The organism is Methanosarcina spelaei (assembly GCF_002287235.1).
Lineage (GTDB): Archaea > Halobacteriota > Methanosarcinia > Methanosarcinales > Methanosarcinaceae > Methanosarcina > Methanosarcina spelaei.
Genome location: NZ_LMVP01000101.1, coordinates 1 through 45,142, shown reverse-complemented (window position 1 = coordinate 45,142; position 45,142 = coordinate 1). Strand labels below are relative to the sequence as shown.

The following is a 45,142-nucleotide window of genomic DNA, read 5'->3' as shown; positions in this document are numbered from 1 at the left end:
CTCCCCGGTAACCGTTGTTAAATAATTGCTTTATATTTTTAACTGCATTTTTATTTCAGTCGAATACCCCGCTAGCTTGCTGCGGGGATGGAAAACTTCCCCGGTAACCGTTGTTAAATAATTGCTTTATATTTTTAACTGCATTTTTACTGTAAATGGAACTCAGGTATGCAAACCACTGTGTCTTTAAAATTAGATATCACATGGTTTTTTGTATGAAATATCGGAAAAAAATTCTTTTAGATACTGAAATCGTTAGCTTTTTGAAAACCATATGCTTTGAGATTGGTGAAAGATACTGTTTTGAGTTTGATGCAATTGGTACTGATGGTGATCACATCCATCTTTTTGTTGGTGCTGAGCCAAAATATTCTCCTTCAAGAGTAATGCAAATTATAAAAAGCATTACAGCAAGACAAATCTTCAAAAAGTATCCTGAAATTAAAAAACAGCTTTGGGGTGGAGAATTGTGGAGTGATGGAGGATATATTGGAACCGTAGGAGATGGAACAACTTCCGATGTAATCAAAAGCTATATTAAAAATCAGGGAAACCAAGAAGAAAAAGAAGCATACCAGCAAATGAAAATAATCGATTTTTAGTAACCATTACAACCAGAGCGCTGGCGCGGACATACCCCGTTGCTTGCAGCGGGGTGCGCCAGCGCAACTTTGATTTCTTTAATTAAATTCTTATATCCAGTTTCTCTTAACTTATTTTTACTCCTAATTTTGAACTGTACTTCGAAATTAATACTTGCTTCTGAGATTATTTGAGACTAATTTACTATCTATCTTGTAAATTAAGCTGAAATTCCCAGACAAAAAATGCATGAATTAAACTAAAATTGAATGTTTAATTGTAGTGTATAGCTGAAATAATGTCTTAAAAGTAAATTAAAACTAAGAAAGTTTTTGATTGTTCACAACTTTTTTAAAAAATAAAAGATAATGAGAATATTTATATTAATCTATGTTCATTTTCTTCAAGCTAAAGTGATTTTATCTGAAAAATTTTGGATCAGGTAGATTAATTCTTTGAATAAAAGCATACTCTACATTCGTGTATTCAAATGAGCGCTCATTGTAAACATTTGCTTAGTTACAATATAAATTTTATTTAAGACTTTTTTAGTAAATGGAGGAATTGGAATAAAAACGTTAACCTCTCTGGTAGTTACTTTTTTAATTTTACTGTTTATATCCGGTCTCGGAGCTGCAGCTGAGATTATAGTGCAGCCAGGAGATTCTATTCAAAAAGCTGTAAATAATTCGTCTTCAGGCGATATAATTACTGTAAAACCCGGAACCTATGCCGAAAATATCAACGTAAATAAAAATAATCTTACAATCCGGTCAGAATCCGGAAACCCTGATGATACAACTATTATGGTCAAACGTTCAGGAGTCGATGTGTTCCTCCTGCAGGGAAGCAACATAAAAGTAACTGGGTTTAAGATTATGGGAGCAAGATCCGGTTATGCAGGAATCCGTCTGTCTTCATGCAGCAACTGCATAATTGAGAACAACAAACTTATGAACAACTGTTATGGAATCTATTTCCTGCGTTCTACAGGGAATAAATTTTCAAAGAATATGGCTATAAGCAACACAGATTTTGGAATTGTGCTTGGAACTGCAATGGACAATATCCTTTCAGGAAATACGGCTTTTGGTAACGGTCGCGGTACTCATATTGGCAACTCTGACGGCAACACATTCTCAGACAATACTATTGAAGATAATAGTGTTTATGGGCTTTATGTCTGTCCCAGAAGCGACAATAATCAGATTTACAATAATTACTTCAATGACACTAATATGACTATTACAAACGGAATCGGAAATGTCTATAACACCAAAAAAACCGCAGGTACTAACATTGTAGGCGGACCATATATAGGAGGCAACTTCTGGGGAAAACCTGATGGTACAGGATTTTCCAATACCGCAACAGATGTAAACAGGGACGGAATCTCGGACTCAGCTTATAAAAGCATAACAGGCAGTATCTATTCTGACGACCTTTCTCTAGTTGTCTATAAACCCGGATCGATAGAGCCTGTTGCTGCATTTTCTGCATCTCCAACCTCAGGAACCGCACCTTTGAGTGTCAGATTTAATGACACAAGCACAGGAACACCAACTAAATGGAAATGGACTTTTGGAGATGGGACCTCCTCAACCTTGCAGAATCCAACGCATAAGTATTCTAAAGCCGGAAATTATGCAGTTGTACTTATAGTAACTAATTCAGCAGGTAGTAATACATTAACAAAATCAGATTATATAAAAGTGGTAACAAAACCGGTTGCAAACTTCTCTGCGAAACCTACCTCAGGAAAAGCACCTTTAACTGTTACTTTTACTGACACAAGCACAGGAGCACCGACCAAATGGAAATGGAGTTTTGGAGACGGAACAAGTTCAACCCAACAGAACCCGACTCATAAGTATTCAGCCGCAGGAAGTTATACGGTTGTACTTACGGTAAGCGGTGCTACAGGCAGCAATACAGTAACAAAAACTGAATATATAAAAGTCATAGTAAAACCAGTTGCTGCATTTTCTGCATCTCCTACCTCAGGAAAAGTTCCATTAAACGTTAAATTTACTGATACAAGCACAGGAGCACCAGTTAAATGGAAATGGACTTTTGGAGACGGAACAAGTTCAACCTTGCAGAACCCAACACATAAGTATTCAGCTGCAGGAAAATACACGGTAACACTGACAGTAACCAATTCTGCAGGCAGCAACACGGCAACAAAATCAAGTTATATCACAGTGACAGGAACTTAACAGGCTTCTGTTACATATTTCTTGGGTTTCCCACTCTCAGGAAAAGCTCTACTGAATGTGTAGTTTACTGACAAAAGCAGCAATAGTCCAACTTCATGGAAATGGAGCTTTGGAGACGGAACCTATTCAACATCTAAGAGTCCTGAGTTTACTGACAAAAGCAGCAATAGTCCAACTTCATGGAAATGGAGCTTTGGAGACGGAACCTATTCAACATCTAAGAGTCCTGCACATAAATACAGTAAAGCAGGAAAATATACTGTCAGCTTAACAGTAAAGAATGCTAAAGGCAGTTAATACTAAAACGATTTTTGAATATATTATCGTAAGTAAACAATATAATAAACTCATGAATCAATTGAGGAAACATAGTAAACTCACGAACTAGTTAAAATGTTGCTATATTTCTCAAAACTCCTTTATTTTTTAATATACCCGAAGCAGTCGAGTTAAAAAGAGATAAGGATACTGAGTTTATTATAGAGGCTATCCCAAAACTTCACTTAACCTCATTATTGCTTCTAAGATTACAACTCCATTAAGATATTTTTTATCTTACATCTTGTAAATGCTTTCTTACATGGCTCTATCCAGCTAAAAATTTCTATATTTCATTTTTCTTCTTTAATGAACTTAAAAGGACCCTATTAAAGTTACATTTGATTTACAATTAGTTGAATGGACCAAAAATCAGGTTTTTCTTGCAAATTAAGCCGGACTTTTAATTTTATGGTATAAAACTACGTCATGCAACATCAAACAAAAATTGTAACCAAAAAAGAAGTTTTTGGACATGGATTGGAAACTTTTTAATATAAAAAATCTAAATATAGAATGAATTTATAATTATGGAACAAAATAACTAAGCTCCTACTATGCAAGATCTAACCTACAATCGATATAACAAGAATCCCTATAATGTTTCTTTTGTATAGAGAATGTGGAAACGATATAAGTACCGACGGTTGACTAACTAAGACAGAATGCTATTAAAATTGAACTAAAGAGATTTGTCATTTAAGAAATTTTATACTAAATCTGCAAATTACCTATAGCTACATCCCGATTTTCATGAGTTTATGAACTCCAGTTCAATCTGTTAATTAAAAATATGGTTATGTAGAAATCTTCTGAAGTTAAGAATCTCCAGTTGTTTAAACTGAACTAGCTGACATACTTTTACATATTTATTTCAGAACCTATTGAAACTTATTTAGATAGGTCTTCTACAAAATCAAAAATGAAGAAACTACTAGTGTCGCGTCAACCGTAAAATGTCATATAAAACCGATGGGAATTCTTCGGAATCGTTGAATTCTTGATGATTGACTCGGCACTAGATTTTGGAACTGAGTTTTAGAGCAATAAAACCTGTATTCGACAGGTCGACACTAATATTTGGGTATTTTTCAGGATAGGTATCCTACTCAAACTGTAAGGGAAAAAGTAGATCTCATATATTTATTGAAAGTTTAAAAATTTACTCGAGTATAAAAATGCATTAAGACTAAAAATACATTAAGAAATCAGTTTAACTTTCAAAATATGTGAAAAATTATTCTAAGTTTTTGGTTAGAATATTTTCCCTTAAATGAAGAGGATGTCAGGATAGTGCTTTTCAAACGCCCCTATTAATTCGTCCTGTATTTAACATGTGTTAACATATTGCCCAATCATCACAATAAAAAGGAGTGACAGGCCACTTTTGCAGTCTTTTGGATGAGATTGAATGCAAATTTCCACAAAAATGCTATCCATGAGAAAACTTGCAAAACAATTTACCTGCTGGATGTAGGATAAAACACAAGGAGTAAGACAATGAAAATGAACAAAAAACTGTGTTCAGTAGCTTTAGCTTCAACAACTATTGTTTTATTTTTAATTTTAACATTATCTATTACATCGGCAGCTACTGCACAAATTACTTCTAACACGGCTGGATACGCCTACGTTACAAATAGCGGCAGCACCACTGTCTCTGTAATTGACCTTGCAATAAACAAGGTTACAGCTACGGTAAGTGTAGGAAAATATCCTTACGGAGTTGCAATCAATCCTGCCGGAACAAAAGTGTATGTGTCAAAAGAAGTAAGCGGCGTTATCTCGGTAATTGACACCAAAACAAACAAGGTTACAGCCACAATACATGTAGGGAAGCATCCATGGGGAGTTGCAATTAACCCGGCCGGAACAAAGGTATATGTGGCAAACGAAGGTAGCAGAAGTGTCTCGGTAATTGACACTGCAAGCGACAAGGTTACAGCTACAGTAAAAGTAGGAAATTATTCTTGTGGAGTTGCAGTAAATCCGGCTGGAACAAAAGTATATGTGGCGAACACTCTCGATAACACTGTCTCTGTTATTGACACAGCAACAAACAAGGTTACAGCCACGATAACTGTAGGAAATCTCCCTACCGGAGTTGCAATTAATCCAGCAGGAACAAAGGTATATGTGACAAACGAACACGACGTCTCTGTAATTGATACCGCAAAAAATAAGGTTGCTGCCACGGTGACTGTAGGAAAATATCCATGGGGAGTTGCAGTAAATCCAGCAGGAACAAAAGCATATGTGACAAACTATGGAGATGGTACTTTTTCTGTGATTGATACAGTCACAAACAAGGTTACAGCAACAGTGAATGTAGGAAGTTATCCTTTAGGAATTGCTTTCAGCCCAGACGGAACTAACGTATATGTGGCGAAAGAAGCAAGCGGCGCTGTTTCCGTAATTAATACAGCCACAAATAAGGTTACAAATATAGTAAAAGTAGGAAAAGAGCCTGTTGCGTTCGGGCAGTTTATAGGTTCTGTCCCAGTACTTCCTGTTGCAAGTTTCACCAGTAGTGTTACATCAGGAAAAGCACCAATAAATATCGTCTTCACTGATACAAGCACAGGAACACCTACCAAATGGAAATGGAATTTTGGAGACGGGACAACTTCAACCCAGCAGAATCCCATTCATAAGTATTCAAAAGCAGGAACATATACTGTAACCTTAACAGTAACGAATGCTGCAGGCAGTAGTACGGTAACAAATACAAACTATATAAAAATAATAGAAAAACCGACTGCTGCAATCTCTGCAAAATCTCCCTCATGAAAAACACCAATAAATGTCGTTTTTATTGACAAGAGTACAGGAACACAAACTAAGTGAAAATAGAGTTTTGTGAACAGAACCTTCTTAACCCCCTGAATCTCACGCGTAAACTGTTAAATGTTCAGTTTTTTTCATTACTCTTATTTTCTCATATCTCTCTATTTTATATCTTAGCTTTCTCTCTTCTTCATCTGTTTCGCCTCAGGAAATAGGCTGCTCCTATAGCTAGCCCCAAAACTCCAGGTCCAGGTCCAGGTGATTCTTTTTCTTCTGAATCCTCTTCATTGGTAGCATTTTCGTCAGTAGTGTTTTCATAGGTGGCATTTTCGACTGACGTTTCTGTAGCTTCTTCGGTTTTATTTACAGTAATTCCTGAACTGGTTGCTTTCTCCCTGTCGGCCAGGCCCTGCTCATAAGCACTGGCGTTCAGATTGCTTTCAATGGCTTTAACAGCATTTGGGACTTTTGGGGATAGTGGGTAATTATCGGTTCCTCCGCCTGTGATGTTATATGAGGTATCGCAAATTCCATTGCTATTTTCGTCCACACCGGTTTCGCTGTAACCTTTACCTTCAAGGTCGGCCCAGAAATTCCCTCCGATGTAAGGACCCCGGATGATATTCTCTCTTATTTTGAGGGGGCTTTGCCAGATATTTTCAGCATTTACGACTTTTTCTTCGACATTTTCGTCGTTTTTGAAGTAATTGTTGTATATATAGTTCTTGCTGCTTAACTCAAGAGCGATTCCCGGACCATAATTATAGGCAATTATATTGTCGACAATGTCATTTGAGTTTGAGCTTTCGAGCCTTATTCCTTTCTCGTCAAGGGTAACGAGATTATTGCTTATGGTATTGCTGCCAGAACCTTTGAGAAGAATGCCATCTTTGGCTCCCTGAACTCTGTTGTTGTTAATATAGCAGCTTTTGACTCCTGTAAGCAAGATCCCTGCTTTTTCCGAACCCTCAATGGCAAACCCGCTAAAAGATGCTCTATCTACGCTGATTTCAATAGTGTTTTTCGTAGGATCAGCTTCCCTTATCACTGTGTCTTCTGGCTTTCTTGACTCCGACCAGATCTGGACTTGCTTATTTATTTTGAGATTTTCAACATAGGTTCCAGGGCTTACATAAATAGTGTCTCCGACTTCTGCTTCATCAATTGCGGCTTGTATCGAAATATAGTCTCCTTCATTTGTCGAACTTACTCTTAAAGTCGAGGCCGAGGAGGTAGAGCAGGTACAGAGAACTGCCAGAGTAATCGCAAGCGCCGTCAGCTTAAAAGTTCTGAAATTCTGTCTGTTTATTTTTCTCATACTGGTTCTTCCTTTACATTTTGAAGCTTCCGTTTTCTTTAGTCAGGGTTCAACTCTTTAGAAAAAGGAAAGCCTTCCTTTTTTAGGTTTTTTACTGGTTTTTAGTAAAAATTTTCTCAATACTCGCCAGGAAAGTAATTTTATCCTGAAATTAATATATCTTTGGAAATCAAAAATTATAAACAGCTATCCTTAAATAATAGTTCAATATCCTCTACGATAAAGGAAATTAATCTTCAGTCAAAGCCTTATCTTCAGTTAAAGCCTTATCTTCAGTCAAAGCCTTATCTTCAGTTAAAGCCTTAAATACTGTAGAACCCGATATTACACTGAAATTTTATTGTTTTATTATCGTCTCGAACGGAGGCCTAAAAATGGATGAGAAGATTGCGCTCCTCCTTGAAGAGTTAACCAGGGCGCTTGGAGACCTTGAAAAAACTGGCATAAGGGCAGAGTTTGAGAAACTCATTGCTTTTCGTGTCCCGCCTGATGTCGCAAAAGAGAGCATCCTCCGCAAGTTCGGAGGAAAAAGAAAAACTTTGAAAGTAAAGGATCTGTCTGCTAATATTAAGAACTTTGAGCTTACTGGCAGGATTCTGGACCTTGGGGAAAAACCAATCCGCCAGCAGGCAGGGACTCAGGAAAAACCTTCCAGGCTTTATACCGGAGTTCTTGCAGACGAAACCGGTTCTGTCCTGTTTTCTTCCTGGAGAGAGCTGCCAGGTTCTATTGGGGATGTGATCAACATCAAAAACGCCTATGTCCGGATCTGGCAAAACCGGATCAGGCTTTCTATAGGGGAACAGTCTCCTGTGTCGAAAATTTTGGACTCTTCGCTTCCTCCCATGTCCGAACTTTCAGCAAGCCAGAAAAAAAAGTTAACTGACATAGGGACTGCGGATTTTTCCGTAGATACTGTAGCCTGCGTGCTTCAGCTTTCCTACAGGGAAGTCCTTACAAAGGGGCACCAGTCCAGAGTGATCTCAGGCGTGTTTGCGGACGAGACCGGCAGGCTGCCTTTTACGGCCTGGATTGAGCTGGTTGGCATTGATATTGGGAGCATTATTCGAATTGAGGGAGCTCAGGTGCGAATGTTCAGGGGAATGCCGTCGGTAAGTATCCTGAGTGGCACAAAAATTTCTTCAGTAGGGTCGGAAGAAGCCGGAAAACTTGCATTCACCTTCGAATCCGCAGCAAAAGATCCTGTCCCAATCAAAATCGAAGAGATAAATTCGAGAGACAGCGTGTTTGACGTGTCCGTAGCAGGCAATCTGGTTTCAATAAGGCCCGGTTCAGGCATTATCTCCCGTTGCCCTGAGTGCAGCCGTGTAATTCAGAAAGGAAACTGCAGGGTGCACGGGAAGGTAGAAGGCATATGGGACATGCGGATCAAAGCCGTACTGGATGACGGAACAGGTTCCGTGTCAGTTATGTTTCCAAGGGAGCTTGCGGAAATTATCTATGGAAAAACTCTTGAAGAAGCCGAACAGCTAATGTTCTCGGATGTCTCTAAAGATGCAGTCTATGAAGATTTAAGGCGTTTTCTTACAGGCCGCTATCTTGCAGTACGCGGAAACTCTTCAAGAAGTGAATTTGGGATTTCTTTTGTAGCTGAAAACGCCTGGGTACCTGAAGAGGACCTTGCGGTGAGGGTAGTTGACCTCCTTCGCAGGCTCGGGCAGGATGAAGAGGACGGGCAGGATAAAAATTCACAGGTTTCCGGGGGGGGAATTGAACTTGCTTAAACGAGAGGTTGCAAAAAGAGTTTTTGCAAGAGAATTCGAAGCCTGCAGAGAACTTGAAAAACTCGAGCGTTCGGACTCGGAAGCGGCAGATTCAAAAACTCCAAACCTGCTTATTAGCCCTGTGGGACTCATTCTCAATCGTGTTTTTGTAGTTGGAGTAGTCACAGAACTTGATAATATCGGAACCCAGAGTGAGATGTGGAAGGCGAGAATAGTTGATCCCACAGGGGCTTTTACGGTATACGCAGGGCAATACCAGTCTGAGGCTTCGATCTTCTTTTCAACGGTACAGGTTCCTGCTTTCATTGCCCTTACAGGAAAAGCCAGAACCTACGAACCCGAACCCGGATCGGTTTTTATTTCTATTCGGGCTGAAGAGGTAAATATAGTGGATGAGGAAATCCGCAACAGATGGGTTGTGGATACCGCAGAACAGACCGTTGAAAGGCTTGAAGCTTTCTCGGATGCTCTGACCAGTGGATATCATGGGGAGAAACTTCGGGAATACCTTCTGGAGAAAGGCATTTCTTCCGAGCTTACGGAAGGGATTGTAATTGCGCTTGAACGGGAACGCTCTCCTGATGAGTTTGCAAAACTACTTAAGTATTCCATCAGGGAAGGCCTCAAAACTCTGGATTTGGACTCAGAAGATAGTGCTGATGCTAAAGCTGACCAGAAAGAATTCGTGCTCGAATTGCTCAGGGAAATGGGTGGGACCAAAGGAATCGATTACGCAGCTTTTATGGATGCTGCAGCCTCCCGGGGAATTTCTGAGCAGGTTGTAGAAGAGGTTATTCGCTTCCTGCTTGCAGGCGGGCAGTGTTACGAACCTAAGATAGGAATAATAAGACTGGTAGGGTAATTTAAGATAGGAATAATATGACTGGTAGGGTAATTTAAGATAGGAATAATATGACTGGTAGGGTAATTTAAGATAGGAATAATATGACTGGTAGGGTAATTTAAGATAGGAATAATAAGATTTGTAAGGTAACCAAAGATCAAAAATAATAAGACTTGTAGGAAATAGTGCAGGGAAGAAAACTTGTAGTATAGATGAAATTAGAAGGGATTAGCTCTTTATGTGTGTGATAACGCTTAAGTGCAATTAGGTTAATTGGTATTCTCTGTTAAAATTTAATATCTCATGTTTATTGTATTACTTGGAGAAATTGACATGAAAGTATTGGTCAGCGACTCACTCTCCAATGAAGGTTTGGAGATTCTAAAAGAACACTTTACGGTTGATGTTTCCACCGGGCTTTCCGAAGAGGAGCTGGTGAAAAAAATTAAGGATTACGATGCTCTTGTAATACGCAGCGGCACCCAGGTCACCCAGAAGATTATCGAAGCTGCCGACAACCTGAAAATCATCGGGAGAGCCGGGGTCGGAATTGACAATGTTGATGTGGATGCAGCTACAAAGAAAGGCATTATTGTGGCTAACTCTCCCGAAGGCAATATGATTTCGGCAGCAGAGCACACAATTGCCATGATGATGTCAATGTCCAGGAACATCCCCCAGGCAAATGCTTCCCTGAAAGCCAGGGAGTGGAAACGCAATAAGTTCACTGGGGTTGAGGTCAAAGGCAAGACCCTGGGAATTATAGGTCTCGGAAGAATCGGTTCCGAAGTCGCAAAAAGGGCTTCAGGGCTTGAGATGAACCTTATGGGGTATGATCCTTTTATTTCCGAAAAGCGGGCTGTCGAGCTTGGAGTCAAGCTCGCTACAGTTAACGAAATCGCAAAAGCAGCTGATTATATCACAGTGCACACGCCTCTTATTAAAGAAACCAAAAATATTCTTGATGAGGAGCAGTTTGCCCTGATGAAACCCGGCGTCAGAATTATTAACTGCGCCCGCGGCGGCATTATCAGCGAAGAAGCCCTGGCAAAAGCTCTTGAAAGCGGAAAAGTGGGCGGCGCAGCAATAGACGTTTTCGTCGAGGAGCCTCCTTTTAACAGTCCTCTCCTTAATTATGACAACGTTATAACAACTCCTCATCTTGGTGCCTCCACACAGGAAGCTCAGGTCAATGTGGCAGTAGACATTGCAAAGGAAGTAACATCCGTCCTAACAGGTGGGCCTGCAAAGAACGCAATCAATATACCCTCAGTAAAGCCGGAAGCTATGGCAGTTCTTGCCCCTTACATCAGGCTTTCGGAGATTATGGGCAAGATTGCAGGGCAGCTCGTAGACGGAAACTATGAAAAAGTCGAAATCGGATACAACGGAGAGATTTCAGGAAAGGACACACGGCCTCTTACAGTCTCGGCTCTTAAAGGGCTGCTTGAGATGGCGCTCGGTTCCGGAGTCAACTATGTCAATGCTCCTATCCTTGCAAAATCCAGAATGATTGCAGTCGTGGAAAGCAAATCCGAATCTTCTGAGGAATACTCTTCAACTATCAGTATCAAACTTAGCAGCAACGGCCAGACAAAGCTGGTTGCAGGCACTGTTGTCGGAGACGAACCAAAGATCGTCGTAGTCGATGACGATAGAGTAGATATCTTCCCTGCAGGCCATATGATTTTTGCCAAACATATCAACAGGCCCAATGTTATCGGACCATGCTGTCTGGTGCTCGGTAAAAACAATATCAATATCTCAGGTATGCAGGTTGGCAGGTCCGAAATTGGGGGCGTGACCATGATGGTTCTGAACGTAGATTCTGAAGTCTCTAACCCAATCCTTGAGGAAGTCCGGAAAGTCGATGGAATCCTTGATGCCAAACTTGTGACACTCTAAACTTCCATTATCAGGAAGACTTTACTCCGGCAGAAGTTCAGGATAGAAAATCCTGGGCCGGAGACTTTAAATTTTTGAGTATTTATTTCGAATTTCTTGATTCTGTATACTTCTTTACGTTAAACTTTTCATTACATTCACAATAATATTATATTTTCAACATTATTCCCTCAATGATAGTATACCTTCAACAATATTATACACTTAAAACATTATACTCTCAATATTATTACACTCTCCTTGCCAGATCAATTTTTATGGGTGCAGTTAATGGAAGAACTTAAACGTGTAGTCTCCGTTCCTTTTAAAAAAACTCTTGCAGCTTCTCTTTCGGAGAAGGATTTTGAGTATTCCCTGGCTTTTGACCTGAAGTGGTTTCCCCCGAAAATTGCCTCAAAAGTAAAGGAAAAAGCCCTTGAAGCAGGTCTTCTCGTGTTTAAAGATGGGGTTCTTGTGCCTGGTTTTGATGTGGAAAGTATTCGGCTTCCGCATGCTTTCAAGCCGTCGGAGAATTTTCTTGAAAATCCGGGCAGTTCTGGAGAAAAAGTGCCGATAAAAGAAGAAATTTCCTTCGAGCAGGTTCTGGAATTTGTCTCTGCAGATATTGAGGTAAACCGGCAAAAGTTGGTTTCAGAGATTAATTTCATGCAGGACCGGCTTTCCTACCTTGTGGACATTAGAGTTGTGGCACTTATTGTAGCAAAAAAATTCGGATGCGATATTTCGGTAATTTATGACAGAGTTTCGAGGTCAGTACTTAGTATATCTTACTAATGGATTTCCACAACTACTTATAAAAAGAACAGATATCTGCAACTACTTATAAAGAAGAATAGATATCTGCAACTGCTTATAAAGAAGAGAAGTCGCAGTTCTTTCAAGAAGTTCTATTTTATTCAAACATATCGAAGAAGGGTTACCTGAGAGAACAACTTCTTATAACTTTTTAATAAAATTAAATTATACTTTTTTATAAATTTTTGTGGATCGTTTCCATAAGCGGAGGAGCCGATAATTTCGGTGTAACTACTTCTATGTATGCACCCGTTTTAGCATTATCCAGCTCTTTCATGACCTTATCAAGTTCCTCACAGGTAGTAACCTTTTTTGTAATCCACTCATTGCGACCTAATACTTCTGGCAATTTATAATATTGCCACTCTGCAAGGTCATTGTAGCAGTAATCTAATTTTTTAGATAGCATTTTTTCGATCAGGTAGCCTTGATTATTCAGCACGAAGATAATAGGCTTTAGACCATAGCGGTAAAATTGGCTTATTTCCTGAGCAGTCATCTGATGTGATCCTTCGCCAGTTATAAGAATTACTCGCCGGTCAGGTGCAGCCAGTGCAGTGCCAAAGGAAGCGGGAGTAGCCCAGCCAATTGCTCCCCAGAGTATCTGGTTTTGGAACTTAACTCCTTTCGGCAAAAATAAAGGCAGTAACCCGTAAAAGGATGAGGTTGAGTCAGCCACGATTATGTCATCGGGCTTAAAAAACTCGGCGTATTTAGAGTATAAATAGTCAGCTGTTATTGGGTCCTCAGCATTTACCCGTGGAATTGCGGGACGTCTGGCCAAAGGTCCTCTGATATCGGTACGCTTGTTAAGCCTTCTGGTAAGTTCCTCCAGTACATCAAGCATTTTCACATTGATGTAATCAGTACGCCCTATATGAACACTGGAAGGCATGATATTGATAATTCGGGATTTATCCAGCTTTGCTGTGAACATTCCCATGTTAACATCAGAAGGGATAGTACCTATGGCAAGTATACAGTCGCAGGACTCCACAAACTCCCGGATTTCAGGATTGATAAGTTGTCCCATATATAATCCCAGGTAGGAGGGATTAGTCTCGTCAAGCACGGATTTATCCAGCGCCATAGTAACATAAGGCAATCCCGATACATTAATAACAGCCATAGCCAGATCCTTGATGCCAAAACGGTCAACAAGAAAACCCGGCATAATACAGGCTTGCTTTGAATTAGATAGTTTACCTTCAATAATCGAGACTACTTCTTCAAGAGTTGCAGGATCGCTTTTTACAGGTTTTCTTGCAGGCGCATTAAATGATGAGATTTTTGCGTTCACATAGTCGTGAGGTATTGCAATATAAACAGGACGGCGGTTCTCCAGGCCTGTTTCGATAACGCGCTCTACTTCTTGAACGCAGTTTTCCGGAGTAAGCATTGTACTCGCACATACTACTGGCGCAGCCATCTCCATAAATACGCTGGATTCTCCGTCGCCAAGCGAGTGATGTACTATATCGTGTCTCTTCTGTGCCTGCATTTTAGGCATTCCGACAATGTGGAATATGAGATCGTACTCCGCGTAAGAGCCTGCTATACCGCATAGCGTGGAAAGTTCACCTACGCCAAAAGTAGTAGATAGTGCTGACATACCTTTAATACGAGCATACCCATCAGCGGCATAAGCAGCATTCAGTTCATTGCAGCAGCCTATCCAGTGGAGCTCTTTATCGTCACATATGGCGTTGTTGATAGGAAATGCAAAGTCTCCTGGCACGCCGAAAACATCCCTTATTCCCAGTTGCTTTAATCTGTCCAGAAGGTATTGAATAACTGTTGGCATAATAGCATCACCCGCTCCCATTCGCTTATTTCATATTTCGTACCGTGCGCAGTAATTATTAATGCCACCTATAAAGAAGTTTAAGTTCGTTTGCAGCCTGTTCATAGATCGGATACTAATTCTATGCGAGATTTCCCTCTTCCTCAACACTGATCATTCCCCATGTAGTATAATTCATCTAATATTATAAAAATAGGATTTCTTTCTCTTTCTAATAATCCTATCTATATCGATTAACTCCGAAAACAAGTTTTATAATTGATAAGTAAAACGAAGATTGAGGTTATTAGTAAACAGAGATAGAAAAATATTAGAGACAAAATAAGATTATTGTTTGGAATCCTTGCAAATGGAACTAATGATACACATAATCTTTATGTACTAGAAATGTTATTCACATCATACCAATTCCAACTAATCGCTTGTTCTTTAAATTTGCTGCTTTTGGATTCAGATTCCAAAGGGGCAGTTATAGTGATGTTCGAACGCGATAGGGAATTTTTTTTCCGCGTAAGTGAGATTTATACGAATCTTGCGGAGGAACATACATTGGGTAAAAAATCACTAGTAAAACTGACAAGAAAAACAAATCCAAGAATCGTTTCCCTGATTCTTACCCTGAAAGATAGGGCAAGTACAAACACTGCCCCCATCTGGAAGGATATTGCGAAACGCCTTGAGATGCCGTCCAGAAACTATGCGGCTGTGAATTTGAGTAAGATTAACAGGCACACGGTAGAGGACGATGTTCTGCTTATTCCGGGAAAAGTTCTGGGCGCAGGTCTCCTTGACCACTCTGTAACTGTTGCGGCTCTAACCTTCAGTGACTCTGCAGTTGAAAAGATCACTGAAGCCGGTGGCAAGTGCCTGAGTCTCGAAGAGATAATGGAAGCAAATCCAAAAGGGTCCGGTATCCGGATTTTCCGCTGAGGTGTCGAAGATGACGGTTATCGATGCAAATGGGTTAATTCTAGGACGTCTTGCAAGTACAGTTGCAAAACAGTTGCTTTCAGGAGACGAAGAGATATATATTGTAAACGCTGAAAAAGCAGTAATTTCTGGCTCAAGGGCGACCACCCTCAAAGAATACCGGGAAACCCGGGAAAGAGGTGCTACCGAATTCGGACCTTACTTCCCGAAACGTCCGGAACGCATCCTTAAGAGGACTATCCGTGGCATGTTGCCCTATAAGAGAGCAAGAGGCAGGGACGCAATGTCCAGGCTCAAAGTCTATGTAGGCGTTCCCTCTGAACTCAAGGGCGCTGAAACAATCACAATTGCAGATGCCGATATGAGGCTTCTAAGCTCCAGTAAATATATTGAGCTTGGTGAAGTGAGCCAGAAAATGGGTTCAAAATTCTAAAGGGTGAGTCCTCATGGTCAAAGTAGTTAATTCATCTGGAAAGCACAAGACTGCAACTGCACGTGCAACAGTCACAAAAGGAACCGGAAAGGTCAGGATCAACAAAGTTCCGCTCGAGCTATATAAACCAGAGCTTATAATGATGAAGATCTCAGAACCTCTGCTGATCGCAGGAGATGAAGTGGTCTCCGGGCTTGATATTAATGTAGATGTCCGGGGTGGCGGAATTATCGGACAGGCTAATGCGGTAAGGACCGCAGTTGCCAGAGGTATTGTGGAATGGACAAATGACACAATTATCAGAGATAACTTCGCAAGCTATGACCGCAATTTACTTGTAAGCGATTCCAGGCAGAAAGAATCAAAGAACTTCGGTGGTCCCGGAGCAAGGGCTAAATACCAGAAATCTTACAGGTAAGACTATGATCCCAGTCCGATGTTTCTCATGTGGAAAAGTAATCTCAAACTATTGGGATGAGTACAAAAGACGTGTCAATGATGGCGAAAACGCTGCTGCAGTGCTGGATGATCTTGGGATCACCCGTTACTGCTGTCGCAGAATGTTGTTAAGTCATGTTGAACTCGTTGATGTGCTTTCGCCATACCAGTAAGGGACCGTAGGGTAGCTTGGTCCATCCTTCGGCGTTCGGGACGCCGGAACCTGAGTTCGAATCTCAGCGGTCCCATTTCCCTATTTCCAGGGTGCTGGTTTTAAGGCACGTAATGTAAAATATTAAAATTATCATGATTCTCAATTATCGGAATTCATCGGAGCGTTTTTAAATTTCAGGGTGATCAGTTGGTCAAGGAAAAATATACCCGGTTCGAGCGTGCACGGATCATAGGTGCAAGAGCATTGCAAATTGCAATGGGAGCCCCTGTCCTTGTTGAAGATGACGGGCGGCTGGACCCTCTTAATCTTGCTATTGAAGAGTTGAAGGCCGGAGTTATTCCTATAACGGTCAAACGTAAAACCAGTTAAAAACGCAGTGGGATACATCAGATATTGAATGTGTTTTATTGTTGATTCTATATTATGAGGTGACTTTATGGAGGAAATTGAGCAGACAGGGCAGGAAGAAAACAACGAACAGCCTTTGCCTGAAGAAGATGTCATGGCTGAAGCACAACCTGCACCTGAAAAGGAAGCCGCAGCAAAAGCCGGATCTGTACCTGTAGAAACAGAGGACGAAGAACCCTCTGCTAAAGAAGGTTCTACATCTCTTGTTTCTATTGACGAATACCTGGCAGCAGGTGTTCACATAGGTACCCAGCAAAAGACTCAGGATATGATGCGTTTCGTATACAGGGTCAGAACTGACGGATTATATGTACTTGACATCCAGTCAACGGACGAAAGAATAAGAGTTGCAGCAAAATTGCTGTCTCACTATGATCCTTCAAGAATCCTTGTGGTTTCTTCAAGGCAGTACGGTCAGCACCCTGCAAGGATGTTCTCCAGATCATTGGGCACAAGAGCAATGCTTGGAAGGTTTATCCCAGGCTTACTTACAAACCCACAGATCCATGGTTTCTTTGAGCCTGATGTTGTGATCGTAACCGACCCTGCAGGCGATGCGCAGGTACTGAAGGAAGCGTCAAGCATCGGAGTGCCTGTTATAGCGCTCTGCGATACTAACAATCTGATTTCAAATGTGGATCTTGTAATTCCCACAAACAACAAAGGTAGAAAAGCTCTTTCCCTTGTCTATTGGCTGCTTGCAAGGGAAGTCTCCCGGCTTAACGGTACTCCTTTCAATTACGAGTTAACTGACTTCGAAACACCTCTCTGATTCCGAAAGGCGACCCTGCAGACTGCAAGGATTTATAAAAATAGCCCGTATCTTATATGGGTGATCATAAATGAGACAGCCAGCAGTTGCAGGGCAGTTCTACCCCCTGCGTCCTGAAAATCTGGAGAAAGAACTTAAGCAATGTTTTGAAGGTCTGGAGATCCGGGAAAGGGATATCCTGGGAGCAGTTTGCCCGCATGCAGGATATGTCTATTCAGGGAGAGTTGCTGCACACGTTTATGCAGCTCTTTCCAAAGCCGACACATATGTCCTTTTTGGTCCCAATCATACGGGATATGGTTCTCCGGTATCAGTATCCATAGATACTTGGAAAACTCCTCTGGGATCTCTCGAGGTTGATCGAGAACTTGCAGAAGGACTATCCGGAAGTATTATTGATATGGATGAGCTTGGACACCGATACGAGCATTCGATCGAAGTTCAGCTTCCTTTCCTTCAATACCGCTTCGATCAGGATTTCAGGATTCTTCCTATTTGCCTGGGTATGCAGGATGAAGAGACCGCAACTGAAGTGGGATCCCTTATTGCTAACCTTGTTTCAAAAAGTGGGAAGAAAGTAACCTTTATTGCATCCAGCGATTTTACTCATTATCAGCCTGCAAACCTTGCAAGGGAAACGGATGAAGAAATTATAGAAGCTATCCTTAATCTGGATGTTTCAGGGATCTATGAAAGGTTGTATAGAAGAAATGCATCCGTATGCGGATACGGCCCTATTTCTGCGATGCTAACAGCCTCAAAGAAGCTTGGTGCAACTCGGGCTGAACTGCTTAAATACTCAAATAGCGGAGAGGTTTCCGGAGATATGGATGCAGTTGTAGGATATGCCGCAATTGTTGTGGAGTAAGAGAAATCCCGCAATTGCCAGTATCATGAAAATTCAGTTATTGATAGTCTTATAAGCTCAAAATCGTTGTATTCCGATGAAAAACTACAAGATTTTGCTCAGTTTAAGATTATGCTAAGTTTAATTGCTTCCAGGACACCAGGCAGTAGAAAAAAACTCTGCGGAAAACGAAGTATACTCGTTTTTAATTAAAAGGTACAGGGAGAGTTACGAATCCCCAAGTAAATTTTTTATGGTTTTTACCGTTATCTACTTATTATAGGTTTGTAAAACAGATTAAACATCAAAACAAAGTATTTTTAGCATTTGGAAACAAAGTGATGATGTGTTTATAAAAATTTACTATTCACTCAAATAAGTTAACATTCCATCTTCAAGAGTAAATTCATTTCTTACCTGCTTCAATCAAATTTGTAACTTTCAGAGGAGTAATATGATTTCGTGTTCTGCCCCCGGGAAAATATATCTTTTCGGAGAACATGCAGTTGTCTACGGAGAACCTGCAATAGGATGTGCAATTGAATTAAGGACCCATGTGAGGGTGGAATTATGTGACTCAATAATAATTCAGTCGGAAATTGGCCGAACAGGGATTGATTTTGATAAACATCCTTATATCTCCGCAGTCATTGAGAAAATGAGGGAAATGGTGTCAATAAACGGCGTTCATCTAAAAGTTGATTCTGAGATTCCTGTGGGCTCGGGACTTAGTTCATCTGCTGCTGTTACGATTGCAAGTATAGGTGCGCTCAATGAAATGTTTGGCTGTGGCCTCTCTCTCGAAGAAATTGCTAAAATGGGACATGAAATCGAAATTCAGGTACAAGGAGCCGCGAGTCCTACTGACACTTATGTCTCTACATTCGGAGGAATCGTGACCGTTCCCGATAGGAAGAAGCTGAAGACGCCTGATTGCGGGATAGTTATCGGGGATACAGGAGTTTTCGCTTCTACAAAAGAGCTTGTAATAAATGTGAGAAAACTCCGTGAAAGTTATCCACATCTTATAGAGCCTTTAATGGTTGTCATTGGAAGAATTTCCAAGACCGCAGAACCCTTTTTCCTTGCAGGAGATTACTCTTCAATTGGCAAACTTATGAATGTGAACCAGGGCCTTCTGGATGCACTTGGTGTAAATACTTTTGAGCTCTCTAAATTAATATACTCCTCTCGGGGAGCTGGAGCATTCGGAGCAAAGAGTACAGGAGGTGGAGGCGGGGGATGTATGGTTGCCCTTACAGCACCTGATAAATGTACACAAGTAGCTGAAGCCATTATAGATGCAGGGGGTAAAGCAATCATAACAAAGCCCACGGAACAGGGTTTAAGGTTAGAATGAGTAGTTTAAACCTGAGCTCTTTAGAGTTTTATTCCTTAATTTCGTGCTATTCATAAAGGAAGCTGGAAATTTTAAAAAAGGTATTGAGTGATATTGCATGAATGTCTCAACCGAACCTGTTATCCTGAAACTTGGGGGCAGTGTCATTACTGATAAAGCTGCAGATCAAGGGGTTGTAAGAGAGGATTCCCTTCAGAGAATTGCAAAGGAAGTTTCCGAATACCGGGGAAAAATGATTATTGTACACGGTGCAGGTTCTTTTGGGCACACCTACGCTAAAAAATATCAGCTTGGCAAAGTTTTTGATCCTGAAGGAGCAATTGTAACACATGAGTCTGTCAAGAAACTTGCATCCAGAGTGGTAGACACTCTAAATGAGCATGGAGTCCGGGCTATAGCTGTACATCCGATGTGCTGTACGGTTTGCAGAAACGGGCGAATCGAGAGTATGTACCTTGACAACATAAAGCTCATGCTTGAGAATGGGCTTGTTCCGGTTTTGCACGGAGATGTTGTTATGGATCTTGAACTCAGAGCGTGCGTACTCTCAGGAGACCAGATAGTCCCTTATCTTGCAAAAGAACTCAAAATTACCCGTCTCGGGTTAGGCTCGGCGGAGGATGGAGTGCTTGATAATGACGGAAAAACCGTACCTGAAATTACCCCAAAAACTTTTGAAAATTTCAAGCATTACATAAGGGGGTCAGGAAGTACCGATGTTACCGGCGGTATGCTAGGGAAAGTTCAGGAACTTCTGGAACTCAGCAAAACGTCTTGTATCACATCGTATATATTCAATGCCGGAAAAGATGATACTATATATCGGTTCTTAAACGGGGAGCCTATGGGAACCACAATCAGTCCGGACAAAAGGGTATGAAATATGATTAACACGACCTCAAAGCGAAAGATTGAACATCTGAAATTATGTGCTGAAAGCCCGGTTGAGTCCCGAAAAGTCAGTGCTGGCTTTGAGGACGTGACCTTGATCCACAGGGCGCTTCCGGAACTCAATATGGATAAACTGAACCTGTCTATAGACCTTCTTGGGAAACGCCTGCAAGCTCCCTTTTTGATCGCTTCAATTACTGGAGGTCACCCTGACACTATTCCTGTAAATGCTTCACTTGCCGCTGCGGCTGAAGAGCTGGGACTAGGAATCGGAGTTGGAAGCCAGAGAGCTGCATTTGATGATCCTTCTCAGGAAGATTCTTTCAGAGTTGTCAGGGAAAAAGCCCCGAATACTTTTGTATACGCAAATGTGGGTGCTGCCCAGATTCGTCAGTATGGGGTTGATGGTGTTGAGAAACTTATAGATATGATCGATGCCGATGCTCTTGCCATCCACCTTAACTTCTTACAGGAAGCCATCCAGCCAGAAGGGGATAGGGATGCCACTGGCTGCCTTGATATGATAAAAGAGATCTGCTCAGTACTGAACACGCCAGTAATTGTTAAAGAAACAGGAGCCGGGATCTCAAGAGAAGATGCCCTTCTCCTTCAGAAGGCAGGTGTGTCTGCAATTGATGTCGGAGGTGCGGGAGGCACAAGTTGGGCAGGCGTCGAGGTATACCGAGCAAGGAAAAGTGGAGATTCTGCTTCCGAATACCTTGGGGAACTGCTCTGGGACTTTGGAATTCCGACAGTCGCCAGCATTATCGAGTCCAGGGTTTCTCTTCCAATTATCGCAACCGGGGGGATCAGGACAGGAATAGATATCGCAAAATCCATTGCTCTTGGAGCCAGTGCGGCAAGTGCAGCCCTGCCTTTTGTAGGTCCTGCTCTTGAAGGAAAAGAATCTGTTGTCAAAGTCCTTTCCCGCATGCTTGATGAACTCAGGATTGCGATGTTTCTCTGCGGCTGTGCAAACATACAGGACCTGCGTAACGCACCTGTAGTTGTTACTGGTCGGACTCTTGAGTACCTGGGCCAGCGTGGCTTTAACGTAAAAGACTATGCCATAGCAGGAGACTCTTTCTGAATCTGGCATAGAGGTCGGTTAACTTTACCTGTAATCTGTACTAAAATTCAATCTGTATTAAAATTTGTTTTATACCGGTAAGATATAATAGCAGATATGTTAATTAGAAGATTCATTCCATAACAATATTTATACATAACATGAAAGTAATGTTCGGAAATAAATCGTTAATATGAACAGTGGTCTTGCAATTCCGAATCCTGGAAAACTGATTCCGAATTATACGAGTAAGCATTGGATTGAACCTTAGTTCTCTAATGTTAGTACAAGTACACCATAGAGATCTGCTTCAGGTTCATAACCAGATATCAGTTACTGTAAACAGTTACGGTAAAGTCAATGAAATTTAGGATTTAATTTCGTAAAACTAATAAAAGCCGATTAAGTTAAGGAATAGTTTTCATAAAATTACGTAAAATCATTTAATATAATAGTTCATTTCACAATTATTTAAACTAAAATTACTTAGTATTAACGGATTTCATTATTGGAATAGAAGTTATTATGATAATTGTTGACTAGGAATCGCCTGTGATATTAGAGTTATCTGGTGAAGTTACCGCTTGAATAAGCCAGATATATAACGGATTAATGAGAAGCAGCAGGGATATAGAACGAAAGTAAATTATAATAAATTAGAATAAGCTGGACGTAAACCAGAATAAGCTAGAGTAAGCCGGACGTAAACCAGAATAAGTTAGAATAAGCCTGAATAAATCCAGGAATAAAATCAGGAATAAAAACCCCAGTATAACAACGCAGGTTGCTGAATAAGCTCTAAAAGAATCGGCTAGAATAGAAAACTGGATGTTTTCAAAGCATTTTAAAAGTATAAAATCTTACTTTACAGAATTGATCAGAAACCAGGTTCTTAAGAAATACTAGCCAACTAGCCAGTAAGTAAAGAGTACGTAAAGGCTTCCTGTTAATTAAAGTAATAACAGAATTCGTTAGGATCTGAACGGTAGAACCTTTGAAGAAACGCATATCTAAAGAAGAGAAGATCTAAAGGTAATTCTGAAGCAATTTTGGAGCAATCTGGAGTTTCTGGAAACTGAACAACTGGAGCAATTCTGGAATGTACTTGACAGCCGTTTGAATTTGTATACTGAAACAGAGAAATTAAAGTAGAATTCTTCTGCAAGAGATGTAGCCTGGTTCGTCTCATCGGGGGTGGAGTTCTTCCTAACAGGGCTGAGTATGGCTACTCTAAGGCTATTCTGTGCTAGGCTCTATATTATGCTGTACCATTCACATCGCAGCTATCATTTTAAGGTCATCACCTGATCCATTTTCTGAGGATTGGGGTTCACAAGGATAAAAAATAAATAAGAGGTAAAAATATGACTGAAATAGGAATTGTTGCAGTCGGCGGTTACAATGAGATGGGCCGCAACATGACTGCGGTTATTATAGGTGAAGATATAATCATTCTGGATATGGGGCTTCGGCTCGATAGAGTTCAGATCCATGAGGATGTTGAAATCGATAAAATGCATTCTCTCGAACTTATTGAGATGGGAGCGATTCCTGATGATACTATTATGAAAGAAATAAATGGAACTGTCCGGGCAATTGTCTGCACTCACGGGCACCTTGACCATATAGGTGCGATTCCGAAACTTGCCCACAGGTATAACGCCCCAATTATCGCTACACCATATACATCGGCCCTTATCAAACAGCAGATCGAGGCTGAACGCAAGTTTGAGGTTTGCAACAGGGTTATTCCGCTGAATGCAGGTGGAACTTACCAGGTTACGGAAGATATTTCCATCGAGTTCATCAATGTCCAGCATAGTATTATTGACTGTGTGCTTGCAGTAGTTCACACTCCAGTTGGAGCGGTCCTTTACGCCTGCGACTTTAAGCTGGACCGCACTCCGACAATGGGTGAAGCTCCCGATTTCGAGCGCCTCAAAGCCCTCGGGAAGGAAGGAGTTGTCGCAATGATTGTAGAAAGCACGAATGCCGGACGTTCAGGAAAAACTCCGTCTGAACAGATTGCAAAGGATATGGTCAGAGACGTGCTCCTTGGAACAGAAGAGTCCGAAGTAGGGATGATTATTACCACCTTTGCATCCCATATTCCCAGACTAAAAGCAATTATTGAAGCGGCTGGGGAAATGGGCAGGATTCCTGTGCTTTTGGGGCGCTCAATGGAACGCTACGTAGGGGCTGCGAGAGACCTTGGCTATATGGAACTGCCTTCCAATGTGGAGATGCACGGCCAGAGGAAGGATGTAGATAGGGCCTTCAAACGCATTATCCAGGAAGGAAAGAACAAGTACCTCCCAATCGTCACCGGGCACCAGGGGGAGCCAGGCTCCATACTTGTGCGCGTTGCAAACGGGGAAACTCCGTATACAATTGAGCCAGGAGACAAGGTTATTTTCTCTGCAAATGTGATCCCGAGCCCAATGACTCAGGCTAACCGCTATGCCCTTGAGACCAAGCTCAAAATGCGGGGTGCCAGGATTTATGACAATGTGCACGTATCAGGGCACGCATACAGGGAAGATCATTGGGAACTCCTGCGTATGGTAAATCCTGAGCACGTAATCCCTGCCCATGGAGATATGGAGATGCACGGACACTACATCGAGATGGCGGAAGATGCCGGGTATGTACTTGGAGACACAGTACACCTCCTCAGAAACGGTGAAGTGTTATATATAGAAGAATAACCGTATAGGAAATCTATCCTTACCTCGTGATATTTATGACGTTAGTTGATGAGATCAAAAAAAGAAGTGTCCATGTTGACGCCGCAATTGATGAACTGCTTCCGGTAGCTCATCCAGAGGAATTATATAAAGCCTCTCGCTACCTGGTAGATGCAGGAGGAAAGCGTCTCCGTCCTGCCGTTCTCATTCTGGTAGCCGAAGCAACGGGCTCTGACCTTAAATCGGTTTTACCTGCAGCTGTGGCCGTGGAGCTTGTACATAATTTCACTCTGATCCATGATGACATAATGGACAAGGATGATGTCCGCAGAGGGAGACCTGCAGTCCATATGATATGGGGTGAAGCCGGAGCAATTCTTGCAGGTGATACACTTTATTCCAAAGCCTTTTCGATTCTGTCAAAAGTCCAAAACGAGCCTTCAAGGATTTTGAAATGTATGGATATCCTTTCAAAAACCTGTACCGAAATTTGTGAAGGCCAGTGGCTTGACATGGATTTTGAAAAGAGGGAAAAGGTTAGTAAAGCTGAATATATTGAGATGGTGGAAAAGAAGACATCAGTCCTTTATGCAGCTGCAGCCAAGATCGGGGCTCTTCTTGGAGGTGCTTCTGATGAGACTGCTGAAGCCTTATCCGAGTATGGACGCCTTATAGGGATTGGGTTCCAGATGTATGACGACGTTCTGGATATGGTCACTCCTCAGGAAGTGCTCGGTAAGGTAAGAGGCAGTGACCTTATGGAAGGAAAACACACCCTTATCATAATCGATGCTTTTGAAAAAGGCGTGAAACTTGACATTTTCGGAAAAGGGGAAGCTACTCAGGAAGAAACCGATGAAGCTGTCCGGACTTTAACCGAATGCGGATCAATTGATTATGTAAAGAACCTTGCAATTTCATATATCAACGAAGGTAAAGCAAAACTGGACGCCCTGCAGGACTGTCCTGAGAAAGAACTTCTCCTTCAGATTGCCGATTATATGATCTCAAGGAAATACTGAAATCATCAAGATAGGAAGTTCAGGGAAGTTTGCGGCTAATTGAGGCCGCAATAACCTATATTTTCATAATTTTTTGTTGCCGAGCTCATTCCAGAGCTAGTTTTACGTTTAAAATCATAAAGTTTCAGAATTATCTTTTATAGTCCGAAAATTGATTGACTATTCGGAATGCAGGATTTTAAGAAGCAATTTAGACATATGATGACTTAATGTTACTGTTTTTCAGTTCCAGTACTAAGTCTTGCTGAGAATGGATTCCATTCTAGTAATGTGAGTTTTACTTAAAAATACTCCATGATAGACTTGAAATCTTTTACGTCAAACAATTTTTTGTTTGAGTTTAATTTTTGATATGATTTATTTAATATAATTTATGATCTTACTATGTGATGGAGTTGAGGAATAGAGCTGGGGTATCATCAAAAAGAAAAGAACCGCCTGGAGGTTGCTGACTCTTCTTCGAATCAATGTGCTTGGGGGAGCATAAATTCAGAGAAACTGTGTTGGGGAATACAGTAGATACAGCACCTCCGGGCTTCTTCTTGCATTATATGCTCAAAAGATTCTTGATCAAATTCGAGAACAGCCTTTTTACCAAAAATTTTTACTTGGATCTTTATGTAACTTTTTACAACCTTGATAATTAATCTTTATGACATGGGAATTTTTATTCAATTTATCTACCTCCGGATCATAAATTATTTATACAATAAAGAGGAAATAGGAATCCGTATTCCTCTAAAGAAATAGGGATAAAACTTAGAACAAAGGAGAACCAGTAGATGAATAAAATGACAGAGAAGAAGCTTTCAAAGCAAATTTCACAAGGATCTTTGTTTGGGAATGGGATGCTTTTAACCTCTGAGGAAATTTACACAAGATGTTGGGGCCATTCATGCAATATTAATCTAAACTTAAAAACAAATTGGAAAAGGGCCACATGCTAAAAATTTACTAACTAACAATCTTTAGACAATCTCCAGAAAATTATCTGCATATTAATAAAAGCCAACTTGAAGATCGAGAAACCACAAAATGGTGTATAAAATGGAATACGAACTTGAAGACGTAGAAAGGGATTATATCAGTTTTAGAAAAGAAATGGGAGAAGAATAAACGCAGAAAGAGTAAACTAACCTCTCAATAGTCGACCAACATGTTAGATAACCTCCAAGATCTCAAACAACTTTAAAGACCTCAGATAAACCTCCAAAAATCTCAAACAACTAAAACCAACATATCAAACAACCTAAAACCAACATATCAAACAACTTTAAACCAATATATCAAACAACCTCCAAAGATCTCTAAATATTTAAACAAATGCTTAAGCTCGTTACAAAACTTAATTGATTGTTCAAAACTCAAGGCTCAGGGAACAAGTTCTGAGTTTTGTAATGAGCTCAAAATTGAAATAAAATTAAAGGAGTTTTATTCATGAAACATCTAAAAATATGTCCAAAATGTCACGCTAACTTAAAACTGCGCTCAGACGGCGAGATCCAGTACTGTAGTGTTTGCAAGTACTGGACAAAAGTAGGTACTGCAAGGCTCGATTCAATAATGATTTTTGGATGAGGAGTCTGCATGAAGCTCGATGTAAAATGACAGCATTAACCCTTGAAAACGGGGCAAATCATTATATTTTTACGGAAATATTTTTATGGATAGGATTGCCAGACCAAATTTTTTTCAGACCTATCAGAGTTTCAGCCTGTTCAAATTTCAAACTGCTAAACGCAGTTATAGTTTCTAAAAAATAGTTTCAAAAAAGGCTTCCAAAAAAAGGTTCCAAAAAAGTAATATGAGCAGGATAAATCCTGCTTCATTTTAAATAAGTCTTTAACTTCAAGGACTTTACTTTCTTGACTCAATTGTGCTCTGTGCAGCTACGAGCCTTGCAATCGGAACTCTGTAAGGAGAACAGCTTACATAATTAAGGCCAATTGCATGGGCGAAGTGAATGGATTTTGGCTCTCCGCCATGTTCTCCGCAGATACCCATTTTAAGTTCGGGTTTGACAGAGCGACCTTTTGATATACCGATTTTCATGATCTCGCCAACGCCTTCCTGGTCCAGGACTGCAAACGGATCGTGCTCAAGAATTCCTGCTTTCTGGTAGATAGGCACGAACTTGGACACGTCATCGCGGCTGAACCCGAAGGTTGTCTGAGTCAGGTCATTTGTCCCAAAGGAGAAGAAATCGGCTTCCTGGGCAATCTGGTCTGCGACAATTGCGGCTCTGGGCAGTTCGATCATTGTTCCTACTTTGTAATCGATCTTTACGCCTTTCTCAGCCATTACTGTCTCTGCCATCTTGCAGACTTCTTCCCTTGTAATGGAAAGCTCTTTTACAAGGCCCACGAGTGGAATCATGATTTCAGGAACGATCTGCATACCCTCGTTTGCAAGTTCACAGGCTGCTTCCATGATTGCGCGTACCTGCATATCATAGATTTCCGGATAGGTTATTCCGAGCCTGCATCCCCTGTGGCCGAGCATAGGGTTGAGTTCCTTGAGGGAAACAACTCTCTTGATGATATTCTTTACCTCATCGATCTTTCCGCAGTCTCCTGAGGCTTCGAGCTCCCTGAGCTTTGCATCGAGCTCTTCTTTGTCAGGAAGGAACTCGTGGAGAGGAGGATCAAGCAGTCTGATAGTAACAGGCAGGCCTTCCATGCTGCGGAAGATTCCAAGGAAGTCTTCTTTCTGCATAGGAAGTAATTTTTTGAGGGCTTTCTTCCTGGACTTTTCGTCTTCGGCCATGATCATTTCCCTTACTGCAGGGATCCTGTCTTCTCCGAAGAACATATGCTCAGTTCTGCAAAGTCCTATGCCTTCAGCCCCAAGTTCACGGGCAAGGCCTGCGTCTGCAGGGTTATCTGCGTTTGTTCTCACTCCGAGAGTCCTGATATCGTCGGCCCAGAGAAGAATCTTCTTCAGATCATCACTAATTTCGGCATCAATCAGCTCTACTTTCCCGATAATTACGCTGCCTGTGCTTCCGTCAATGGTAACATATTGATGTTCTTTGATAGTGTGACCGTTTACCATGAAGAGGCGGCTCTTGATGTCGATTGAGATCTCTCCGCAACCTACAACACAGGGCTTACCCATGCCTCTTCCAACGACTGCGGCATGAGAGGTCATTCCACCGCGCACTGTAAGGACACCCTGGGCAGCTGCCATTCCTCCGATATCTTCAGGGGAAGTTTCGGTTCGGACGAGAATTGTCTTTTCTCCTTTTTCAGCCATTTCCTCGGCTGCTTCGGCAGTAAATACAACCTTTCCTACAGCAGCTCCGGGTGATGCCGGAAGTCCTTTTGCGATTACTTCCAGTCTTGCATTGGGATCAATTCTCGGGTGCAGGAGAAGGTCTATATGTTCGGCTTTAACCCTTGTAACTGCAGTTTCCTTATCAATCAGCCCTTCTGCTACCATGTCAGTTGCTAATTTTACGGCTGAAGCAGCTGTACGCTTCCCAGTTCTGGTCTGCAGCATGTAGAGTTTTCCTTCTTGGATAGTAAACTCTATATCCTGCATGTCTTTGAAATGGGCTTCGAGCTTCTGACATATGTCAACAAGCTGGTTGTAGGCTTCAGGGATCTTGTTTCCAAGAGTATCAATAAAATCTGGAGTTCGGATGCCTGCAACAACATCTTCGCCCTGTGCATTAATAAGGTACTCTCCAAAGAATTTTCTTTCCCCTGTAGACGGATTTCTTGTAAAAGCAACTCCTGTGCCTGAGGTATTTCCTCTGTTCCCGTAAACCATGGTCTGTACATTGACAGCTGTGCCCCAACTGTCATCGATTTCGTTAAGCTTTCTGTAAGTGATGGCCCTTGGGTTGTTCCAGGACTCAAAAACAGCATCAATTGCCATCTGAAGCTGGACTTTCGGATCCTGGGGGAAATCAAATCCTTTTTCGAGTTTAATTACTCCCTTGAACCTTTCAGCCAGATTTTTCAGTGCTTTTGCATCGAGATCGGTGTCAGATTCGACTTTAAGTTCTTTTTTCTTGTCCTCAATAAGGGACTCGAACTTGTCGAAGTCAATTCCCAGAACCACATCTCCAAACATAGAGATAAATCTGCGGTAACAATCGTAAGCGAACCTTTCGTCGTTGACTTTATTTGCGAGTCCGAGAACAGATTTGTCCGTGAGTCCAAGGTTAAGGACAGTATCCATCATCCCCGGCATGGACACCCTGGCACCGGACCTTACAGAAACAAGCAGCGGATCTTCTGTGTCTCCCAGTTTTTTGTTGTTTAAAGTCTCGAGCTTATCGATCGCTTCTTCAACCTGTTTGAGTACTTCTTCAGAATACTTCTTGTTCTTCAGATAAAGTACACAAACTTCGGTTGTAATCGTAAAACCTGGCGGTACGGGAATTCCAAGGTTTGCCATTTCAGCAAGGCCTGCGCCCTTACCTCCAAGTAAGTCTCTCATACTACCTTTGCCATCAGTTACATCCTTTCCAAAAAAATATACGAACTTGGACAATGAGTCTCCTCCTTAGAATGAGATCATTAATCGGAGTTAGTGACTGTAATGACCATAATTATGGTCTGATTGCTGCCAACAATGTCCATTTAATATATAAGGTTGTGGTTTCCCTCTTCTAGTTCTTATACTCTACTATATTAAATTAGTCAGGACTAACATATAATATAGTTCTTGCGATATCTTTATATAAAATGAACGTAGACTACATATGCTTTTCAGTCTATAATATATAATCTTATTTATGGCTGACAGAAAAACATGCTCAAAGCCAGGAGATTTTTGCCCTGAGCTGGAAAAAAATACCCTGAGCTAGAGAGAATAGCTATTAACTATTCGTGGCTGATATGAAACGACTCGGTAAAGTGCTGCACAGAACAGGTGTTAAAAACCTGATTATTAGAGGGGATGAGGTAAAACCCGAGAATGTCTCAGATGGTTTTCCTAAATTGAATTCGGTCGTTGTAGATAAGGCCCTGAATCGGATTGGCACGATTGTAAGTGTTTTCGGACCTGTAGGCCATCCATATTTTTTAGTGAAGGGCTTTAAACGAACTTCGGATTCAGAATTTCGAGCTCTTATTAATGAAAGAGTCTATATTCGGTGAAAGCTCTGACATGAATGCGCATTTGAATTCTATATTATGGTTAAACATTAACTAGGTTATATATTTTTTGCTAGTTACAGCCGTGATTTTTCTTATCCTGCCTTTTAGATATCTACTGTAATTTCAGTGGTGCAGTCAAAAATACCGTAAATATAAACATATGATTGTTTTAGTTTGTAAGGTGATATGATATGGTAGAAGTCGAAAGAGTTCGCTATTCGGACACTCTTGAAAGAGAAAAAATACGTGCCATGATCAAAGCTCGCAAAGAGAAGCAAAAGGAGCAAAGTTTTGAGAACGAAAAGGCCGTGTGTCCAGAATGCGGCAGCAGAAACCTCGTCCACGACTATGAGCGAGCCGAGCTCGTGTGTGGGGACTGCGGACTTGTCATTGACGCCGATTTTGTGGATGAAGGCCCTGAATGGCGAGCTTTCGATCATGATCAACGTATGAAGCGTTCCCGTGTGGGTGCGCCTATGACATACACAATCCACGACAAAGGGCTTTCCACAATGATTGACTGGAGGAATCGCGACTCCTATGGGAAGTCAATCTCTTCAAAAAATCGTGCTCAACTCTATCGTTTAAGAAAATGGCAGCGTAGAATTCGTGTAAGTAACGCAACTGAAAGAAACCTTGCATTTGCACTATCTGAACTGGACAGAATGGCTTCTGCTCTCGGTCTTCCGAGAACTGTGAGGGAAACGGCAGCTGTTGTTTACAGAAAAGCTGTGGACAAGAACCTTATTCGTGGAAGAAGCATTGAAGGTGTTGCCGCAGCAGCTCTTTATGCTGCTTGTCGTCAGTGCAGCGTTCCCAGAACTCTTGATGAAATTGAAGAAGTGTCAAGGGTCAGCAGGAAAGAAATCGGAAGAACTTACCGCTTTATTTCCAGAGAACTTGCACTAAAGCTCATGCCCACATCTCCGATCGACTACGTTCCAAGGTTCTGTTCAGGCCTTAACCTTAAAGGAGAAGTCCAGTCCAAGAGTGTTGAGATTCTGAGGCAGGCTTCCGAAAAGGAGCTCACAAGCGGGAGAGGTCCTACAGGAGTTGCTGCTGCTGCAATTTATATTGCGTCCATTCTCTGTGGTGAGCGGAGAACTCAGCGGGAAGTTGCGGATGTAGCCGGGGTTACGGAAGTCACTATCCGAAACAGGTATAAAGAGCTTGCAGAAGAACTGGATATTGAGATTATTCTCTAAATCAAACCTTTTTTCAAAAGGCTTGAAAAAACCCGAGTTGCAGCATGATTAATTTGCGCAATGCAAATTTTAAAAAGTTAATCGAAAGAGATACTGAAATTGTTTCTAAATTTCCTGTTTTTTTGCCAGTAGGTTTTCTCTGTAAAATAGAGATTCCCTATTTTTTACTGGTTTGTTTATTCAAGACATTTATCTGGATCTTCCTGCTTGCGGAGGTTTATTTTCAAAAGAGAATTTTAGACACTTTAAGTTCTTGATCCATAATGCTAACAATTGAAGTTTTGGAAGCTCTTCTTTTAGGTTTCTCTGTAGGTCTTACAGGCGCACTCGTTCCTGGCCCGATGCTTTTTGCAACTATAGAGATTTCGTTAAAGAAAGGCTGGCTTGCAGGCCCACAGGTGGTACTCGGGCATATGCTCGTGGAAGCTGTGCTCTATGTGTTGATTCTTTTAGGGGCTGCTTCGCTTGTCGATAGTGACATGATTTCTTTAATTTTCCTTCTAGGAGGGCTTTCACTTCTGGTATTTGGGCTTCTTACTTTAAAGGAAGCAAGATCTACATCTTCATATGTGAAAACCTCTAAGGAATCTCCAGGCTTGAAGCTTTTTTCTAATCCTGGCTTGATTGGTCTTGTTACTTCGGTTTCTAACCCATACTTCTGGATCTGGTGGCTGACTGCTGGTGGTGCACTTGTACTTAAGGAGTATGAATTAGGAGTTATAATTGCAATAGCTTATATGATCGGACACTGGACTGCAGACCTGGGATGGTTTACTGTCGTATCCGGATCATTCTGCCATGGTAAAACCTTGCTTTCCCAAAAAATGCATAGATGTATTCTTTATACCTGTGGGGTATTCCTGGTAATTTTTGGGTTGTACTTCATGCTTAACTACAATAACTCGATTCACTTATCCTGAGCTTCAGCTTTCCTGAAAGCTAAGATACCCTGAAACTTCGGTTATTCTGAAAGTTAAGTTCGACTATCCCGAAAGTTCACCTGTACTCAGGTTAGTTGTCCCAAATTATTTTTCCTCAGATTAATCAGTTATTCTGGGATTTTTGGTTACTATCTGCGACCACTTACTCAGAAATCTTGTAAAAATTCAATATAGATGGTCTTCTTCAGCTTAGTAATTATCAGCAAACTCGTAATTGCCTGTAAACGATTTTTAGGTATAAATTCGCTGATGGTGTAATTTCTTTTTACTCACTCTTTTCTGCAGGTGTTCTTTGTTTATAGAGCCGTGAAAACATGTATACTCCTCCGCTGAAAGTCGACAGAAACAAAACTACAAGAGTCCTCATGTTCTTGATAGTTTTCCAGCTCCATCTGTTAGCTACGAATAAGGAGCTAAGAGCCAGAGTTATAAGCCCAAAGATGCCGTGAATATACATCATTGCAGGAGCTGCCCTAGCAATTATGAGCCTTAATCCGGAGTACATCATATACAGTAAAGATAAGGCTCCCAGGGTGTATCCTAAAGTGTTTATCTTCCCGTGTCTCTGGATTCCTTCTTTTTTTGAACCGCTTAGCTTCAGCGCAGTAAATCCAAACATATAGGTTAGTAGGGTCGAAACCTGCAGTCCAAGCGAGATTTTCCTGATCTGGTTAATGCTTACTCCCATTACCAATCTTAGCACCCCTAAAGTCAAGTTGAGTTTTTCACCTTATTTTCAAATAAATCTCAGGATTAAAGATCCCTTTGGAAACAAAGTTTCTGAGGCATTTTCCTTTTCCGAAAATTTACTCATACCTTTTCAGGCTTGTTTAAAACGTAAAATCGGACAAATAACCGGATAAGTAACCGAAGAAGACAGAGTTTGAGGTAGTTTATTAATAGAAGGATAGCCTTAGGCTTCCGAAAGGCGATTTTCCATGAAACGGCAGTGCATAAAAGTTCCTAAAAAGAAAGGAGAAACTGTTCGAAGAATACTCCTTGAGCTTGAAATTCTGGATAATTCCGTAAAAATAGGTTCAGATGAAGCATTTCTTTACCTTCCCCTGAGCAGAGAACCTGTTCCTGATGAGCTTGAAAATTTTCCCGAAGAAATTGAGTTTATCGAGTTCGATTTCAAGCTCCAGGAAAAGAAACCTGTTCCGGAAAACCTGCTTGGTTTCAGCCCTGCTTATGAAGTTATAGGGGACATCGCCCTGCTGGAAGATCCTGAGCTTGATAAGCAGAAAGCCTCAAGAATTGCCAATGCCCTACTTCAGACTCAGCCGAATATAAAAACTGTGCTCAAGCCTCTTACTCCTGTTACCGGAGAATTCCGGGTTAGAGAATTTGAGGTTATTGCAGGCGAGATGAGAACCGAAACCATTCATAGGGAATACGGCTGCCGCTACAAAGTCGACCTTGCACGGGCTTATTTTACTCCCCGCCTTTCAACCGAGCGCTCAAGAATCCTTTCCTGGATTAAGGAAGGTGATACTGTTGTCGATATGTTTGCAGGCGTCGGACCTTACAGTATTCTGATCGCAAAGAGCAAAAAGCCTTCAAAAGTCCTGGCAATCGATAAAAATCCGGATGCTGTGCGTTATCTTAGAGAAAATATAATTCTCAATTCTGTAAAAAACATTGAAGCAGTCGAGGGTGATGCCAGGGAAGAAGCAAAAAAGTTTGCAGGCAGTGCCGATCATGTGATTATGAATTTGCCTCATAGCGCCTTTGAATTCCTGGATTCTGCAGTTCTCCTGACAAAACCCGGTGGAATAATCCATTATTATGGAATAACTCCTGAAGACGACCTCTTCGAAAGCTCTATAGAACTCATAAGGAAAGCTGCGGAAAAAGCAGGAAGAAAAATCGAGGTTCTGGATAAAAGGGTAGTCCGTTCGTATGCTCCTCATCAGTATAATATCTGTATAGAGGCCAGGATTGTTTAAAGGGATCAAGGAATCGTTAAACGGAAAATGGGACTATTAACTGTATAATATAATTATTTTGTCTGTACTCTAATTATTTTATCTATATACTAATTATTTAATAGCTAAGATGAATATTTAATGTATAAACAGATCCTTAAACGTACTACACAATTATTTAATGAAAAGAAGGTATTATAAAGGCAACTTGACTATTTAAAGAATGTCAGGTTTATTCAGTCGTTGTAAAAGCAAATAGCTCCCCCCGAGCGAAATAATTAAATTCTTGATCTATGTATTAAGTCTGCTTATTCTTCTGTGCATTTGCCGTCGTGGCTTAGCGGTATAGCGGCTGATTCGTAATCAGCAGGTCGAGGGTTCAAGTCCCCCCGGCGGCTCTTTTTTATTTTTCATGATCAAAGCTTTTTTTCAGTAATTGACAGAAAGTGTAGGTCTTTAAGTTTTCGATTTTTAGACAAAAACTTAAAAAAGCAAATTTTAAATATTGTTGAAATCCACTTTTTATTAATTTTTATAAATAACCGATAAATATTCTGGGAACAGGTATAAGCGGCTATTACATGGCTTTTAGTAAAGATATAGCTAAAAGGTTCTACTCCTATCTTTTAGTTAAAAATGGACATGGAACACTTGCGACCATCTACGGATGAAAAGATGTTTCTCGGTCAGAAGAGTTTCTTCAAAACACGATAGAGTATTTTTCAAATTTTCTTGGTGAAAAAACTGTCTTCCGGCAAAAAATTCGCTGGTTATGGACACTTTGAAATGAGAAAAAACTATTATGACGAAAACGGAGCCATGCTCATCGGAGAAGCAGGAGTTTTTTAGGACTATCTTTGAGGGTTTGGAATGAGATACGCTTTTGAGACTGCAGATCTAGCTACAATTTGAATCCGATTCTAGATTTAATTTAAGACTTGAATGTTTGCATTTTCTACAGTAATTGATGGCGTAAAATAATGTTCTTAGTTTGGGAGTAGAACGTATATTTTTCCTACAAGTGACATATAGCAATTTTTTTATATGTGAAGATTCTTAGATTAAAAGGGGGTATATAATGACTATAAAAAGACTAATTTCTAATATTTTTTTGAATTCTCAAACGTTATCATCATTTTCTGCATTTAACGGCTTCAATCAACCAAAAACCCAAAAAATGATACAAAGTCACATAAAGAGTGATTGTATTTATCACAAGTACTGGTATGAGCCTGTGAACAACGATAACAGTAGACCTAAACATATTCAAATTGACAGGTGCACTTTTGGACTTCTTGCTACAGGAGGATGTAACACTGAATGTAAGTCATATATCCCCTATAACAGATGGAACACTTGTAATGAAGGGAACAAAAACTGATAGCCAGTACAAGAATATTTAGAGTCTTTAAATTACAAATAAAGCCCCTAGGAATGAAATAAGAACTTTTAGTCGGTGTTTTAAGTCTTCTTATTTTCCCTGTAATTTTGCCGTCGTAGTTTAGCGGTATAGAGGTTGACTCGTAATTAGCAGGTTGAGGATTAGAGTTCCCCTTTCGATTCTTTTTTCTTTTTGTTTGATGCTCTTTTTGAAGAAGAACATGAAAATAAAATTAGTTTAGGGATAAGCTCTATCAGTATATTCCTAAGTCGTATCAAGTTAAAGCAGGTAAATGCCATATGAAAAAACTGAAAATGAAAAATGAGTTTCAGATTAAAACAAAATAAGTAAAAAAGGAAAAAGCGCCTGTTTGAGGTGCCTAACCTTATTTTTAAAGTCTTACATCCTTGATACAGATAAGCTGATTGGTCTGGACATCGATGATTTTGATATGAACAATATTACCAGCCTTAGGTTCGACTCCTGTAAAAATGTTTGCTCCAGTTGTATCTATTAATTTGAGAGTCTTTACAGAACCCACATCTAAGGCGCCAAGACCTGGATAAGAGCTAGCTGCAGGATCATTGTTAGCAACTTTTATTGTGTAAGACTGACCGTTTTCGAGGGACGCAGTAACTTTTGTTTTTTCAGCGTCTTCGAAATGAATTATGTCTCCTCCTAGGTGTTCGATTTTTACAGATGCTATTGCTGCATTAGTACCACTACCAGAAATTCCAGCTGCTCTAATCTCAAGATTCGCCTGTGGTGCAGACTTGGCAGGTCCCATACCAAACACTGAAGAACCGATTGCAGCGGCGAGGATGACAGTTATTGCAACCATCAAAATGACACCGATAACCGGGGAAACTGCTTTGTCATCTTTTCTAAATAATTTCTTGAAATCCATATGTTTCTCCCTCCTGGTTAAACGTATTCGGACAGTAACAGACTGACAGACTGCCAGATACCTTTAACACCTGATAATAAAATTAACAATACTTTTTTATTTTGACTGTTGTACTCAACTTCTTATATATATTTAAACTTTTGCTGGGCGTAACAAAGAATAAACTATGTTATCATAGTAAAATATTTCAGCAAGATATCTATAAGCAACTCCACCTTAATAAATTTTCTCAGACAGTCAAGTTAATATTCCATTAAATACACTTTAGAAAATTGGTAACTAAATTTTTAGGAAGTGGTTTTTATCGTGGAGGGCAAAAAGCGCTGTGTACTTTACCAGGACTGCCAGGGAGTTTCAGAAGTATATGGGCAATTGCTCATGATGAGTATAGTAGTTCTGGCTTTTTCTACGATAGGGCTGGCCGTATTTTCCGATGGGGGAGTTGTAAAACCGGAACATACTCCGAATACCGATCTGCAAGAGAATTTCAATAGAAGTACCAATACCTTACAGATCATCCATCGCGGAGGGGAAGCCATTGATGAGTCTGCTATCAAAATAATTGTTAATGTCAATGGGGAGAAAAGGGGGGAATTTGATAGTAATAGTGACAACTTTACTGTTAAAAACCCCAATGGAACTGCTTCCAGTGACGATGTTTTCACTCTTGGTGATTGTATAGAAATCAATACCGAGAGCATGGAACTCAAGGCAGGAGAAGACATAGATATATTCTTTATCGATAAGCCATCCGATCAGGTAATCCAGAGGGCAGTACTCCAGAGAGGTTCCTGGAAAGTTCCTGAGTGGATAACTCCACACCCTTATGGGAGTGTTTACAGTAACTCCACAGAGAACGGGGGATGGCAGCCTACCGAGATGGTTGATGCCATCAATGATGGTATTTATACAAAAGATTCAGTTCCAAAAGACCAACTTGTATATCAGGAGTTCCAATTTGGGATAGATACGGATGAAATGGAGATTTCAGATCCTTTAAGTCAGGTTCAGTTAAAAATAATTTATGAATCTCATGATTGTAGCCCGAATGAGTTTCCACTTTCTCTGTACAACGGTTCTGACTGGGTGAGAATAAATTATACTATGAAAGAAAATTATGATTTTTCACAATGCGAGGCTGACGGTGAGACTGTCTTTGATATAAATTTAGCACCGTATTATGTCAATACTACTGAGAAACTCGAAAAATTGGTAGTCAGATTTTCAGCCACTGGAAACACAGCCACTGGAAACGTATCCACTGGAAACGTATCCACTGATAAATATTATTGCGTTGACTTCATAGGAATTAATGTGGACTTTTAATGTAAAAGTCCAGGGGAATAATGCATGGGGGCTGAAAAAATGCAAAAAGATAATTCGGACAAAATCGGATTCGAAAAAAAGTTTTTTTCCCATTCGGAATTTGCAACATCAACTGTTATTGGGGCAGTACTGTTGCTGGGAATCATATCTTCGGCATTAACTATCGTATATGTAGGCTGTATTCCTGAGTGGAAAAACGATGCTGAATACTCTCATATGGGGGATGTATGTGAAGATATGGCAGAAGTTAAGTCAAAAATAGATATGATGTCAATCATCCTGGCTTCAAATCCAGATTCTTCCTATTCTAACTCTTTGAACCCTAGCTCTTCAGCTCCTCAGTTAATCATGAGTGTGCCTTTCAATATGGGTGGTGGAGACCTCCCACTTGTAGGTCCTATAAAATCGAGCGGAACTCTTGCTGTAAATAAAGATAATTGTAAAATAGGCATAGTAGCAACAGTGGTAACACCTAACGGTTCTACCAGTCGTTCTCAGTTAATCAACTGTGGCACTATTACTTACAATTCTCAGAATAATTACTATGTGGATCAGGCTTTCAGTTACGAAAACGGAGCTATAATTCTTAACCAGAATCAAGTTCCTGGACAGGAAGACCAGTCAGTTATGATGCTCTATCCTTCAATTCGTATTTCCAAGGCACTAGATGACAATTCTGCAGCAACTAAATACAATTTCACTATAAACAATATTAGAACATTCCAACCTTATGTTCCCCCAAAAGTTATTTCCTCAAATAGAGGATGCTCTCTTCGCCTTATAGGAATTAATTATAGAGACTATAGATCTTTGTATGAAATCAACGAAACAGTTGGAGAAAATTTAACGAGATTGGAACTAACGGTTTGGACGGAACATCCTGCAGCTTGGGAACAGTATTTTAAGAAAATAACTAAGGATGCAAACATAGATTCCTTAGATTATGACCTTGAATGTCCTCCTGAAGTCCCATTCGTACGTTTGACGTTTCCCCAAACAAACACGAAGGGTTTGAAAGGATTATACGTTAGTGAAACTGTGATCAAGGCTGAACCTGGAATTGGCTTGAATTGAAAAGAAAGCAAGGAAAATATTTAAAAAATATCAAAATTCAAACTTAAGGTTTCGAAAATGCTCCCGAATGCCTCCACTAAAAGAAAAGGGACAGAAGAGGGAAAAGTAGGGCTATTTTTCCGTTTTTCAAAATCTGAGTCAGCTGCTGCAACAGCTGTTATAGCAATACTATTATTGGGACTAATATTCACAATAGTTACTGTAGTCAGGCTTGAATACGTTCCAGAGTGGAAAAACGATGCTGAGCAGGACTACATGTATGATATATTGAACGATATGTGGGTAGTAAAAACTAATATTGATGTACTCTCCAGACTCATGGAATTAAACAATACTGCAAGTAATAACATTTCGGTAACTGCTCCTATAGATCTTGGGGGAGGAGAAATCCCTTTTTTAGAACCTTTAAAATCGAATGGAAAACTTGAGGTGAATACTGAAAGATATGCAATGACAGTAGTAATGCGCAATCCTTCTCAAAAAATAACACCTGACAACATTACTTTTGAGTGTGGAGGAATCACCTGCTACTCTGAAAACAAGCAGTATCCTGACCAGGTCATCAGGTATGAAAACGGAGCTTTGATTCTTGCAAATGGTAAAAGTTCCGTAATGAGACAACCGCCTTCAATAACTATCGAAAATAAGACTAACGAAAATAACTACACAGTCACGATTCAGACAGTTCAACTTTCAGGGAAGCGCGATTTTACATCCTCAAATACTATCGTTCCTCTTCAACTAACAGGATATAAAACAGAGCCTGTACTTGATAGTAATGACTACAAAAACACAAGTACATCTATCAACGCATTTAACCTGACAATTGCCACGAGGTACCCTGATGCGTGGATTGAATACTTTAACGAAACGGCACAAGATAAAGGATTTAAATATGAAAAAGATTATACTGTTCAACACTTGAAGGGCTCTGGCCATGTGCGCTTCTCTTTCCTACCCAATAGCACCAAAAACCTCGAAAGGCTCTATATAAGTAAAACGACAATAGGTGCAGAACTTGGAGAAGGAAATAATTTCAATTCTAATTTGATGAAGCTAAATCAACGGTACTGTTTTGACACATTTACTGGAATGCATAATAGTATAGCGTTATCTCCGTCTCCTAATTCTTCAATTCTTAAAGATTATGACCCTTCAAAGTCTCCATTTCCATTAGGAAACTCCCCAGGTGTAGATTTAACTCCTTATAGCCCTCAAAATGAGTTCTCACAGCATCTAAATAATAATAGTAATGTTGAATTAACATTCAGATTTAACAATTACAGTAGTTTTGATTTCAGTCCATCCCAGGCAACAGTTGTGATAATTTATAAGTATCATGCAGATGACCTTAATTATAGTGGGCCAAAAATGGAAATGTTGCTTTCAGGAAAAAGTACTCCTTCAATAAATCATCTACCTGCGGGTAACTGGAGTCTTTACAGTAGTACACTTTCAGTATCATCAGCTTCGCCTTCAGACCTCGTACTTAACTTGAAAGTTAGTACTGACAATAACGAACAGGGTACATTCTATATCGATTACCTTGCAGTCTCTCTTAGCTAACGGAAAAGAAAAAAGCATATGGATACATATGTTTTCCATATACTCAAAAAGCGAGAAAACCGATTCATATGCCCGAAAAATATACCACTCCTTATCCTGCAAAAAGAATATACTCAGACGGCAGATCTGAAGATATTAAAGTGCTGCTTGCAAAGGAATGCCCTGTTAAACTTTTTCTCAATGGAAAACTCTTTACGACACTTTTTGCCTCCCCGCTCGAACTTAAAGAGCTTGCTGTCGGCCATCTGATTACAGAAGGCATTGTCAGTTTCAGGGAAATCGAAAATATTGAGGTAGAAGGCAGTACTGTTCATGTCTGGACTCGAAAGGAGAGCCAGGAGATCTATGCAGAAACCTTCGGAGAAGTCGGAGAAGCCGGAGAAGCCGAAGAAGTTGGAGAAGTTGAAGAAGTCGGAAAAGCCGGAAAAAAAGAAAAGGCCAGCAGAGATATTTTTGTAGATTCTGACTCTATATTTGAATCGCAAGTCGTTTTTGCAGGTACAGAATACCTTGAATCTGACACATACAAACTTACCAGAGGAACCCATCTGGCAGCCCTGATAGACCGAAGCGGAAAACTTGCGGTGCAAATAGTTGACGTCGGACGGCATAATGCCGTAGACAAAGCCGTAGGGGCTGCCTTTCTCAAAGGTCTTGACCTCTCACAACATTACATGCTCTCGACAGGTCGGCAGCCTGCCTATATGGTCATAAAAGCCGCTCGAGCAGGGATCCCTCTTATAGCCACCAAATCCATGCCCTTCGACTCAGGTGTTGAAGCCGCAAAAAAAGCAAACGTATGCCTAATAGGCCAGCTTAGAAAAGAATCCATGCTCATCTTCGCCAGCGAATGGCGGGTAAAATTTTAATTCGTTTCAAGTTTGCTTCGCTGAAAGGGGGTTTTCGCTCAAGCATTTTTTAAAAAGGCTTGGCATTAAGCTTCTTCAAAAGCCATGCCATGTTCTGGCCCAGAGTCTGCATTGTTTGAATGCCCTCTTCATCTTTTTCAACGTCCCCTTCGGCAAGCCCTATTCCCACATTCCAGTAGCTTGATCCCGGGATTATCATCTGTGAAATTGTGAAGAAATGGTTGATTGAGTCAAAAACGTGAATTGAGCCTGCTCTTCTCACTGCAACAACTGCAGCTCCGGCTTTATGCTTGAACATTTCGCTGTTGGCTTTAGCAACAAAACCTGCCCTGTCAATTAAAGCTTTAAGTTCGGGAGTTAAGTCTGCAAAATAAGTAGGCGAAGCTAGAATTATGCCGTCGGCTTCAATCATTTTTTCTATGCATTCGTTGACTATATCCTTGTCATTTATACATTTCTTATCCATTTTTTCGTAGCATTTCCCGCAAGCTGTGCAGCCGTGAATTTTTTTTCCTCCCACCTGCATAACTTCGGTTTCTATTCCTTCCTTTTCAAGTTCTGCAAGGACATACTTTATAAGGGAAGCCGTATTTCCTTCCTTTCTCGGACTTCCGTTAAACGCAACAACTTTCATTTCTTTATTCCTCCACTGGACTGTTTCTACTCTCTATGCTCTACTCTCTATTCTCTACTCTCTACTCTCTACTCTCTATTCTCTACTCTCTATTCTCTACTCTCTACTCTCTATTCTCTACTCTCTACTCTCTATTCTCTACTCTCTATTCTCTACTCTCTATTCTCTACTCTCTATTCTCTACTTTCTATTCTCTACTCTTATTCTCTGTTTCCTCTTCCTTTTTTCGAATTGATCTCCTTTCAGGCTTTTCTCTATTTTTCAGGCAGAACTAGCATAGTTGCTTTCAATCCAGTAATATATTCCTCAATGGAATATAACCAGGGCGTTATTTCTATTTAAACATATTAATTATTTATACTCAGATTTATAGGTAATTAACTCTTAAGCATGCCTAACATTTAAATTTTTTTAATCTTTATATCTCGAAACCCGAATATTTTACATGAAAAATATGTTTTTTAGTGGATATCCGCTAGAGTTAACCCCCTTATTAGAAATACATATTTCGTCATCAGAGATACATGGTTGATAATCTCTCTGAAAAAGTTGATAAATTCTCTGAAAAGAATGTTTATATTTACCTTAGTCCATAAACAATATAACAAACTTTCAACTGAAAGGGGGGATCAGATGAAAGAATCAAAAATTTTTCTATTTATGGCTTTTGTTACAATGTTAATATTATTTAGCATAATTCCAGAAGTCTCCTTCGCTACCAAAGATTGCTCTGAACGCGGAAAAGGCAACCAAAATAAGTATATAAGCGAAGGTGTCCGCAATCTATCTAATAATAACACAGGTGACGCTGGTGATTCTGCGATAGATAAGGAAAGGCTTCAGATCAATTCCAGTGTAAAAGATAGGAACAGAACCTCAGACTACAAGCAAGAAAAAAAACCAAATAATTGAGGAGGCAGAAAATGGTCAAATTTGCTCACCTGCTCGTACTGTCAGCTTTAATTGTCTGGCTTGCAGTATCCGTTTGTGTCGGGGATAGTACATCTGAAGTAAAAGAATCAAAGGCAGACCCAGACGTTGATGAGATGAAAAATGGCGAACCGGATGAAGATCTCGAAGCGGGACTTACGGAGGTTGAAATTCAGGAGTTTGATTCTGAGATGAAGGATCTTGAGCACTTGCTTGAGAATGCAAGTCCTGAAGAAGAGATAGTAATTGAAGAGCTGTGGAATGAAAATGAAAAGTGAAAACTCTACATAAAATAGTAAACATTATACTTTATTGACTCATATTATGAATTTACTATTTGTAGCAAAATCACTTTCAAGACACATCTCATATTTTACCCTCAAAAGGGTTCTTGTCTGGAACAGAAGAATATTGTTATTGATCTTTATTTTTCTCTGCCATATCTACTTTCTTCTTTTTAATTTACTTACTACTGCATTAATTCGGTATTGATTTCCCAAAATTGTTCGAGAATAGGTTAAAAATTAAACAGATGAAACACACCTGAAATATTACAGTGTTTTTCTATAGACATTAACCTCAGTTTCTTTTTCAAGATATTCCGAAAGCAATGGAAATATTTCTTTAAAATAACTGGAATTTAAATGCTGATCAAGGCTTTTTTCATCTTTCCATTCTTCTAAAAATGTCAGGTTTCCTGAGTTTTCAAGTTCCTGGTACAGCCCATAATCGATGCAGCCTTCATCCTTTAATGATGCTTCAACAAGTTTTCTGCATAATCCTAAAAATTCCTGAGTCTTCTCAGGTTTGACATAACTTTTTGCAACCACACGTATTGTCAAAAAATCACCAGCGTTTAGTAAAAATTATTCTCCTGAATTTTCGACTCAGTTCCAAAATCTAGTGATGAAAGTAAGTGTAACATCACTACATAAAGTTATAATTCTCTAATTATGTAATGATGTTACGGCAAAAACAATGGTAATTATAAATCTTACTCTTAATAACTTATCGGAACTCCCTGCTCTCTCATACCTTTTTGATAGTTATAGCAATGATTACGAATATACCACAAGAGGAATTTTTCGTAGAAAAATTCCTCCAGCCTGCCCTATTTGCAGTGCTCCTATGGTTCATAACGGCTATAATCTATACATCAAAAAAGGTCTTGGAAAAATCAGCATTGGTCGATACAAATGCCAAAATTGTGGTAGTACAGACGAAGAAGATCATAGTTTTTGGGAAGGTCTGAAAACTTTACTTTTTGATTCATTTAATAATTTTTTCCAGGTGCTCAGATACCATAAAGTTTCTTATGATGGAATTTCTGATATAATGAGCTTCATATTTCCAAGATCAAGAAGCACTATTTTTAGAACATTCAACAAAGAAATGGAACAGGAAAATGTTCCAATTTTAGAAAATGTACATATGGTGCACTATGACGAACAGCATCCAAAAGAGGGACGTTGTCAGAAATACCGTTTAACATTACTGGATGCAAAAACTCAAAGAACAATAGCAGATGAACTTTTTGAGGATAAAAGTTCAGAAACCATCAAAACGTTTCTACGAAAAAATCTAGATACATCAGAACCTGTGTTTATTGTTACGGATTTTGATAAGAGATACCCAGATATTTTAAAGGAAGTTTTTGGGGATAAGTTAGTGCATCAATACTGTTTGATGCACTTAAACAAGCTTATAGTTAGCGATTTTCCGAAGAAAACAACAATTGAACAGGAACTATTAAAATACAGGTTATTGAATATATTTTACAATCGTGAAAATGAGATTAAATTCCTGGAAAAAATTCTATCTGAAGAACTTAACGTAATTATGAATGAAGAAAAGCATCAAGAATGGAGTATAAAGGCAAAAAAGGAATTTAACCGATTTAGATATAAATTGAAGCTAGAAA

37 protein-coding genes, 2 tRNA genes and 1 pseudogene are annotated in these 45,142 nt (G+C 40.1%); 33 read left to right on the top strand and 7 right to left on the bottom strand.

The annotated features are described in order from the left end of the window. Positions 1–155 precede the first annotated feature (155 nt). The 3 genes and pseudogenes from tnpA (at position 156) to ASJ81_RS24160 (ending at position 5,909) form a co-directional block, all read left to right on the top strand. The gene (gene tnpA / locus ASJ81_RS07055; protein WP_095643861.1) at positions 156–602 is read left to right on the top strand and encodes an IS200/IS605 family transposase; all 447 of its coding nucleotides are present in this window, start codon (positions 156–158) and stop codon (positions 600–602) included. A gap of 510 nt (positions 603–1,112) precedes the next feature. Beyond that, positions 1,113–3,098, top strand: a pseudogene (locus ASJ81_RS07050) (PKD domain-containing protein). A 1,521-nt stretch (positions 3,099–4,619) separates the two neighbouring features. Further along, positions 4,620–5,909, top strand: coding sequence for a PKD domain-containing protein (locus ASJ81_RS24160; RefSeq protein WP_275112539.1), 1,290 nt, complete (start codon positions 4,620–4,622; stop codon positions 5,907–5,909). 187 nt (positions 5,910–6,096) lie between these two features. Here the strand turns inward: ASJ81_RS24160 and ASJ81_RS07040 are convergent, their stop codons facing one another. Beyond that, positions 6,097–7,224 carry a right-handed parallel beta-helix repeat-containing protein gene (locus ASJ81_RS07040; protein ID WP_095643860.1) on the bottom strand — a complete coding sequence of 376 codons (1,128 nt, stop codon included), beginning with the start codon at positions 7,222–7,224 and terminating at the stop codon, positions 6,097–6,099. Between the two features lie 374 nt (positions 7,225–7,598). Here ASJ81_RS07040 and ASJ81_RS07035 point away from each other — a divergent pair, with 374 nt between their 5' ends. The 4 genes from ASJ81_RS07035 to ASJ81_RS07020 all read left to right on the top strand — a co-directional run bounded on the left by ASJ81_RS07035 (position 7,599) and on the right by ASJ81_RS07020 (position 12,492). After that, positions 7,599–8,969, top strand: a complete 1,371-nt coding sequence (locus ASJ81_RS07035) for a Single-stranded DNA binding protein (protein WP_095643859.1) — start codon at positions 7,599–7,601, stop codon at positions 8,967–8,969. Further along, positions 8,962–9,831 carry an RPA family protein gene (locus tag ASJ81_RS07030; protein ID WP_095643858.1) on the top strand — a complete coding sequence of 290 codons (870 nt, stop codon included), beginning with the start codon at positions 8,962–8,964 and terminating at the stop codon, positions 9,829–9,831. Before ASJ81_RS07035 ends, ASJ81_RS07030 begins: the two co-directional genes overlap by 8 nt. Positions 9,832–10,146: 315 nt before the next feature. Next, positions 10,147–11,718, top strand: a complete 1,572-nt coding sequence (serA, locus tag ASJ81_RS07025) for a phosphoglycerate dehydrogenase (RefSeq protein WP_095643857.1) — start codon at positions 10,147–10,149, stop codon at positions 11,716–11,718. 270 nt (positions 11,719–11,988) lie between these two features. Next, positions 11,989–12,492 carry a DUF2240 family protein gene (locus ASJ81_RS07020; protein ID WP_095643856.1) on the top strand — a complete coding sequence of 168 codons (504 nt, stop codon included), beginning with the start codon at positions 11,989–11,991 and terminating at the stop codon, positions 12,490–12,492. Positions 12,493–12,688: 196 nt separating this feature from the next. Here ASJ81_RS07020 and ASJ81_RS07015 read toward each other — a convergent pair whose 3' ends face one another. Then, the gene (locus ASJ81_RS07015; protein ID WP_095643855.1) at positions 12,689–14,317 is read right to left on the bottom strand and encodes an alpha-keto acid decarboxylase family protein; all 1,629 of its coding nucleotides are present in this window, start codon (positions 14,315–14,317) and stop codon (positions 12,689–12,691) included. Between the two features lie 549 nt (positions 14,318–14,866). Between ASJ81_RS07015 and ASJ81_RS07010 the strand changes: the two genes are divergently transcribed. From ASJ81_RS07010 to ASJ81_RS22680, 14 genes are all read left to right on the top strand, one after another. Further along, positions 14,867–15,247, top strand: coding sequence for a 50S ribosomal protein L18e (locus tag ASJ81_RS07010; protein WP_095643864.1), 381 nt, complete (start codon positions 14,867–14,869; stop codon positions 15,245–15,247). Between the two features lie 10 nt (positions 15,248–15,257). Then, complete coding sequence (locus ASJ81_RS07005) at positions 15,258–15,680, top strand: 50S ribosomal protein L13 (protein WP_095643854.1); 423 nt, start codon at positions 15,258–15,260, stop codon at positions 15,678–15,680. 13 nt (positions 15,681–15,693) lie between these two features. Next, positions 15,694–16,098, top strand: a complete 405-nt coding sequence (locus ASJ81_RS07000) for a 30S ribosomal protein S9 (protein ID WP_095643853.1) — start codon at positions 15,694–15,696, stop codon at positions 16,096–16,098. A 4-nt stretch (positions 16,099–16,102) separates the two neighbouring features. After that, a complete protein-coding gene (locus ASJ81_RS06995) occupies positions 16,103–16,291 on the top strand; it encodes a DNA-directed RNA polymerase subunit N (RefSeq protein WP_095643852.1) in 189 nt (62 codons plus the stop codon). After that, positions 16,292–16,366 (top strand) — tRNA-Pro (locus ASJ81_RS06990). Positions 16,367–16,479: 113 nt separating this feature from the next. Further along, on the top strand, positions 16,480–16,662 hold the full coding sequence (locus ASJ81_RS06985) for a DNA-directed RNA polymerase subunit K (RefSeq protein WP_048108139.1): 183 nt from the start codon (positions 16,480–16,482) through the stop codon (positions 16,660–16,662). A gap of 67 nt (positions 16,663–16,729) precedes the next feature. Continuing rightward, on the top strand, positions 16,730–17,473 hold the full coding sequence (gene rpsB, locus ASJ81_RS06980) for a 30S ribosomal protein S2 (RefSeq protein WP_095643851.1): 744 nt from the start codon (positions 16,730–16,732) through the stop codon (positions 17,471–17,473). A gap of 70 nt (positions 17,474–17,543) precedes the next feature. Next, on the top strand, positions 17,544–18,341 hold the full coding sequence (locus ASJ81_RS06975; protein WP_095643850.1) for an MEMO1 family protein: 798 nt from the start codon (positions 17,544–17,546) through the stop codon (positions 18,339–18,341). Between the two features lie 433 nt (positions 18,342–18,774). Further along, complete coding sequence (locus ASJ81_RS06970) at positions 18,775–19,680, top strand: mevalonate kinase (protein ID WP_095643849.1); 906 nt, start codon at positions 18,775–18,777, stop codon at positions 19,678–19,680. A gap of 97 nt (positions 19,681–19,777) precedes the next feature. Next, entirely contained in the window at positions 19,778–20,560 is a 783-nt protein-coding gene (locus ASJ81_RS06965; protein ID WP_095643848.1) for an isopentenyl phosphate kinase, read from the top strand. A gap of 3 nt (positions 20,561–20,563) precedes the next feature. Continuing rightward, positions 20,564–21,661 (top strand): type 2 isopentenyl-diphosphate Delta-isomerase, encoded by a 1,098-nt coding sequence (gene fni / locus ASJ81_RS06960; protein WP_095643847.1) that lies wholly within the window; start codon positions 20,564–20,566, stop codon positions 21,659–21,661. Between the two features lie 1,343 nt (positions 21,662–23,004). Further along, entirely contained in the window at positions 23,005–24,348 is a 1,344-nt protein-coding gene (locus tag ASJ81_RS06955) for an RNase J family beta-CASP ribonuclease (RefSeq protein ID WP_095643846.1), read from the top strand. Positions 24,349–24,383: 35 nt separating this feature from the next. Beyond that, positions 24,384–25,349, top strand: coding sequence for a polyprenyl synthetase family protein (locus ASJ81_RS06950; protein WP_095643845.1), 966 nt, complete (start codon positions 24,384–24,386; stop codon positions 25,347–25,349). A gap of 1,437 nt (positions 25,350–26,786) precedes the next feature. Next, positions 26,787–26,927 (top strand): hypothetical protein, encoded by a 141-nt coding sequence (locus ASJ81_RS22680; protein WP_170943227.1) that lies wholly within the window; start codon positions 26,787–26,789, stop codon positions 26,925–26,927. Positions 26,928–27,206: 279 nt separating this feature from the next. Here ASJ81_RS22680 and ppdK read toward each other — a convergent pair whose 3' ends face one another. Next, complete coding sequence (ppdK, locus tag ASJ81_RS06940) at positions 27,207–29,852, bottom strand: pyruvate, phosphate dikinase (protein WP_095643843.1); 2,646 nt, start codon at positions 29,850–29,852, stop codon at positions 27,207–27,209. A gap of 347 nt (positions 29,853–30,199) precedes the next feature. Between ppdK and ASJ81_RS06935 the strand changes: the two genes are divergently transcribed. The 3 genes from ASJ81_RS06935 (at position 30,200) to ASJ81_RS06925 (ending at position 32,585) form a co-directional block, all read left to right on the top strand. Continuing rightward, complete coding sequence (locus ASJ81_RS06935; protein WP_048108122.1) at positions 30,200–30,460, top strand: Gar1/Naf1 family protein; 261 nt, start codon at positions 30,200–30,202, stop codon at positions 30,458–30,460. Positions 30,461–30,651: 191 nt separating this feature from the next. Further along, positions 30,652–31,665, top strand: coding sequence for a transcription initiation factor IIB (locus tag ASJ81_RS06930; protein WP_011020659.1), 1,014 nt, complete (start codon positions 30,652–30,654; stop codon positions 31,663–31,665). A gap of 263 nt (positions 31,666–31,928) precedes the next feature. Then, entirely contained in the window at positions 31,929–32,585 is a 657-nt protein-coding gene (locus tag ASJ81_RS06925) for a LysE family transporter (RefSeq protein ID WP_095643842.1), read from the top strand. 286 nt (positions 32,586–32,871) lie between these two features. On the opposite strand, the gene ASJ81_RS23600 is transcribed toward ASJ81_RS06925, so the two are convergent. Beyond that, positions 32,872–33,300 (bottom strand): hypothetical protein, encoded by a 429-nt coding sequence (locus ASJ81_RS23600; RefSeq protein ID WP_245859886.1) that lies wholly within the window; start codon positions 33,298–33,300, stop codon positions 32,872–32,874. 244 nt (positions 33,301–33,544) lie between these two features. Here ASJ81_RS23600 and ASJ81_RS06915 point away from each other — a divergent pair, with 244 nt between their 5' ends. Next, positions 33,545–34,555 carry a class I SAM-dependent methyltransferase gene (locus ASJ81_RS06915; protein WP_095643841.1) on the top strand — a complete coding sequence of 337 codons (1,011 nt, stop codon included), beginning with the start codon at positions 33,545–33,547 and terminating at the stop codon, positions 34,553–34,555. A gap of 305 nt (positions 34,556–34,860) precedes the next feature. Next, a tRNA-Thr gene (locus ASJ81_RS06910) sits at positions 34,861–34,932 on the top strand. A 1,374-nt stretch (positions 34,933–36,306) separates the two neighbouring features. On the opposite strand, the gene ASJ81_RS06900 is transcribed toward ASJ81_RS06910, so the two are convergent. Then, complete coding sequence (locus ASJ81_RS06900; protein WP_095643840.1) at positions 36,307–36,822, bottom strand: type IV pilin; 516 nt, start codon at positions 36,820–36,822, stop codon at positions 36,307–36,309. Between the two features lie 306 nt (positions 36,823–37,128). On the opposite strand from ASJ81_RS06900, the gene ASJ81_RS06895 reads away from it, so the two are divergent. The 4 genes from ASJ81_RS06895 to fdhD all read left to right on the top strand — a co-directional run bounded on the left by ASJ81_RS06895 (position 37,129) and on the right by fdhD (position 41,657). After that, positions 37,129–38,148: a type IV pilin N-terminal domain-containing protein gene (locus ASJ81_RS06895; protein ID WP_095643839.1), complete on the top strand. Its 1,020-nt coding sequence runs from the start codon at positions 37,129–37,131 to the stop codon at positions 38,146–38,148. Positions 38,149–38,172: 24 nt separating this feature from the next. After that, on the top strand, positions 38,173–39,222 hold the full coding sequence (locus tag ASJ81_RS06890) for a hypothetical protein (RefSeq protein WP_245859884.1): 1,050 nt from the start codon (positions 38,173–38,175) through the stop codon (positions 39,220–39,222). Between the two features lie 57 nt (positions 39,223–39,279). Then, positions 39,280–40,788 carry a DUF7289 family protein gene (locus tag ASJ81_RS06885; protein WP_095643838.1) on the top strand — a complete coding sequence of 503 codons (1,509 nt, stop codon included), beginning with the start codon at positions 39,280–39,282 and terminating at the stop codon, positions 40,786–40,788. A gap of 68 nt (positions 40,789–40,856) precedes the next feature. Then, positions 40,857–41,657: a formate dehydrogenase accessory sulfurtransferase FdhD gene (gene fdhD, locus ASJ81_RS06880; RefSeq protein WP_095643837.1), complete on the top strand. Its 801-nt coding sequence runs from the start codon at positions 40,857–40,859 to the stop codon at positions 41,655–41,657. Between the two features lie 49 nt (positions 41,658–41,706). Here fdhD and ASJ81_RS06875 read toward each other — a convergent pair whose 3' ends face one another. Beyond that, the gene (locus ASJ81_RS06875; protein ID WP_095643836.1) at positions 41,707–42,291 is read right to left on the bottom strand and encodes a flavodoxin family protein; all 585 of its coding nucleotides are present in this window, start codon (positions 42,289–42,291) and stop codon (positions 41,707–41,709) included. A gap of 633 nt (positions 42,292–42,924) precedes the next feature. Here ASJ81_RS06875 and ASJ81_RS06865 point away from each other — a divergent pair. Continuing rightward, positions 42,925–43,203: a hypothetical protein gene (locus ASJ81_RS06865; RefSeq protein ID WP_141241612.1), complete on the top strand. Its 279-nt coding sequence runs from the start codon at positions 42,925–42,927 to the stop codon at positions 43,201–43,203. A gap of 11 nt (positions 43,204–43,214) precedes the next feature. After that, the gene (locus ASJ81_RS06860) at positions 43,215–43,499 is read left to right on the top strand and encodes a hypothetical protein (RefSeq protein WP_170943226.1); all 285 of its coding nucleotides are present in this window, start codon (positions 43,215–43,217) and stop codon (positions 43,497–43,499) included. A gap of 273 nt (positions 43,500–43,772) precedes the next feature. On the opposite strand, the gene ASJ81_RS06855 is transcribed toward ASJ81_RS06860, so the two are convergent. After that, entirely contained in the window at positions 43,773–44,051 is a 279-nt protein-coding gene (locus ASJ81_RS06855; protein WP_245859882.1) for a putative quinol monooxygenase, read from the bottom strand. Between the two features lie 148 nt (positions 44,052–44,199). On the opposite strand from ASJ81_RS06855, the gene ASJ81_RS06850 reads away from it, so the two are divergent. Continuing rightward, positions 44,200–45,142: ISNCY family transposase (locus tag ASJ81_RS06850; protein ID WP_095642727.1), on the top strand; the 943-nt coding region annotated here is incomplete at its 3' end.

Excerpts from the sequence above, each read along its gene's own strand:
- tnpA (WP_095643861.1), top strand. The coding sequence starts at position 156 with ATGGAACTCAGGTATGCAAACCACTGTGTCTTTAAAATTAGATATCAC.
- ASJ81_RS24160 (WP_275112539.1), top strand. The coding sequence starts at position 4,620 with ATGAAAATGAACAAAAAACTGTGTTCAGTAGCTTTAGCTTCAACAACT.
- ASJ81_RS07040 (WP_095643860.1), bottom strand. The coding sequence starts at position 7,224 with ATGAGAAAAATAAACAGACAGAATTTCAGAACTTTTAAGCTGACGGCG.
- ASJ81_RS07035 (WP_095643859.1), top strand. The coding sequence starts at position 7,599 with ATGGATGAGAAGATTGCGCTCCTCCTTGAAGAGTTAACCAGGGCGCTT.
- serA (WP_095643857.1), top strand. The coding sequence starts at position 10,147 with ATGAAAGTATTGGTCAGCGACTCACTCTCCAATGAAGGTTTGGAGATT.
- ASJ81_RS07020 (WP_095643856.1), top strand. The coding sequence starts at position 11,989 with ATGGAAGAACTTAAACGTGTAGTCTCCGTTCCTTTTAAAAAAACTCTT.
- ASJ81_RS07015 (WP_095643855.1), bottom strand. The coding sequence starts at position 14,317 with ATGCCAACAGTTATTCAATACCTTCTGGACAGATTAAAGCAACTGGGA.
- ASJ81_RS07005 (WP_095643854.1), top strand. The coding sequence starts at position 15,258 with ATGACGGTTATCGATGCAAATGGGTTAATTCTAGGACGTCTTGCAAGT.
- ASJ81_RS07000 (WP_095643853.1), top strand. The coding sequence starts at position 15,694 with ATGGTCAAAGTAGTTAATTCATCTGGAAAGCACAAGACTGCAACTGCA.
- ASJ81_RS06995 (WP_095643852.1), top strand. The coding sequence starts at position 16,103 with ATGATCCCAGTCCGATGTTTCTCATGTGGAAAAGTAATCTCAAACTAT.
- rpsB (WP_095643851.1), top strand. The coding sequence starts at position 16,730 with ATGGAGGAAATTGAGCAGACAGGGCAGGAAGAAAACAACGAACAGCCT.
- ASJ81_RS06975 (WP_095643850.1), top strand. The coding sequence starts at position 17,544 with ATGAGACAGCCAGCAGTTGCAGGGCAGTTCTACCCCCTGCGTCCTGAA.
- ASJ81_RS06970 (WP_095643849.1), top strand. The coding sequence starts at position 18,775 with ATGATTTCGTGTTCTGCCCCCGGGAAAATATATCTTTTCGGAGAACAT.
- ASJ81_RS06965 (WP_095643848.1), top strand. The coding sequence starts at position 19,778 with ATGAATGTCTCAACCGAACCTGTTATCCTGAAACTTGGGGGCAGTGTC.
- fni (WP_095643847.1), top strand. The coding sequence starts at position 20,564 with ATGATTAACACGACCTCAAAGCGAAAGATTGAACATCTGAAATTATGT.
- ASJ81_RS06955 (WP_095643846.1), top strand. The coding sequence starts at position 23,005 with ATGACTGAAATAGGAATTGTTGCAGTCGGCGGTTACAATGAGATGGGC.
- ASJ81_RS06950 (WP_095643845.1), top strand. The coding sequence starts at position 24,384 with ATGACGTTAGTTGATGAGATCAAAAAAAGAAGTGTCCATGTTGACGCC.
- ASJ81_RS22680 (WP_170943227.1), top strand. The coding sequence starts at position 26,787 with ATGAAACATCTAAAAATATGTCCAAAATGTCACGCTAACTTAAAACTG.
- ASJ81_RS06935 (WP_048108122.1), top strand. The coding sequence starts at position 30,200 with ATGAAACGACTCGGTAAAGTGCTGCACAGAACAGGTGTTAAAAACCTG.
- ASJ81_RS06930 (WP_011020659.1), top strand. The coding sequence starts at position 30,652 with ATGGTAGAAGTCGAAAGAGTTCGCTATTCGGACACTCTTGAAAGAGAA.
- ASJ81_RS06925 (WP_095643842.1), top strand. The coding sequence starts at position 31,929 with ATGCTAACAATTGAAGTTTTGGAAGCTCTTCTTTTAGGTTTCTCTGTA.
- ASJ81_RS06915 (WP_095643841.1), top strand. The coding sequence starts at position 33,545 with ATGAAACGGCAGTGCATAAAAGTTCCTAAAAAGAAAGGAGAAACTGTT.
- ASJ81_RS06900 (WP_095643840.1), bottom strand. The coding sequence starts at position 36,822 with ATGGATTTCAAGAAATTATTTAGAAAAGATGACAAAGCAGTTTCCCCG.
- ASJ81_RS06890 (WP_245859884.1), top strand. The coding sequence starts at position 38,173 with ATGGGGGCTGAAAAAATGCAAAAAGATAATTCGGACAAAATCGGATTC.
- ASJ81_RS06885 (WP_095643838.1), top strand. The coding sequence starts at position 39,280 with ATGCTCCCGAATGCCTCCACTAAAAGAAAAGGGACAGAAGAGGGAAAA.
- fdhD (WP_095643837.1), top strand. The coding sequence starts at position 40,857 with ATGCCCGAAAAATATACCACTCCTTATCCTGCAAAAAGAATATACTCA.
- ASJ81_RS06875 (WP_095643836.1), bottom strand. The coding sequence starts at position 42,291 with ATGAAAGTTGTTGCGTTTAACGGAAGTCCGAGAAAGGAAGGAAATACG.
- ASJ81_RS06865 (WP_141241612.1), top strand. The coding sequence starts at position 42,925 with ATGAAAGAATCAAAAATTTTTCTATTTATGGCTTTTGTTACAATGTTA.
- ASJ81_RS06860 (WP_170943226.1), top strand. The coding sequence starts at position 43,215 with ATGGTCAAATTTGCTCACCTGCTCGTACTGTCAGCTTTAATTGTCTGG.